The sequence below is a fragment of the Spirosoma utsteinense genome (genome assembly GCF_014282275.1).
In the GTDB taxonomy this organism is placed as follows: domain Bacteria; phylum Bacteroidota; class Bacteroidia; order Cytophagales; family Spirosomataceae; genus Spirosoma; species Spirosoma utsteinense.
On the sequence record NZ_VFIA01000012.1, the window covers coordinates 57672 to 115342 of the forward strand.

Genomic DNA, 57671 nt, shown 5'->3' on the forward strand with positions numbered 1-57671 from the left:
TCGATGCGATAGAGCCCGGCAGGTCGGGATGAGCATACGAGGCAAACCGCAGGCTGCCGGCCGCCGTTTGTCTGAGCGTCCTGAATCCCAGATCGTAGCTGAATCCGCTGGCGTATTCCTGGCGGTAGTCTACCCGAAATACATTATTATACGTCCAGCGATCATTCGAACCCCGCTTGATCGACAGCAGCACGTTGTCTTCCTGGATGAACTGAAGTTCCTGCCCCGGAATCCGCGTATCATACTGGTAGGAAACCCGCACGAAGTTATTGGGGAAGTCATAGATCGACCGGCCGTTGAGCGAGTACGTCAATGCGCCGAAGTATTTCCATTGCCGGTCCCGGAAGCCATAGGCCCCGTAGCCTTCGGCATACAGGTGGGGGTTGAGCCGTGCCATCGACCGGCCACCCGCCCGGAGCCGGAATCCTTCGACCGGGTTGAAACTGTAGAACGAGTTGACAGGGCCAATTTCAAACTTATTCATGTCGACATAACCAAATAAAAGGGCCGTAGCAATACGGGCGGCCCGCTTGAACAGCGGCACCTGCTGAATACTGTCGGTCATGGTATATACGCCACGTTCGCTTTTGCTCAGCACCGTATGACGGCGCTCCTGCCAAAACGAGTCATTGTGTAATGTAGCTTCGGGCAGGATAACCACCCGCTGGGCGGGCTTGAAGAGTTTATCATCGATCGGTTCATCGATCTGGTAGTTTCGGTAGGTAGCCGTACGGGTACCCAGTACGCCTATGCGATCTTCGTCCTTCACCAGGCTAAAGTTAATAGCCACCTCATCGCGGGTTAGCATCAGCCTGCTGTTGGCAACCTGGCTAAACTCCTGGTCGATCTGGACGGCTGTTACCAGGTTGAGGTTAATCCCTTTGGGTACACCCATGCTGACTTTACGAACCGCATAGCTGGAATCCAGCTCGATCCACATTGTCCCCTCAAACGCCATATCGGCACGGTTGCGGGGGGCAAAACCCAGCTTCACGCAGCGGACGCTATCGTAAACGACGGTGTCGCCCAGCACAAACCGGTAGAGGGTGGGTGCCAGGGGCGAAATGGGACTGGTAAACTGGTTGGCCAGCAGACTAATATTGTCGGCATAAATGTCGATCTCTTCGTACAGGCGGTTCAGGTATGCACCAATGCCGTTGGAATCGAAATAACGCTCCAGCCCTACCTTCTTCTCCGCTTTCAGATACTCTTTATAGGCCTTGGGCGTCTGCCGGAAATAAACATCCGATAAGCTTTCTTTCAGGTACAGCGGCAGCGAAACCATGCCCAGGACGTTAGACGAGTCGAGGTAATCGAAGATGAACTGGAAGTTCTTGAAGGCCCTCCCCTGCCGGAATTTCTCATTTACATTGCTGACATCGAGTCGAATTTTCTCATACTTTTCATACTGATAAGTCGATAAGCCCGAGCGTCGGTTTTTGTCTTTCTCATTGATAACCCGCCGAATCAGCGTGACAGCCGGGTTGTCTTTGTTGCGGTAGCGTTGGCGCTTGGCCCGCACGTACACTTCGTTGAGCCGTTTGGTATCCGGCACCAGCCGAAAAACCAGTTCTGGCTCACCGCGCCAGGGTTTGCTCAGGGTTTGATACCCCAGTTGTGACACCTGCAAACGCAGCGTGTCGATACCGGCGGGCAGTTCCAGGGTGAATGCTCCGCTGGCATCGGTGTTTGTCCCGATCTGGGTTCCAGGCACGATGACCGTTGCGAACGGCACGGGTTCACTGGATTTTGCATCGACGACGCGTCCACGGACAGGCTCCTGAGCCCAGGCCGTATTCAGTAGCGTCAGCCAGCCAACAAGTCCCCCAATAAGTAGTCGAGTAAGTAAATTAGTAGGCATTCGTTTAAGAAAACACATACCGCCGATTGATGGGGTACGATATAAAAATGTATACAAGCACACCAACGCCAACCCGGGATGGGCTGAACGGCAGTGCAGCGAAATCGGCCAGCTGCATGCCAGCCATATTGCCCGTCCCGCTCAGCAAACTAACGAAGCCATAACGCATCGCCTGCTGCTTCCGGGAGCGGCTCTGTCCTGGAAAAACCCAGTACCGACTTAGCATAAAACCCACCACCGCCCCTAGTGAGGCACCAAATCCCGTTGCCACTACGCCCGATACGCGGAACCAGTGATGCAGCCCAAATGATAAACTATAGTCAGTCCCCGTAGCCAGTAATGACCCGATCAACGCCCGAACAAAAACAGGTAATCCAGATAACATTATCAGCGTAAATTATGCCCTCGTAAAAAACCAAACCCCCTGAAGCACCACATTGGCCACGACGCCAGCGGCCACATCATCGAACATAACACCCCACCCACCCGGCAGCTGCTCGACCCGCCGAATGGGACCGGGTTTGCGGATGTCCAGAAACCGGAACAACACCAGCCCGGCCAGTAGCCAGACGGGTGTGTGCGGTACCCCCCAGATAGCGATGAGCATGCCAGCAACCTCGTCGATGACGACCCGGTTACTATCCTCGCCCCAGTCAGCTTCGACAACGGCCGCCGACCAGACGCCCCCAAACGTTAGTAGACTGATTATGAGCAACCAAAGACCAGTAGATGGAAGCTGACCCGGCGTGAGCATAACCGTCTCGCTCAGGTATACGGCCACAATTGTTACTACCGACGCTACGGTTCCGGCACCCACCGGAATGTAGCCCAGCCCCAATCCAGTGGCAAAAAATTTATGAATGTGTTTCACTTTCGACTTCTGCTGTTTCCTCCTCGTACTGATCCAGGCCGAAGGTTGTCATGCGTTCTTCACCCATTAAATACCGTAACATGTTCTCTAGCTTATTTAGTTGCTGGAATAAGTCATGAACTGGAGATGCCCCCGGTTCCGTTTGGGGCGACTTCCAGTAAAATCCCAGCCATTCTTGGATACCCGACATACCCGCGCGCTGCGCTAAATCGAGAAACAGGGCTAAATCAAGCACTACAGGGGCTGCCAGAATCGAATCCCGACACAAAAAATTAACTTTGATCTGCATTTTGTAGCCCAGCCACCCGAAAATATCGATGTTATCCCACCCTTCTTTGTTATCGCCGTGGGGCGGATAATATTCAATTCTTACTTTATGGTGAATATCACCCCACAGTTCGGGGCTCAACTCGCCATCCAGAATCCCCTCCAGCACCCGGCCTTTAGATACTTCTTTCGTTTGGAAATTCTCCGGCGCGTCCAGCACTAACCCATCACGATTACCCAGGATGTTGGTCGAGAACCACCCATTGACGCCCAACGCCCGCGCCCGAAGACCCGGTGCAATAATGGTTTTCATCAGCGTTTGCCCCGTCTTGAAATCTTTGCCGCCAATGGGGGTGTTGGTGAGCCGTGCCAGTTCTTCCAGCGCCGGAATGTCCACACATAAGTTAGGAGCGCCCATGGCGAAGGGAACCCGCATTTTCAGGGCCGCATAGGCGTAGAGCATGGAGGGTGCAATGGCCGGATCGTTTTCGTGCAGGCCCTTCTCAAATGCTGCCAGCGACATGTGTACCGGCCCCGGCTCGTGGTAGCGCTCGGTCGACGCGCACCAGACCATGACCAGGCGCTGGCAGTGATTGATCAGGCTGAACTGCTCGATGTCGGCCATAAGATCCTGCACCTGCTCCCACTTGTTGGTTGTCTCTTTGACCCACTCGCCAGACAGGTTACGAACGTAATGACGATCGAAAACAGCTTTCATGGGCCGTATAGCTGCCAACTCCTCCTGGAGCTGATCCAACAGAGGCCGCTCCAGCACATTGGCCTGACGAGCGGCTTCGTACAGGTTATCGGGATAGATGTCCCAACCGCCAAAAACCAGATCATCCAGCTTGGTCAGGGGCACAAAATCCCGAATCAGCGAAGAACGCTCCGTAGCGCCTTTACCCGTTTGTATATGAGCGGCCTGGGTGAGAGAACCCGCCGGATATGCGAGTCCCTTACGGGCGGCCAGCACACCGGCAACGAACGTAGTGGCTACAGCACCCAGGCCGGGCATTAATACGCCCAATCGGCCAGTAGCCGGCACGAGTGAAGAAGGTATATTCATTGGTTAAACAGATTAATAATTGTAGAAGCAAGCGTGTTTAAGGAGCCAGCGGTTAGTCGAACACCATCTCATCGATGAGGTAATTCGTCAGTTGCCCGACGGTTTTGAGTTTCCACCAGACATCGTCAGGAATACGAATGCTGAAGCTGTCCTCGACCTGAACGAGCAGGTCCGTTACATCAAGGGAGTCCAGACCCAGATCCCGGTTGAAATGAGCCTGCTCGGTAAGGGTGTTGAATTTGACGCCTATGTTGGAAAGGATCGCCTGAAGGCGGCTGTTTATTTGGTCCAGTGTCATGAATCAAAGAGGTTGCTTTATTGAGGTAGTCTGTCTACAAGGCATATATATTGTATACCCGTATGCCAGGAGTTCCAGTCAATCAGGTCGTCTGCGGTACTGGCTGGGATGTATTTGCCTTACGGAAGCGATTCCGGAACCACTCCTGGGCGCGGTCGACGAGGTAGTACATCATCGGAACGAGGTATATGGTCAGCACCATTGAACTGCTCAGGCCGCCAATGAGTACCCAGGCCAGCGAGTTTTTCCACTCGGCTCCCGCCCCGCTGGCAGTGGCAATAGGAATCATTCCGATCACCATGGCAATGGTCGTCATCAGGATGGGGCGTAATCGTTCCTCACCCGCGTGTAGTATGGCTGCTCGAAAATGTACACCGTCTGCTTTTTGCTGATTGGCAAAGTCAACGATCAGAATGGCGTTTTTCACCACCAGCCCAATGAGCATCAGCATGCCCAGCATCGCGAAAATACCGATGTTCGACGACGTCAGAGCCAACGTCAGCAGCGCACCAATAACAGCGACCGGCACCGAGAACAGTACCACAAATGGATACACGAAGCTATCGTAGAGCAAGACCATGATGAAATACACCAGCATCAGACCGGCCAGCATGGCAATACCCAGCGACCCGAAGCCTTCGCTCTGGTTTTTGGCGTCGCCACCCCAGCTTAGCGTCACCCCGGCTGGTAGCGGATGATTGACCAGGTCGGCCTGAATCACGCTGGTGAGCGTACCCGATCCGGTTCCAAGCGTATTGGCCGTTACCGTCACCGACGAGCGACGATTTTTTCGTTCCAGCAGCGACGGTCCATTGCTTAGCGAGACAGTAGAAAATTCGGCCAGCCGCACCGGGCGATTCGTAGCCGGGCTAAAGAAATTGATGTTCTTCACATCGTCGGGATTCTTCCGGTCGAAGGCATCGAGCATCACCCGGATGTCGTAATCTTCGCCCCCATCGCGGAACTTGGAGTCGTCGTTTCCGGCAAAGGCATTTTGCAGCGTACCCCCTACCGTAGCGATGTTAATGCCCAGTTTCGCCATTTTCTCGCGGTCGATATCGACCCGTACTTCCGGATTACCTGACTCTACCGATACGTTTACGTCGTTGGCACCGGGCGTTCTCCGGATTCGGTTGGCCAGTTCTTCAGCCGCGGCCAGATTCTGGGTTACGTTGTTACCACTCAGGAAAATCTCGATTGGTGCCGAGCCGGAATTGACCATACCGACAACCGAGGAGTTGAATTCGATGGCAGGAAACTGTTCTTCCAGCTCCTTCCGAACGTCGATCATGTACTGCTCGGTGAGTTTATTGCCGGGACGTTCGCTGGCATCGGCCAGCTGCACCGTTAGCTCCGTCCGGTTGGTTTCGCCCTGCCCGGTGCTGTTCATACCCGTGCTGGCACCACCCACGTTGGCGAAGATCGTTTCGACTTCCGATTTCTTGCGGAGGTAGTTTTCGATGTTTCGCGCCATCAGGTTATTTTGCTGAAGAGAAGCACTCTTGTCGAGTTTCATGGTTAGCAGGAACTTACCCTGATCGCCCTGCGCCACGAATTCCGAGCCAATAATACCCAGGCCCATGACCCAGCCGGTGAAGGCAAAAATTGTGATCAGAATCCCTGTAAAGGCCAGCTTATGCCCCAGTACCCAGCCCAGACTGCGGTGGTAACCGCTGGTAATCGCCGTCAGCCCTTTTTCAAACCAGAGCAGAAAGGCCTGGAATGGATTTTTCGGATTCAGCTGTTCCAGGCGGGCCATCTTCGACGTCAGCCAGGGCGTGAGCGTGAAACTGACCAGCAAACTGACCATCGTAGCAAAGGCCACCGTGAGCGAGAACTGCCGCAGCAAATCGGCAATGACCGAGTTTACGAACGTGATCGGCACGAACACGACAACAATCACGAGGGTAATGGCAACAGCCGCGAACCCAATTTCGCTCACGCCGTCGAGGGTAGCCCGCCAGCGATCTTTACCCATTTCGAGGTGTCGCTGGATATTTTCGAGTACCACAATGGAGTCATCGACCAGTATCCCGATCACCAGCGAGAGCGCCAGCAGGGTCATCAGATTGAGCGAATAACCCATCACATACATGAACAGGAAGGCCGAAATCAGCGAAGCCGGTACCGAGATCATGACAATGAACGCATTCCGAAAGCTGTGCAGAAACAACAGCATCACAATGGCGACTAATCCTACGGCCAGCAGTAGATCGTGGGTTACGGCTTCAACAGATGCCAGCGTGAATACACTGCTGTCGTAGGCAATGGCAAAATGAACCTTGTCTTTCGCGTTTTCTTTTTCTACTACCGCCAGTTTTTCCTGCACTAATCGGCTTATTTCCACCGCATTCGCATCGGATTGTTTTTTAATGAACAACCCGATACCGTCCTGTCCATTGAAGCGGCTGATACTGGTGGCTTCGGTCAGTCCATCGGTCACTTTCGCTACGTCACTTATGCGAATGGGGCTGCCATTGGTTGGTGATGCAATGACCAGTTTCCGGATGTCGTCCAGTGAACTGAATTTACCCGCCAGCCGGAGGGTCATGTTCTCGCTGGTGCTTTTCACTTTCCCGGTGGGGAAATCGAGGTTGGCCTGGTTGATAGCCTGCGATACCTGGAGCAGCGACAAGCCATAGTAGTTGAGCTTATCGTCGTCGACGTTGATACGGATTTCGCGTTTGTCGCCCCCCACCATCGAGATCTCGGCAACGCCTTTGATCTGTTGCAGAACCGGCAGGTACTTATCTTCTACCTCCTGATAAAACACTTCGTTGGGTAGTGTCGATGTTGCCAGTAACTGCATGATTGGCTGATCACTGGGTGATATTTTCGACAGCGACGGCTGTTCGGCATCGTCGGGCAGGTCGCTCACCATTTTATCGATTTCGCGCTGGGCGTCCTGCAAAGCGATATCGATATTCGTTCCGGCTTTGAACTGGACAACGAGTACGGATGCATTTTCGAACGAGTTGGACTTCACATCGTCCAGGTTGTCCAGTCCCGAAACGGCATCTTCGATCTTTTTACTGATCTCCGTTTCCACTTCCGACGGAGCCGCTCCCGGATAAATGGTGGTTATGGTGATAACGGGCGTAGAGAACTCCGGCAGCAACTCATAGCTCAGCGACCGGTAGGAAAACAGGCCCCCGATGGTCAATATCGCAAACAACACGATAATGAGTGAGGGGCGTTTTATGATGGTTTCGACAAATTTCATAGTTGAAGACGATTATTGGGCGATTACCGGTGTACCGTTCTGCAAGTTGATCTGGCCGCTGGTAACCACCTGATCACCAGCTTTCAGTCCGCGTGTTATCTCGTAATACTCGTTCGTGGTAGCACCAACCCCCACCGATTTAAGGACGGCTTTCCCCTGCTCGATCACGTACACCTGTGGCTGTTTCTCAGACCCGACAATGGCCTGCCGTGGCACAGACAGCGTTTGTGTTTTCAGGTTGTTTGTATTGGCGATGGAGCCGTACATACCCGCCCGGAGCCGGTTTTTACCTACGTTCTGAACCGTAATTTCGATGGGGTAATTGTGGGCAGCATCGCCCTGAGCGGCAATCATAGACACCCGTCCCATAAACCGGGCGTCGGGGTACACTTCGGTTACGATGGGCAACGACTGGCCTACCCGAAATTGATTGATGGCTTTTTCAGGCACCTGTACAACCAGCTTTAAGGTCGAAATATCGGTCACTTTAGCAATGGGCGCACCAACCGAAACAACAGAGCCTTTCTCAACCATTTTCTCGGTCACGATACCGGCAAAGGGCGTCGTAACGGTTGTGTTGGCCAGTTGTTTTTGCAGTTGTTTGATCTGCGCCCGGGTAGAGCGAATGCTCAGCTCTGTCCGTTCCAGATTAATGGCGGGGGTAGCATCGCCTTTTACCAGCGTTTCGTATCGTTTCAGATCGTTCTGATAACCTTCCAGCGTAACCATGAGTCCTTCGATCTGATAGCGTAGCTGTTCGTCGTCCAGTTTGGCAATCAGGCGACCTGCGCCCACCGTCTGCCCCTCCTCAATGGGCAATGAGACAATCTGCCCACCCGCCTGCGGCCGGATCTCAATTTCCCGATTGGGAGAAAACGAGCCCAGAAATTCATTCTCCTGCGTCAGTCTCCGCAGTGTAGCAACGGCCGTCCGGACGCCTACTTTCTGGTCGGGATTGGGCTTGTAAACTTTCGCTTCAACTTCTTTTTTGTTGTTGACCAGTGTCCAGGCCGTCAGACCCAGCGTAGCGACCAGCACAACGGCGGTGATAATACGTTTCATAGCGTTTGTAAAGAGATGGTTGGTTGTATAAAAAGAATGGTTGATCTAGCGGCTGATTAAAGTGCCAGTAGCTTTTTTCCAGTTCAGCTCGGCGGTGCGGAGGTTGACCAGTGTATTGAGGTAGTTGTTCTGTGCGTCGCGGAGGGAGTTTTCGGCCTGTACTACGTCGGTGATATCGACCGTGCCTTCCTTGAATTGAAGTTGCGTTTGGGTGTACACCTTTCCGGCAAGTTCCACCTGCCCCTGGTTGGTTGTGAGGTTCGTTTGCTCCACCAGAAACTTGTTGCGGGCATTGGCAATATCCAGCGAAATTGATTCACGGACCTGCCGGGTCTGCACATCCAGTTTCTGTTCATCGATGCGTTTCTGACCGAGTCTGGCTTTCCGGGCGAGGCCATCGAAGACGCTCCAGTTCAATTGAAGGCCAAGCCAGTAGCCCGGCACATTTTTGATATAGGCATTGTCGCCACCCGTGGCATACACGGTGCTGTTCGCTACACCATAAGCCGAAACAGTTGGGGTGAAGCCTGCTTTAATATTCCGTTGTTCCAGCCCGTTGAGGTTCTTTTGCTGATCGAGCAGTTGCAGGTCTGTTCGGTTGATGGTGTATTCATTGGCGGGGGTCACCGGTACCGACTCGTCAATGGCCGTCCTAACCCGCAGTGAATCCGTCTGGGTCATGCCGGTCAGGAATTTCAGCGTGTTCAGCAACTCATTATAGGTCGCCTGTAGGGATTCTATGTGGGTCTGCGAGGCTGTTTTGCTGAGTTGCAGCCGGTCAACATCTATCCCTTTTGCCAGCTTGTTCTGCCGAAGCAGATCCGTAATCTTAATGAGCCGGTCGGTGGCGGTCATGTTCGTTTGCAGAAATGAAATCTGCTGGGCAACTGCCTGAAGGTTGTAGTACGTTGCCGACACCGTGTAAGCAACATCCTCTTTTGTTTTCTGCGTTTGCAACTGCGACAGGTCCCGACTGACTTTGGCCGCTTTTGTGGCAATCAGCAGGGACTGGTTGAAGAGTGGTTGCGTTGCCTGAAGGGACGTTGACAGGTTATAGGGAAGTCCAAAAGCCAGTACCGAATAAGATCCTTCAGGACCGCCAAAGGCAGAGGCAGGTACTACCTGTCCAGGAATTTTCAGGTACCGGCGGTAATCGCCGGCCAGATTTACCTGCGGGCGGCCGCTGGCCTTTACTTCGGCTATTTGTGCCTCAGTCTTCAGTTCATCCAGACGAGCTGCCTGAACGCTGTAGTTACCAGATAAAGCCTTGGTAACCAACTGATCAAGTGTTGCATCCTGTGCGCTGGCAACCGAACCTGCCAGCAAAGGAATAGTTAAGAGATACCGTAAAAGCGTTTTCATACGAAGCAATGGAAGGTTTGTTTTAAACAATGCAAATAATAATTCGTTTTAAATATTTGTTTAAAATGTGGACAAAAAAAAGGTCAAGCCTTTTCAAATTCAAATAAGAACGACGTGATCATTTCAACAACCAGTTCCTGGTGTTTATCAACGAAGGCATCAAAATCGGCTTCGCTCATGTGCCACATCTTCATGTGCATGGCTTTACCGATGAACACGAACTGAACGTTAGCCACCATCATCGGCATAAGATGAATAGCACTGATCGGCCGAATATCACCCCGTTTCACAGCTTCCTGAATCTGCTGCTCAAACATGGAATGATGAATCTGCTTCATGCCACCCAGCACATTCACCATCCGATCCGGGTTCCGGTGAATTTCGGTCATAATGAATAGCGACAGAGAAGGATTCTCTTTCATTAACCGAAAATCATGGGCGATTATCTCCGCAATCTTTTCGCGCAGTGTGATCGACTTGTTCATGATATCGATCATACCCTTGAAAAACAATTCACACATCTCTTCGAAGATGTTGATGAACAGTTTCTCTTTACTACGGAAGTAGTAGTTGGTTAAGGCTATATTGATACCGGCTGCTTCGGCAATGTCTCTTGACGTAGCTCCATCGAACCCCTTCTCCAGGAATACCCGCTTAGCGGCTTCCCGGATGCGCTCTTCTGTAGACTTTGATGAGAAACATTCCATTTTTCTTTTCATTTACTGCTCAAAAGTAGGGTGTTAATAAATAACAAACAAAAGAATCAAATGTTTTTTTTAAACAAACGTTTAAAACATACAATAATGATACGTTTCATTGAAAAGATTTAAACAGGTCATGATTCCGAACAGATCGGTTTAGGTGCCTTCTGACAGAAGTGGTGAGAGGTACGTAGCGCCAAGCAGAAAGAGTTTAGTGAAGCCATATAGAACTGATAAGGCTGCAGATATTCTCCTTGTATGTCCTGCATAACGCGAAAAACCCTCCGCCTGGTAACTGTCACTAGTTAGGCGACATGTCACTAAAGCAGAAGGCTTATGGCCCCATCGAATCCGGGGACAAGTTATAATGCTGGCAATGTGTGTTTATTTTAATTGAAACACATATAACGAAGCGCGCTCATCGAGTTAGCCAACTGGCGGTAATTAGCCGATTTTACCACAAAGGCATTACTACCAAGGTCGTGGCACCGATTAACCTCACTATCGCTTTCAGATAAGGTTCGCACAACGACAGGAATGGACCACCAATCGCTATTTTTCTTCAGCAACTGCAACACCTCATACCCATTCAAGACGGGCATGTGAAGGTCGAGTAAGATCAGATCAGGAAGACGCCCATCCAGTTGATGCGTTAACTGAGTGAACAACTCAGCTCCATTATTGAAACATTTTAGCCTACAATCCTGGTGGTATCGGCTGAAAATTGTTTGTAGCAGGCAATGCTCGTCCTCGTCGTCATCAACTACGTAAATCAAGGATTCACTTGAATTGATCATAAACTGTGGTTTAGTTATGTTTGAGTGTTCGAAATTACAAAACTATAGGATATATATACTTAGTATTATAAATAGAATGACATTTAAACGTCATTAAATTCTACCACTGTTTAGACCCACCCGCCTAACTGCCTGATGATCTGGCATTTTTTACTCATCTCGCCTGTTTTCAAACGGTGATTATCTTTCACGTACCCCGTAACAGGAACAACGCTTTCTTTTATCGATACCGTTTGCGCTATTACTGTAGTTAAAGTAGTACATTGTTCATCCATTTGGGACGAGGTCACGGTTCAGAAATTATTATTCCCGGCTTATAATGTCGCTTTACATTACTTCTTTGAATTCAGGCAGCAACGGCAACTGCTACTATGTTGGCAATGAGCATGATGCTGTTCTAATTGACGCCGGCATATCCTGCCGCGAAACTGAAAAACGAATGCAGCGGCTGGCGCTAACGATGCAGAAGGTGCGGGCCATTTTTGTGTCTCATGAACATAGTGATCACATACGAGGCATTGCACAATTGGCAAAAAAATACCAATTACCCGTATTTGGAACCCCATCTACGCTGCAACAGGCCAGATTGTCACCCAACTTATTTCCTATCTATCCTTTACGGGCTTACGAACCTATCCAGATCGGCGAACTTTCGATCACTGCGTTTCCTAAGTTTCATGACGCCATTGACCCCCATAGCTTCATGATTACCTACCAGGACACAAATGTGGGCGTGTTCACCGATATTGGCGCGCCCTGCGAACACCTGATTCATCACTTCCGTCAGTGCCATGCGGTGTTTCTGGAGGCTAACTACGATGAACAGCTTCTGGAGCGAGGCTCCTACCCATCCTTTCTCAAGCACCGCATTCGGGGTGGAAAAGGCCATTTGTCGAACCAGCAGGCGCTGGATCTGTTTAAGGCACACAAACCTTCATATATGAGCCATTTGTTGCTCTCTCACCTGTCTAGAGATAATAACAGTCCCCAGCTGGCCATCGACCTGTTCATGCCTCATCGGGAAACAACCGAAATCATGGTTGCCTCCCGCTTTGAAGAAACACCGGTTTTCACCATCTGCGCCCCGTCAACAACGTACGCAACCGATGTGACTGACCTGGAAGCTTATTCGTTACCAGCGGCTTAGGAAGTTACTTTGAAGCAGGTTCAGTCTTCGGCCGCAGCGTACCCCTGGCTATTGGTTCCGGCTTCGACTTGGGGGTAATGAATCGTAACAGGGTAGCTGTCGGATAGGAAGCCTTGGGAGCCTGCGTAATCAGTAGCTGGTAAGACCGCGTTCCAATGATCAGGTTGTAATACGTAATGGCTGGACCTGACTCCAGGGGTAATCCCCAGTTGGCCACCGGCTCTTTGGTTAACAAGTCAATATCCTCGGTCGACAGGGCAGCATAGGCTGTGTCGGGCAAAAAGCGTTTGTCCGTTATACTTTCAACGGTTGTGACAATAGCCGATGAAGAGGTTGAGACCGGTTTCGTTTGAGCGGTAGCCGATACGCCCATCAGCCACAGCGCTATAAGCAGGATTGAATGTTTCATAGTATTGTATAAAATCGATTTTGGGAAAAGATGTTTTCACCCTGAAACCGGGTAGTGAGCAGCAGGCAACGCCCGTTTTCCCTGATTCACGTATAGTTCATAAACCAGACTGCCCGTGGTTTCGCCTTAGAAATAGAGCCACCGGGGATAAATCGACCACATAGCTACGATCCGGGCTATTTCGGATCGGCTTTCTTTTTACCCTCACCACACCAGTCCTCATTAAATAGGAAGATAGAGGCAAACAATACCAGGCTATTGAAAATGAATGGCTGGCAGAATAAAACAGCAGCCTCTGGATTTGTCGGCGCACTATATTTTTATACACAGAAGGCCCGCCAGTACTGGCGGGCCTTCTGTGTATAAAAATATAGTGCGGTTAAACCCTACCGGTTTTCGACCAGTCCTTTGAACTCATCAACCGTTACTTCCTGCGTTACGATGGTCAACTGTGTCTTCGCATATTCAGTTACTTTATCATCATAAACCCGGTTGAACGTACTGCTGTAGTTCTGACCGTTGTTTTTCTCATCCATCAGGTAGTTCCGGGCAATTCGGTCGATGGTTTGATTCATCTCCTCGTTCTCTCCGCCCATGAAGCCAAACTGCTCGCGAACCATATCGCGGGTAACAGCCAGCACTTCATCATACTCCACCTTGATGTCTGCCTGATCGGCAATTTTATTCTTAATAAGCTGAAGCTTCACCGATTTGGTAAAGTCGTCATACTGCTCTTCGATCTGCTCAGGGGTAAACTTACCTTCGTTCGTTTCGAGAAGCCAGTTTTTCAGAAACTCGTCGGGTAACAGGATCGGTGTGTTGTCGAGCAACGTTTTTTCGATGTCTAACCGCAGCAACTGATTCGCTTCACGCGTGTAGTTTGACCGAACGATCTCGGCCACTTTCGTGCGCAGTTGCTCTTCGTTTTCTACCGCGCCAGCGCCCAGCACCTTATCAAAGAACTCCTGATTCAGTTCGGCAGGCTCATTACGGGTAATGTCATCGACTTCGAACGTAAATTCACCTGTCAGGTCAGCAGCTTCTTCTTTCTTTACCCCCGTAGCCGTAGCGCGTGCTTTTTCATCGGGGAAAGCCTGCTCCAGTACAAACGTTACCACGTCTCCTTTCTTGGTCCCGACAAATTGCGCTTTAGCGTCGTCGGCCATCTGGTTCATTGGGAAGGCGGTCTTAGCCGTGAAGGCATCCGAACCTTCCGATGCGTTCACCTGCTTCAATTCGCCATAGATCGTATCGCCGTCGATCACGTCTTCACCATGACCATGGGTATGGAACCGCTGACGCAGGTCGGTGATCGTTGACTCTACCTCGGCATCGCCAGCCTGTATTTCGTATTGGGTAACGCTGGGCAGGTCAGCAAAATCAATCTCAAATTCCGACGCCAGACCCAGTGTATAGCTGAATGCGAAATCGGTTTGGCTATCCCAATCAATGGCTTCGGCCAGTTCACGGTCGGGAACAGGATCGCCAACAACCTGTAATTTATTCTCGCGGATATACTGACTTACCGTTTTGCTCAGCATCGCGTTGATCTCATCGACCATGATGCTCTTGCCGTACATTTTCTGAACGAGCGAAGCGGGTACGTGACCAGGCCGAAACCCTTTCAACTGTACCTTACGACCATAATCTTTGAGTTTCTTATCAACCTCAGGTTTGTAGTCGGCTGGCGTGAGTGTGATTTTCAGCGAGGCATTGGTGTCGCTGGCTTTTTCTAAGGTAATATCCACGTTTGTATCGGTTTAAAATGGTGAATGAGCGAATGAATGATTGAGCGAATGTTAGTCAGTACGACAAAATACAATTCACTCATTCACTCAATCACTCATTCAAAACTTTGTACGGGCGGAGGGACTCGAACCCCCATGCCTTGCGGCACCAGATCCTAAGTCTGGCACGTCTACCAATTTCGCCACGCCCGCATAGCCTGACCTCAAAAGCATTGGTTGCCGGATAAAATCGGCCAAAAACGACCAGCTATTTTATCCTTTTGAGGGTGCAAAAGTACGAAAAATTCTAAACTTCCCAAATCCAATGTCAATGATTTTATTTTTACCGGCTTCCCATTCAATTTTCCATTAATTAATTGTTACATTGGTAGTACGAGTACAACCAACCTAACAGGGCCACTAGCTGCCCAGACGCCAATCCTGATGAATGCCACCGAACCCCGGACGGTTGCCGAACCCGTCATTGACTTAGAACTAGAGCGCCAGGAAATCCTTAAACGCTACCGGCGCTTATTACGGGCCGCCAAACCGTTGCTGAAAGACAACGATGCCAAACTGATAAAAAAAGCTTTCAACACATCGGCCGAAGCGCACAAGGACATGCGTCGGCGGTCGGGCGAGCCTTATATCTATCACCCGATCGCCGTAGCACAAATTGCAGCGGAGGAAATCGGTCTGGGAACGACCAGCATTGTAGCCGCTCTGCTCCACGACGTTGTTGAGGATACAGACACAACAATTGCTGATATTGACCGGGCCTTTGGTCCTAAAGTGGCCAAGATCATTGATGGTCTAACCAAGATTTCGGGCATTTTCGAGTACGGAACCTCACAACAAGCCGAGAACTTCCGGAAGATGCTGTTGACGCTTTCGGACGATGTGCGGGTGATTCTGATCAAACTCGCCGACCGATTACATAACATGCGAACGCTGGATTCGATGCCCCGCGACAAGCAGTTAAAGATTGCGTCTGAAACGATCTATATCTATGCCCCCCTCGCCCACCGGTTAGGGTTGTATGCGATCAAATCGGAGCTTGAAGATCTTTACCTTAAACATGTTGAACCGGATGCATACCGGGACATTGCCAAGAAACTACGCGAAACCCGACTCTCCCGCGACCGGTTTATTGGCCGCTTCATCGAACCTATTGAGCAGGATCTGGCCGAAACGGGTATTCAGTATATCGTTAAAGGCCGACCAAAATCGATTTACTCGATCTGGACCAAACTTGATAAGTCGAAAAAGCCATTTGAAGAGATTTATGATCTCTTTGCCATACGTATAATCCTAAACGTACCCCTGGAAGAGGAGAAAGCCGCCTGCTGGCGGGCTTACTCGATCGTTACAGACCATTACAAGCCCAATCCCGACCGGCTTAAAGACTGGATCAGTAGCCCAAGAACGAACGGGTATGAATCGCTCCATACCACCGTCATGAGCAAGTCCGGCCAGTGGGTTGAAGTACAGATCCGGTCGGAACGAATGAACGAGATTGCAGAAAAAGGGTACGCAGCCCACTGGAAATACAAGGGGAATGACACCCAAACCGGGGCCGGCATAGAATCGTGGATCAGCCAGGTACGTGACATGATCGAATCGGCGGGTAAAGGAGATAAAAAAGCCGCCATTGAATTTGTCGATGACTTCCGCAGCAATCTATACAGCGAAGAGGTTTTTGTGTTTACCCCCAAAGGTGATCTAAAAGTCCTGCAACGCGGAGCCACAGCGCTCGATTTTGCCTTCGACATTCACACCCAGATTGGGGCGCGGTGTATGGCCGCGAAAGTGAACAACACCCTTGTGCCACTCAGCCATGTGCTGCAAAATGGCGATCAGGTTGAGGTTATCACCTCGAACCGCCAGAAGCCCAGCGAAGACTGGCTGCGATTCGTGGTAACGTCGAAGGCCAAAACCAAGATCAAAGACCTGATCAAAGAAGACAATAAACGGTTCGTGACCGATGGCCGGGAACTGGTCGCCAAGAAACTGCGGGTGCTGCGGATGGAGATGACGAACGAAGTCATTAACCAGCTACGGGCTTATTTTGGCTCCAAAACTACGGACGACTTTTTTTACCGGATTGGTAAAGGACATATCGATGTACAGGAGCTGAAAAAATTCAAATCCGACAAGGAAGCGAAAGAAAACCGGGCCAACAAGCTGAACACCGATACCATCCCCGATGGGAAAACGTTCGAGAAAGAGCTCAAAAAGATTCATGGCGAACGAGCCGATGCCGACATGTTGCTCATTGGTGAGGACATGGACAAGATCGACTATACACTTTCCAAATGTTGTAATCCAATTTCAGGCGACGATGTGTTTGGTTTCGTTACGATCAACGATGGAATCAAAATTCACCGGGTTACCTGTCCGAACGCGGTTGAACTGATGTCGAACCACGGCAACCGGATCATCAAAGCCAAGTGGACCTCCCAGAAGGAACTGGCTTTTCTGGCGGGCCTGCGTATTACCGGAACAGATCGTGTAGGCCTGGTAAACGATGTAACACGTGTTATCAGCAACGAACTGCACATAAACATGCGATCTGTTACGATCGACTCAACAGATGGGATTTTCGAAGGAAATATCCGGCTGTACGTTCATGACACAGGTCACCTCGAAACCCTCATGCATAAACTGGAACGGGTTCCGGGGGTGTTCGATGTAACCCGGTTCGACTCCTGATCGGGTGAAGGTTGGGCCTGAACAGTTCACAACCTGACCTTCATTCATTGTTTGTCATTCCTTTCTCTACCTTTGCACTTTCAAACCAACCGGAACAGATATGCCTGCGCCGACGCAATCGAATTTAGAAAACGCCCGGATGATTTTCACGGCTTACCTCGAACGGAAGGGGCTGCGGAAAACACCTGAGCGCTTTGCCATTTTGGAGGAGATTTACAATCGGCAAGACCACTTCGATGTGGATGAGTTGTTTATCTCGATGAAAAACAAAAAATACCGCGTTAGCCGCGCAACAGTTTATAACACGCTTGATGTGCTGGTGGATTGTGATTTAGTAACCAAACACCAGTTTGGCCGCAACCTGGCGCAATACGAAAAATCGTATGGCTACCGCCAGCACGACCACCTGATTTGTACGGACTGCCATAAGGTTATGGAGTTCTGTGACCCACGTGTACAGAATATTCAGAACATGGTGGGTGATATGCTCAAGTTCAACGTGATGCACCATTCGCTTATTTTTTACGGTTCCTGTGCCCGCGACCTTTGTGAAAACCGTCAGGTGACCGAGAAAGATCAGCAGGGAGTACAGGTTCCGGTAGAAGAGTAGTCAGTCTGCGACATTCACCCAGTACCAGGGTTAACATAAGCTTTTTAAGTTTAACGATGATGAGCGACCATATCAACGTGCTCTTTATCAATCGAATAAATAAATGGTAGATGTTTTATTAGGCCTCCAGTGGGGCGACGAAGGTAAAGGCAAGATTGTGGACGTACTTGCGCCACAATATCAGGTTGTAGCTCGGTTTCAGGGTGGACCTAATGCCGGGCATACGCTCGAATTTGACGGATTTAAGCACGTCCTGCATCAGATTCCTTCTGGTATCTTTCGCAGCGATATCCTTAACATTATCGGTAATGGGGTTGTACTTGACCCAATTGTGTTCAAAAAGGAAATTGACGGATTGGCTAAGTACAAACTCAGCCTGCATGAGAACCTGCTGATCTCGAAAAAAGCCTCGATTATCCTCCCTACACACCGTCTTTTGGACGCGGCCTACGAACAGGCAAAAGGAGAATCGAAGATTGGCTCGACCCTGCGTGGTATCGGCCCAACGTATCAGGACAAAGTAGCCCGCCAGGGTTTACGGGTTGGTGATATACTGTCCTCTAATTTCCGGGGGAAATATGGCAAGTTGGTAGAGGCTCATAAACTTATCCTCGACCAGAATAACTTCGACCATGCTTCAGTGCTACCACAGGCCGAGGAAGAATTCTTTGCTGCGGTTGAGTTCATGAAACAGTTTCAACTTACCGACAGTGAGTACGCCATTAATGACGCACTGACATCGGGCAAGAAAATTCTGGCAGAAGGGGCGCAAGGCTCATTGTTGGATATCGATTTTGGCTCTTACCCGTTTGTAACCTCATCGAGTACAATGGCGGCCGGTGCCTGCACAGGTTTGGGTATTGCTCCCAAGCAAATCGGCGAGGTGTACGGTATCTTCAAAGCCTATAGTACCCGCGTTGGCAGTGGCCCCTTTCCAACGGAGTTGCTGGATGAAACAGGTGAAAAAATGCGGCAGGAAGGCCGTGAGTTCGGATCCACTACGGGTCGGCCCCGCCGGTGCGGATGGATCGATTTACCGGCACTCAAGTATGCCATTATGATCAATGGCGTTACGCAGCTGGTCATGATGAAAGTCGACGTCCTGAATATATTCGACGAAATTGAGGTTTGTACGCATTATCAGTATCCAGACAGCAGCGATGGACCGGGTAGTACTACCGAGCACCTTCCTTATGACCAGACCGATACAGACTTAAAGCCTGTTTACAAAACCTTTAAGGGTTGGAAAACAGATCTGGCCGCTATTCGTCAATTCGACGATATGCCTGCTGAACTGGCTGAATACGTTTATTTTTTAGAAGAGTCGTTAGGCGTACCCATCAGCTTTATCTCAACCAGTCCTGATCGGGAAGCTATTATATACCGGCAATCGGTAGCCGCTTAACTTCAGAATTTATAGGTGAAAAAGCGACTGGATATAGTCGCTTTTTTTATTAAATAGTGCTTAAGTACTACTTAATTAATAAAGTATTTATACTTACCTTTACACAATAATTCGTATCTACCGTAACTAGCTTAGTTTAAACGTTAACTATAACACTCGAATCAGGAATCTGCTGGATTGATTTCCTCTACAAAAAACTGGTATTTCCACCCGCTTCACTTCGTTCAGCCAGCCCTGTTATAACTAGAACAGGGCTGGCTTTTTTTGCGTAAATTTGGACACTAAACCAGTAATTGTTACCCTTACCAGTACAGCCTTGCATAAACGAATCAGTACACTTTTCGACCGCCGGGGTTTCCTGAAAAAAAGTTCGCTGGCTACCCTGACCACGTTATTAGGGACCGAAATTGTCTTCGCTGACAAACTTCCTCCCTATTACCTTCCGTTGAGGGCCGAGATCGATCCAATGGCGACTAAGCATAAAGGGCTGGTTGTATTGAACGATAAGCCCTGGAATGTAGAAACGCCCGCGCATTTACTGGATGATGCTATTACACCCGCCGACAAGCTGTTCATCCGTAATAATGGTCTACTGCCCGAATCGATAACGGCTGACACCTGGACGTTGACAATCAATGGCGAGTCAGTCAAAAAAGCAAAAACATATACACTGGCAGAGCTTAAAAAGAAGTTCAAACCGTATACATATCAGTTAACACTCGAATGCGCTGGTAACGGTCGGGCTGGTTATTTCCCTAAAACATCAGGTAACCAGTGGACCGACGGGGGCGTTGGCTGTGCCGAGTGGACAGGTGTTCGGCTTAAAGATATTCTGGCCGATGTAGGCGTGACTAACGATGCCGTTTACATTGGTTACTATGGCAAAGATTTGCATGTTAGCCTGGACCCAACCAAGCCCGTTATCTCGCGGGGCGTACCAATGCGGAAAGCCCTCGAAGATGAGACCTTAATTGCCTGGGCAATGAATGGGAGCCCCATCCCCCTGGTTCATGGGGCTCCCCTCCGGCTGGTTATTGGCGGCTGGCCGGCATCGGTGTCGGGAAAATGGCTACACACGATCGCCGTGCGTAACAAAGTACACGATGGGGCCAAAATGACCGGCAAAAGCTATAAGTTGCCCATCAATCCGGTAGAACCGGGTCAGGACCCACCCGAAGATCAGTTTCGTATCATTGAATCCATGCCGGTGAAATCACTCATCACCTTTCCGCAGACAGGCGCGCTGCTCACAGGCGGGCAGCCTCTTGCATTACGTGGCCACGCCTGGGCAGGCGATCGGTCGGTACGTGATTTATCAATATCCATCGACTTCGGCTCGACCTGGCAGAAGGCGGATCTTAAAGCAGCAAAGAACCGGCTGGCATGGCAACATTGGTCAGCTACTGTAACTTTTCCCAAACCCGGCTATTATGAGGTCTGGGCGCGAGCTACCGACGACGCCGGTGTTTCGCAGCCGATGGTAATGCCACAGTGGAACCCGGAAGGGTATTGTAACAACGCCTGCCACCGGATTGCAGTAAAAATTGGTTGATTTTATCAAAACAGGATGATTCGAATTACACAAGCTGGAGTAGGCCTACTGGCGTTTGCGCTGTTCGTGTCGGCCATTGCTCCGTCGATTCAAATTGAAAAAGACAACTACGGCCACCAACCGAACAAGTTAGCTTCAAACGCCTATATCCAATCCGATTCGGCCGGGAAAGATCCTGAAACGGGCTTGGCGCTGGATGATCAGTTCATGCTCGTGAAGGGCCAGTGTACAGCCTGTCATAGCAGCAAGCTGATTTTGCAAAGCCATTTCTCGCGCGAGAAATGGGTAGAGCGCATCCGGTGGATGCAGCAAACTCAGAAACTGTGGGATCTGGGCGAATCAGAACCTGCTATCCTAACTTATCTTACCAAACATTATGGCCCGCTAGAACGCACGTTCGACGGTCGGCGTGAGCCATTAAAGGCGGTAAAGTGGTATAAATTAAGCAAATGAACCCGACTCAGAGAATGAACAACGTTTCATTCTCTGAGTCGCCCGCCTATGTCAGCAACTAATTTTTACCAGACCTTTTACCAGACAGAACAGCTTTTCAGGTTGGATAACGAACGCTGGGGCGCTACCGAGCCGATCACAGAGAAGCCATCCAGCGAATTAATAGTAGAACCTGTAAGTCAGATCGAGGATGATTTCCTGGTGGAGCTGGACCGGTTGGCAACTTCTCCAGAACCGATCCCACTAGTCGTTGAGCACCTCGCCCCCCCCCCCGTGGTTGCCGTTGCCAGCCAGCCCGAACCGGTTGTACTTATAACCACTCCCGAGCCATTACCCCAGCCCGCACCACGCCCTACAACGCCTTCGATTTTGCCTCCGATTCAGCAACAAGCCCGTTTACCACAGCTCAATCATAAAGTGCTTCTGTTAGCCGATGAAGAATTAGATCCCAGCAATCTGCTATTTCTGGAGAAGATCCTGAAAGCCGTAAATTTGAACGTCAACGGCGTAGACTTGCTGAACCTTCATGGCGTTCAAAATATAGACTTTGCGGAGTTGCTAAAGGGCAAATACATCAATCACTTCATCACCTTTGGCGTACCATTCGAGCGTATTAACCTCGACATTATGATGGACCGTTACGCGCCGGTTCGCTTTGAAGGAATTAACTTTCTGATGGCCGATTCACTACCGACAATTGAAGCCGATCAAAATTTAAAAAAACGGCTGTGGAGTGCGCTCCAGCGTGTATTTTTACAACGGTACGCGTAAACCGTCCAGTTCTTCGGCAACCTGATAGCGTACTCTTGCCCTTTCCTGTTCACTTACCACTTACGTTCATAATATCCCTTTTTATGGGCGAACCTCCCAACGGACCTTCACGGTCGATCCAGGCAGGAAATGCGAACGATCCGGTTCAGCCTGGTCTGCGAAAGGTAATCTCGACTACCCAACTCTGGGCCATCGCTGTTGGCATGGTTATTTCCGGGGAATATTTTGGCTGGAACTACGGCTGGGCTGTTGCGGGCACCATTGGCTTCCTGATTGCTACCCTGCTGGTCACGGTGCTTTATCTCACGTTCATTTTCAGCTATACGGAACTCACAACAGCCATCCCGGATGCAGGAGGACCGTTTGCCTATGCGTTTCGGGCGTTTGGGTCAACGGGTGGATTTCTGGCCGGGTTTGCCACACTGGTCGACTTTTTAATGGCTCCACCGGCTATAGCAGCCGCCCTGGGTGCCTATGCTCATTTTCTGAATCCGGCCTTACCGGTGCTGGGCGTAGCTATTGCTTCCTATGTTGTCTTCATTGGCATCAATCTACTTGGAGTAAAAGAATCGGCGAACTTCTCAGTCATTGTAACAGCACTCTCGGTAGTGGAGCTGGTCGTATTTATGGCGCTGGTGGCCCCAGCTTACAAGACAGAAAATGTACTGGCCCATAACGAGTCCTTCGGTATTGGTGGCATATTTGCCGCTCTCCCTTTCGCCATCTGGTTCTATTTAGCCATAGAAGGGGTAGCCATGGTAGCGGAGGAAGTAAAGGATCCACACAAAACCATTCCGCGCGGTTATTTGCTTAGCATCGGCACCCTGGTTGTGCTGGCTTTGGGAACAATGCTCCTCTGCGCGGGTGCAGGCGACTGGCGGCAGTTGAGCCAGCTCGATTACCCGTTGCCTGAAACATTGGTTATGGTATTTGGTCGTCAAAATTCCTGGGCCAAAGTGTTTGCCGGGTTGGGCCTGTTTGGACTCATCGCATCGTTTCATGCGAACACACTTGGGTACTCGCGGCAAATTTTTGCGTTGGCTCGGGCCGGTTATCTGCCGCATTTCCTGGCCACTGTGAACCGTCGTTTCCAGACTCCTCACTGGTCCCTGATCGTTGGTGGTCTGGTTGGTTTGGCTGCCTTGTTTTCAGGCACCACCGGCGAAATCATAACCCTATCGGTCATTGGTGCCCTGTGTATGTACATTATGAGCCTGTTGAGTTTATTTCGACTCCGGAAGACAGAACCAGCGATGATCCGTACCTACAGTACCCCATTTTACCCGGTCGTACCGTTGATTGCGCTCTCGTTATCCATCCTGTGTCTGCTGGCTATCATTTATTACAATCCCGTTCTTTCGCTCATTTTCAGTGGCCTGCTGCTGCTATCATGGGTGCTTTTCAAACGCTTTGCGCCCCATCTCAACCGCCGGTCTTCAGGCACGGTAGTCAACTAATCCCTACGGTCGTACACCTTCGCTTCTTCCCCTCCCCCACCGAGCTAATTTACCCGCCCGCCTTCGATGACTGCTTTCTCTCGCTTCTACTCCTTCTTTTCCCAAAACAGCGCCACGGTACCGCCTACAGCCCATCCAGTCACGCCCACACCTTTACCCATACGCTCAGTGGTTGTGCCGTTACCGGAGTCGGTCGGGCCAATAGACAGCCTGATTTCTCTCATTCCTGAAGTACGTCCACACTGGCTCTCCGATTCAGATTCGTTACGCGATGAAGGGGTCCTGTTCGGTTTATCGGATGCTCAACCGGACGAGAAAGTTGCCGAGATTACAGCCTATTTTCGCCAGCAGGTAGTGATGGGCGAGGTCCAGCGCGAACAACGTGCGGAAACCGTAACCGCACTGAATCGACTGATCAGGCAGCGTGAGGCTGAGATGAATGGGCTTCAGAAACGCATCGAAGATCTGACGAACAGCGATATCACTGGCGACGGCCTGATTCGCCATACGGTCCGTCTATTGGGAATGGCGGCCATAGTTGTTGGCACATTTATATTGATTGATGACGCCCTCTACCCTGTTTTTACTAGCCATTGGATAGCCATAGGTGTCTTTCTGGCCGGTATATTCAATTTGTCTGGCCGAACGTCGTTCTTTTATGAAGAAGGTTCAGCACTGACAGGACGCCAGGTAATAAAGGCGATTGGATTGCCTTTTGCTGCCTCGGTCTTTGTGCTGACACACGCCTTGTCAAACCAGTCTATTGCTCAGTCAACGGCCCTGTTCGTTTTTACCTTTTTTGTGTTTTTACTGGCCGGAAAGGTTTTGTCAGACACCGGAATCAGCCTTGAAAACGATCTGTCCCGTATCAGATCAGACAAGCAACAGGCAGCTGACCGGAAGCGGCATCTGCCCGACTGGGAACGACATGTTAGGCAACTGACCGGCGAAATAGATGACCTGCACAGGCAACTACGGGAAGCGATAATGGTAGGCGGTCAGGCCGAAGCGACAGTGGCTAGTCTGAACGCCCAACGCGACCAGCTTGTTAACCTTTTTCTGAGCGAGTTTGAACTGGCCCGGAGCCTCCGTTATCGGCTCAGTGAGCAACAACGGCAAGCAATAATACATCGGTAAACTGTTTGCCTCTGCGGTTATTAGTCTTCAACAGGTAGACACCACTAACTCGCAGCTGACAAACACAAACGGAACACTGTGGAACCAAACAATCACTCCGACTTTCAACATGGCTACAGCAGTGGCGTGGGGGGCGTCAACCGGGAGACATACGAAGGCTATTTATCGAGTCAGGTCAACAGAGACTGGCTTACTGAACGAATTCAGGAGAAGCGTGCCGAACTGGCGGCAACTGAACGGTACACGACCGAATCCAGAGAAGCCAACCGAGCGGCCTTTGCCGACCTACAAAACCATGCGCTTCAGGTAGAGCGGCTGGAAAAACAGGTCAGCCTGCGTGAATCCAGCCGCCTGGCCCTCGAATCAGATCTTGACGCGCTGCGTAAGCGCCGGTCCAAGGCATCGCCCGATTATTCGCTGTTGGCCGGTTTGTTATTTTTGTTTGCGGGGATATCGTTTCTAGCGGGAGACCTGATCATATCCCATGAAATCGTGGCTTATGCGTTGAACATCCGAAACACCAATGAAGCCTGGGCGTTTGCGGTTGGTTTGGCTATGGTATCGATTCTGTTGAAACCGGCATACGATCGGCTAATCGAAAAGCCATACCTCGAAAACCCTGAGCAAAATCGTACTAAATACGAGCGCTTTAAAATTGCGCTGGCTTTGTTTTCGGTGCTTACGTTGGCCGTGCTGGGCTGGTTCCGTTATGAAGCTTACCGCACCGATCAGCTAAAGGGAGCCATTAACAAATCGGTTCGTCAGTTACAACTCAATACTGACCCAACGGCAGCAACTCAATCGCTGGACGCGGCTACGCTCAACAAGATTGAGAAGCAACTCAGCGAGTCGAGTGAGTTAAATCTGGCACTGGTCAACAGCCCATGGGCGTTGCTATCGTTTGTGCTGAGCGGCATTCTTTTCGCCCTGGCAGGAGCCGTATGTCTGGGCATTTCCCTGCCAGTGCTATCGGCGTTCTGGTTTCGATGGTTACAGGCAGACCCTAAGATCTGGAAATTACGTCGCCGGATAAAGCGGCTGGACAAGGAGATCGCTCCGTTGGAAGCCCAATTGGCCGAACAGCGTACCCGCCAGAATATATTGCAGCACGACCTCGATCTTTTACCTGCTCTCGATGAATTGACTGAGCAACGCCGGGCCATACAAGCCGAACTGAACGACCTCCTTTCCGAATTGAAACTGGCTCAGACCGATAGCCGAATCAGCAACTTCAATGATGGATACGGGCAGGGAGAAGCGACCCGTACGGTATTGACCGACGACGAACAGCAGCAGTTACGCAGAGAAATGCTGGACCTTCAAACCAGCAGCCGCATCATGGGTAATCGTCCTACCGAACGGCCGACATCATCTGACAAGCCACAAAATGGCAAGGCACAGGAAACAAGACCCCATCAGATGATTCGGGATTTTCTGTCTGATGGACAGTAAACGCTGTTTCATGTAGCCTGGACGGCTACGTCCGGGTTGGAGTAAATGTTGTTTACTCCAACCCGGACGTAGCCGTCCAGGCTACATGAAACAGATGTACAATAGGGTATAGCTCCAAGCCTCACAAAATTATTGATTTATAGTATTCAGGCTCCTTCCCGACACTATGCTATAGGGTGTCGGGAAGGAGCCTGAATACGTATGAGGGAAGTATAACTCGCTGAGAAGCCCATATCATTCAGACTGGGCATAAAGCAGGAAACCGCTCCCAAGCGGGGGCGGCTCCATGAGTACAACAAAACCACAGTAAAGCTGTCAGACATTGGCCGGACAGGGTGCCTGTGGCTCTGTTGATGTATATGTGGTGAAGTACGGTAACCGACTTATGTCAGCTACCGTTCAACCAGGATACCGCTAGGCTTCGATCAGGAATTCGTCGTGCTGACTTACATCCAGACCCATTTTTTCGTCTTCTTCCGATACGCGCAGTGGCAGGATAAGGTCTGTCACTTTCAGCAGCAGTAACGACATACCAAATGCGAAGGCAGATACGGCTACTAAAGCAATCATATGCTCAATGAACAGACCCGTTTCGCCAAAAGCCAGCCCTTCGACCGCGACGGCTGAGTTAACGCCTTTACTGGCGAAAATACCCGTCATAATCATACCAACCATACCACCCACACCGTGGCAGGGGAATACGTCAAGGGTATCGTCAAGTGTGGATTTCGAACGCAGGTGAGCTACATAGTTAGAAACCATAGCGCCAACTGTACCAATGAAAATAGCCGTTGGAATTGTTACGAAACCGGCCGCCGGTGTGATAGCTACCAAACCAACGACAGCACCGATACAGAAACCAAGCGCCGACACTTTCTTTCCTTTAGCAGAATCGAACAGCACCCAGGCCAAACCAGCAGAGGCAGCAGCCGTGTTGGTCGTAGCGAAAGCTGAAGCGGCCAATGGCGAAGCCGATACAGCCGAGCCAGCGTTGAAACCAAACCAGCCAAACCACAGCAGACCCGTACCCAGCAGTACGAACGGAACGTTAGCCGGTGGGAAATAACTGGCTTCAAGGTGCGACTTCCGACGCTTCAGGTAGATAGCACCAGCCAGCGCAGCCCAACCAGCCGACATGTGAACAACGGTACCGCCCGCAAAATCAAGCACACCCCGTTTGAACAACCAGCCTTCAGGGTGCCAGGTCATGTGGGCCAGGGGTGCATACACCAATAGGCTGAACAGAATCATGAACAGGACGTACGACCGGAAGTTGATCCGTTCGGCCATCGAACCCGTTACCAGAGCAGGCGTAATGACGGCAAACTTCAACTGGAAGAACGCAAATACCACCAACGGAATCGTTGGGGCCAGCGACCAGGGCTTACCGTCAAGTACACCCTTGAACATAAAATGGTCCATTGGATTACCGATAAAGCCACCAATCGATGAGCCGAAGGCCAGGCTATAGCCAACAACCACCCACAAAATACTGATAACACCCATAGCGACAAAGCTTTGCAGCATGGTTGAGATCACGTTCTTGTTGTTTACCATTCCACCGTAGAAATACGCCAGACCCGGCGTCATCAACAGTACAAGGGCCGTAGCGACCAGCATCCAGGCAGTGTCGCCAGAATTGATACCTTCGGTCACGATTTGGGTCGGAACAGCCGGCATAAAGACAGCCACCAAGCTGATAATCAGCAGAATGGCGAGAGGAATGTAGTTTGGTTTTTGCATGGTATTCAAGGGGTTTTTGTTGTACTAAATAGGGTGTTTAGTTAAGTTGTAAATAAGAGAAAGGGGTTGTTGGCCAGGATCGGATTTCGGACAAAGCCAGTTGGAACCTTGCCTAGAATTTAAAAATAGCCGCCATACCAAGCGTAGCCTGCGATGGTGTCAGTGAACCGTTGTTCTTCTCAAACTTATCTGCCGAATAACTGTCAATACGCAGCTCAGGCTTGAACAGGAGGTGTCCGTCTGCGGCTGTGATATTCCCCGTTACGGTAATCGAGTTCACACTTGCCCCAACGCCAGCCGCATCCGTCAGCGCACGAGCCCCATTTTTATTGTCGAACGTTTCATAGCGGACGCCAAGCGCGAACTTGTCGGTGAAGGCATAGTTGGAATACACCGCTACACCGCCCCAGCTCCTGGAGGTGGCAGGCCCACTGAAGCCCTGATAATCGCCCTTCTGCGACCCAGAGGCTGCATTAAGGCCCAGGAAGAACTTAGAGGTAACCTGGTAGGTAGTTGTCAGGTCAAATAGGGCATAGGATGCATCATCAGCCGGTACGGCGTCTATTGACTCCGATGCTTCGTTCGATACAATTGCATTCAGGTAGACGTTCCAGCCTGATGCCGGAGAAATGAAGAGCTGACTGATGAGCCCTTTCTTCTTGTTGTTGTCGAACAAATTATCGACGTTATTGACCATGCCTACCATCAACGAAGCCCGATCGCTGAACGCATATTGTGCTTTCAGACCGATATGATAAAATGGACCGTTGTTGAAAAGATTCGAGAGTGAATAGTTGAAATTAACTGGTGCGTCAATCACTTCATAGCCAATGTGGGTACCAAACTGACCAGCCGTGAACGACAATTTACTACTTGCTTTGTAGGTGATATAAGCTTGCTTGATAGCGAGCGACGTAGAGCCGGGTCCCAGAAATCCTGCGTAGTTACCGTAGTTGCCCAGGTCTGCAAACGGGCCAAATGTCAGGTCCATTACGGCATCGACCTTATTAGCTGAGTAAACTGCTTTTGCCTGAACCAAACCAATACCGAACTGGCCAGCCTTTTGATCAAAAGCACGTGCGTTTCCTACTCCAGTTCCATTAAGCCCCAAATTAGACTGGCTTTTGGGGTTATTGAAGTTGCCGAAATAATACGTATCCATATAGCCCGAAAACGTGAATTTTCCAGGTGTTACGGCAGTGGAGTCTTGGGCCTGAGTGCTATACGAAGCAATCAAAGAGGAAATAAGTAAAAGTGTTTTTTTCATGCTATTAATTTGGTGGACGAATTAATACAGTTGTGGTTTGTTTGGGACAAATTTTATCAGATAAATGATATGTTACAAGCGACTAGCGTAAAAAATTGTACTCTTTTCCTAAATGTTCATAATAATGTTTTAAATGTTCTATATTTTAATAGCATAATACCGGAAATACGATATTTACACCTTTGTATAACTTATTTGGCAAGTGTTAATATAAACCAAATAATATTTGCCTACTATAAACTAGATTATGATTGCCAGATTCTCTTTAAAATGCAAAAAAGCCCGACTAGAGGCTAGTCGGGCTTTTTTAGTACAAAACTGAGTAGATTTATGCCTCTGCGTGGAGCCAGGCCTTCTTGGCAAGGAGCGTCTCTTCGTCTTCCACATGCTCAGGATCAGGTACGCAGCAATCTACCGGGCAAACCGCGGCACACTGGGGTTCTTCATGAAATCCCATGCATTCAGTACACTTATCACTTACAATGTAATAAAACTCGTTCGAAACCGGCGACTGAGGTGCTTTGCCACTTATTACAGTGCCATCACCAAAGTCAACGTCAGTTAGTTCGGTTCCCCCGCTCCAGGTCCATTCAACGCCACCTTCGTAGATAGCTGTGTTGGGGCATTCGGGTTCGCAGGCACCACAGTTGATGCACTCATCGGTAATCATGATTGCCATGAGTAGTACAAATTTATAGAGCGTAAATTCAGGTCTTTTCGAATTGGACAACAAATATAACTATTTAAAGGTTGGCGACAAACTAAAATTTAATTACAAAGGTTGATGGGGTATTCCATTTGTTTATCAACTACATGCTCCAATCTGAACGCCTGCAAACGTTCGTTGCCTTAGGCAACTTTCTGCGATCGACCGAGGCAAAACCTGAACTTGCCGAAGTAGTGCAACAAGCCAACTACCGTAATAACTGGTTTACGCCCGAAAATTCCCTGAATGCTTTACAGGCCATCGCTGATGAGTTTTTGACTGTCGACTCACTGACCAGCTGGCTTAGTCAATACACGATCAAATCCGATCATACACCCCGTAGCGTTGGTGTTGTCATGGCCGGAAATATTCCAGCCGTTGGATTTCATGACCTCTTGTGTGTGTTACTTAGTGGTCATCGGCTTTTGGCTAAGCTTAGCACACAGGATTTTGTACTAATTCATTATTTAATACAAAAATTAATAGAGATTAATCCAGCCATGAGCGCCTGGATTGAAGAAGCAGACAGGCTCAATTCGGCTGATGCATTTATTGCTACCGGCAGCAATAATACGGCTCGCTACTTTGAGTATTACTTTGGAAAGAAACCCCACCTCATCCGCAAAAATCGAACATCGGTGGGCCTGTTGATGGGCGAAGAGAGCGAAGAGGAATTTCTGAAACTTGGCCATGACATCTCGGACTACTACGGCCTTGGTTGCCGTAATGTATCCACCATTCTGGTTCCTGAGGAGTATGACTTCACACCCCTGCTGCGTACGTTGGAGCCTCAGGTATCGATCTACCTCAACAACCACAAGTACCAGAACAACTACGATTACAATAAGTCGATCTACCTCATCAATGCCGTTCCCCACCTCGACAACGGCTACCTGCTGGTTACGCAGAACGATGCGCTGGTTTCACCGATTTCGGTTCTTTATTTCCAGACTTATAGATTGCAGGAAGACGCTACCAACTGGCTAGAGACGCGCGCCGACAAAATTCAGGTCGTTGCCTCGGCTCAGGCCAATGCGGGTCACAAGGGTCAGGGCTGGTATCCCGGCAGCGTGGCCTTCGGCAACACCCAGCGCCCCGGCCTGACCGATTATGCGGACGGCGTCGATACCATGGCCTTTTTACAAGGATTATAAGGGAGGGAGGAAAGGGAGGAGGGGAGGAAAGGGAAGAGAGGGAAAAGGGATTGCTGACGCCAGCACTTCCCTCCTTCCTTCAGCGCTATCCCTTTCCTTTCCTTCCTCCCTTCCCCCTTTCCTCCCCTTCCTCCCTTCCCCCTTTCCTCCCTTCCTCCCCTTCCTCTTCAATACCTCCAGCTCTTCAAATCCGCCCCTTTGGGAGCTGAGACCTCGATACGCTTCATAATTTTGTCGATGTACATCGTATTGTATCGCAGGCGGCTGATATAATTAGGCTGGGTGGGGTCGCCGTTCCAGCAGTGTTCTGCCCGGTCGCCGTAGGCTACTTCGCTGTCGGCCGTGGGGTTCTTCACCCCTTTCAGGAAATCTTCCATCAAATACACCGCATTGTTGAGGTAGTAGTTATCCATGTCGCCACAGTAAAGGTGGATTTTGCCGGTTACTTTGGGGCCCAACGTTTTCCAGTCACGCTTGAGAATATGCAATAAGTCATAGTGATCGCGCCAGTATGTGGCCACCGCCGGGTCGATCTCGCCGGTCAATTTATCCCAGATTCGTTTTGGGTAACCATCCGGCCCGGCGGGTGAGTAAACAGCTTCCCAGATATCGAACTGTTCGCCGGAGCGCGTGTGGGTACCCAGTGCCAGTTCGCGATGATTGGTTTCTTCGATCGTCACTTTCACCTGGCCCAGGTAGTTGCGCTGACCCGGCCGGGGCGTCCGCCGGAAGGGGCCTTCGCTGTAATACGCGTTTTTGTCTTTGTAAAGGTTAAAAACGGTGTAGGCATCGAAGGCAATGGGGTCTGGACAGGCGGCAAAGCAGCCATTGAACTCGTCCGGGTAAAAGACCTGAGCAGCCAGTGCTTCCCAGCCTCCCGTAGACCCACCATACGTAAACCGGGCCCACCCCTGCCCGATTCCCCGAAACTGCCGCTCAATTTCGGGCAGTAGTTCATACATGATCGCATCGCCGTAGGGGCCAATGTTTTCTGAGTTCACAGCGTATGAGTCGTCGTAATAGGGATTGGCGTGCTGTATTTCCACGATCAGCATACGCGGAAAATCTTTACTCGTCCACTTCTTGTAGAAGTCATACGCTTCCTGGGCCACAATCTTCTTGTATCCATAGAGCTTGAACCGTTCAATGTAATCGGTCGTGTCCATATTAGCAGGCGGGGGCGTCTCACTAAAACCGTCGAAATCGGCGGGAAAATGACCGTGGTTGATACAGATCGGGTAACGCGCTTCCGGATGTTCAGCGAAGCCGTCGGGCAACAATACATGAGCACCCAGGTACATAGGCCGACCCCAGAATTCGGTCAGGCGTTTGCTCTGGATCTTGATGTGTTTGATGAACCGGGTGTCTTTCGGGACTGGCAAATCGGGATTGGCCTGATCCATGACAACAGCAACAGATTGTTTGCTGCCCGCTTTAATGGTTATTCTCTGTGGTTTACTGAACAGGTTGCCGGGCGCCGTACGCCAGTTCTGTCCTTCGCCCCTGTCCATTGGCAGCTTTACTGTGTTTCGACTTCCGTTCGGGCCGTTCTTGATCTGAAATGTCTCGTACCTGTGCAGGACAGCCTGCACGTAATAATCGCCGGGCGACAGGTCGCGCAGGCTCCGTTTGGGATAGCCGAAGGCACTGGCATCGACCAAGGCGGCCTGACCGGGCTTAAGTCCATTAACGTCCAGAGCAAATAGTTGAGCCGTTTCAATGGCGTCACTCACCTGCTCTCTTGGTTCGGGCTTGTTCGTTTTCGCCACGATGAGCAAAACGCGCCCATCAAGAGCCTCTTTACTCTGGGAGGCAGGAAACGAAACAGAGAACGTAGTAGCGCCGACCAACGGGCGGGAACGGGCTGGCTGGGCAACGGCACGGAGCGTTCCGGCCAGGGCAAACAAGAGTAGTAGTCGAGTCATGGTGAGTAGGCGTTTGTTCGAGTTGCAAGCTACTCGATTTGGCTAAATTGCCGCTTCCTACCAAACAAAAAGCCGCTGATCGGGTCGAACAGCGGCTTTACCAAGGTTTAACGGACGTTAGTCAGGAATATTGAATGCCTCTTTGACGGCGGCATAGTTCGTCAGATCGACACCGGCCAGCCGGCCGCTGGGCGTTCCACCGGGGATAATCACGTAGCGAAACTGTTGGGTAGACAGGGCGTAGGAGGCTCTAAAGTCAACGCGACCAACGTAGATACGCTGGTGAACCGTATAGGTTGTCGAACCAATGGATTCTGCATAAGGCAGGGTAAGGACTCGACCACTCTCACTCCAATAGACGCGAATGTCGGCTTTGTCTACTGCCTCTTGTGTGATTTTAGGAGCGGTTAGCGTTCCGTTATATAAGGTGCCGCTGCCGGAGAACGATACACTTGTCCAGGGGGAGTAAATGACATTGGCCGTACCAATATCCCCTTTTGGCCCCTGGGCACCCGTGTCCCCCTTTGGCCCCAGAGCACCTGCCTCACCTTGCGGGCCGGGATCACCTGCCTTGGGTTCACACCCGCTAACGAGTACACCTAACAAAACGAAGAGTGCCAGCGCACCCGAAATCATTACTTTTTTTCTTTGTGTGGACATGATACAAACGATTTAATTGATTGACCACTTTGTCGGGCAACCAATCTGGCGGGGCAACAAAAGATTATAGTATTACGTCTACCATTGATCGAACGGTCATATAGGCAGGATATAGCGACGTTTACATTTGTGGTAAAACCAACTTAATGCGTACTACCGGCCGCTCCCGCCCGGTTGCCGACAGCTGGTTCAACGGCATCCAGGGCGGCCATCCGGAACGAGCTGGTTTCGCTGGCCAGTTTATCACCATCTTCCCATATCCGGGCTTTACCTACTGGAATCAGCACTGAGTTGCTGGCGTCACCGGTTTTAGCGGTGAAGGTGAACGCATACTGAAAGTTAATAATACCATCATTGCTCAACTCGCCCGAGATGACCGAAAGCTGCGTGTTCTGGATGCCACTTTGAACACCTTTTGTTTCAGCGAAAATGGTGAATTTATTGCCGAACCCAGACACATAGGAACCAAGGCCCGTAGCGGTTTCGCTACTTTGCTTAACGTCAAGCTTCACCTCATCGCCAGACTGATCGTAGAATTTGAATTTGTAGTCACTGATTACCTTGCCTTTGGTCCAGCTATCTTCAGTTCCATACGGACTCAGCAGTGTGTAGGGGCTGGCAATAAAAATACCGGCAAGCTGGGGTGGCTGCGTCCCCTCGTTGATGACCAGCCCTTTGGCTTTCAGGTCGTCGAGGATTGCCCGCGGCACAATGCGCTGGATCTTGTCAGAAAGGCCCGTAGACGGATCGGGAGCCACCTCTTTTTCCTGACAGCCTATCAGGAAAAGGGTCAGAAAAAAACCAAAGCCCACCAACCGGGCTGACAGATAACTTGCCGGGTGCGGAGAAAAGGAGCGTGTCATAAATCAGAAAAAATTTGGTGTGGATAGATACTAGATTCACTCCTTAGTCGCACCTGGCTATCCGGATGGATACAGATAACTACCATTTTATCCGTTTTTTTAGCTACCCTTCTCTTCCAACGAGCAGGGGGGATGGCTAACCTTTTCGGCTTGCCATCCCCCCTCCTCCCTTTAGCTCTTATTGCCTGCTCCTTACTGATACACCCGCACGTAATCGACTTCCATGCGTTGCGGCCATATACGCTCATCCACGCCTTTCTGACCGCCCCAGTTACCGCCGACAGCCAGATTCAGAATCATAAAAAATGGCTGGGTAAACGGCCACTGTTGTTGCGTTCCACCCGTGGTCTGGGCGTTCATGCTGTAATATTTCTGGTCGTCTACATAGAAATCGATCTGGTTTCTGGTCCAGTCGATGGCATACACGTGAAAGGCAGACGTGGCCGTTGGTACGGTAGTTTTGCCCTCTTTTTGGGTGCCTTTTCCGTGGTTGTAGGCTTCGGTATGCAGCGTGCCATGCACCACGCCTTCTTCATAGCCGACATGCTCCATAATGTCTATCTCACCGCAAAGGGGCCATCCGGCGGTCGGGATATTCTCGCCCAGCATCCATATAGCCGGCCACGTACCCAGACCCGACGGAAGTTTCGCCCTTACTTCCATTCGCCCATAGCGCCAGGTGGCGGTTTTTTGGGTCAATAGCCGGGCCGAGGTGTAGTTGCGCCCTTGATACGATTCTTTGTGGGCCTCGATGATGAGGTTACCTTTCTCGATGCGGGCATTCTCTTTACGCTCTTTGGTGTAAAACTGCAACTCATTGTTCCCCCAGCCATTACCGCCCACATCATAACCCCACTTTGTCGAATCGGGCAGCCCGTTCTTATCGAACTCATCAGCCCAAACAAGCTTACGGGCAACGGGCGTCACCACACCGGGTACCGTGGTTGTACTAACGGGGGGAGCTACCACAACCGGCGGCTGAACGGTGGGCACGGTCGTTTCGGGGCCTTTGCAGGCAAGTAAGATCGCAAGTAAAACAGCATTCATCAGGGACAGGGATAGGGTTTTCATAAATAGCAGACAGAAAACAGATGTATAGCCAGGATAGTGGGTTTTAGCCGCGCCTTTCATTTTTCTGGAAATGCCCACGTCAGAAAATCAGGCATAACAGCACTCCAGGTCTCCTGGTTGTGGTGGCCACCGGGCACTTCTACATAACGAATATCGGACAGCTGGCCGCTGGCATCGTACTGGTATCCTTTTTTGACCAGTTCATCGATCAGATCGGTTGTGTCGTCGATGGCATCGATGATACCGTTGTTGTTCCGGTCGCTGGTTTCGTCGTCGGTGCCGACTTCCAGCCAGAACTTCAGATTATGCCGATACGACCCTTTACGAACCAGATCATGCATGATTCGATCGGTTTCGTCGCGGTACCCGGCTTCCGTGCTCTTACTGCGCCACCAGAACGAACCCGAGAAAACCCCCGCCCGAGAAAACCGGTCAGCATGATGAAAGACAATATCGAATGCCGACAAGCCGCCGAGCGAAAATCCCGCAAAAACAGTATCCTCCGGCTTCTGGCTGATACGATAGTTCTTTTGGATGTGAGGCATCAACTCCGTCAGCACAAAATCGGTGTAAAGACCTGCTTTGCTTCCCCGGCCCATATAGTCGGCTGTAGCGCTGATTCCATATTCCTGAATCCGGTCACCAGCGTGAATGGCCACCAGAATAAACGGCTGAACTGCCTGTTGTTTATAGAGCGAGTCGAGCACAGCCATCATCCGCAAACGGGGCAGATCCTGACCATCGTTCAAATAAAGCACCGGCCAGTCAACGCTACCCGACGTCTCATACAGGGGAGGCAGTACGACGTCCAGATGAACCGTTCGTTTCAAGGGAACGGAGTACAAAGAATCGTCACGCCGGACACTTGAGAATGATTGTTCGGGGCGAGTGGGGGCCGGTATAGATTCAGCCATAAGCACAAAAATGGTCAGGAAAAATAGTTTCACAGCCTCAAAAGTAGTCGTTTTTTTTGGCCCGTCTCGCTTCGATAGTTGTGGTTTCTACCGGTTTACGCTAATTTCGACGGAATTTTCACTGATTACACCTCAACTCAACACCGTGCAGGAAGACTACAGAACCTGGTATTCGCACCACCTTGGTCGTGACATCGAGATGTCGGTTTATGGCAATTGGGGGTACCCCGTTGTGCTGTTTCCCACCTCAATGGGCAATTACTACGAATACAGGAACTTCGGCTTCACCGAGACAGCGCGCTGGTTTGTTGAGTCTGGCAAAGTCAAACTGTATTGCATTGGCAGTATCGACAAAGACAGTTTATACGCCAAACACCTGCACCCCGGCACCCGCATCTGGAACCATGTTCTTTACGACAAGTTTTTGCATGAAGAACTTGTACCTGGTATTCAGCGGGAATGCAATGTCCAGAAAATAGGCGTTGGCGGTGCCTCTTTTGGCGGTTATCATGCGCTTAACTTCGCCTTCCGTCATCCCGAGCAGGTCGGCCACCTGTTTACCATGGGGGCCGCTTTCAACATCCGGTCTTTCCTAGGAGGTTACTACGACGACAACGTCTATTATAACAACCCGCCCGATTTTATGCCGGGAGCCCAAAACGACGAGTTTCACCGGATGAATATTGTCCTCGGCACGTCGGCATACGATTTCTGCAAGGGCAGTAATTACCAGATGTCAGATATCCTGAACCGGAAAGGCATTCGTCACCAACTTGATGTATCTCCCTGGGGTGACCATGACTGGCCCGTCTGGAAAGATCAGTTCCCTCGTTACCTGAGCATGATTTAAGTAAGGCAGACAAGCGATCTGACCTGTGAAAAAAAGCCAATAGCAACGTTACCCTTTCTACTCAAACACAACATCAACCCCGGTGGGCAGGCTGCTCGCATCTCCCTAAGTTATGAAGAAAATAGGCATACTTTTTGGCCAGGAAAATACATTCCCCCAAGCCTTCGTCGACCGCGTCAATGAAAAACAGAGCAAGTTCAAAGCTGAGTTTGTCCACATCGATCAGGTTGAACAGAGTGTTCCAACCGATTACGCTGTCATCATCGACCGCATCTCACAGGATGTACCCTTTTACAAAGCGTTCCTGAAGAATGCCGCCCTTACCGGTACGGCGGTTATCAATAACCCATTCTGGTGGAGCGCCGACGAGAAGTTTTTCAACAATGCTCTGGCCGTACAACTTGGGGTTCCGGTCCCCAAAACCATTCTGCTGCCGTCGAAAGAGCGCCCCGACGATACAACTCACAACTCGTTCCGTAACCTGGGCCACATGAACTGGGATGGCATTTTCAACCATATTGGCTTCCCGGCTTTTATGAAACCCCATGCCGGTGGTGGCTGGAAAAGCGTTTATAAAGTCGACAACCCAGAGCAGATGTTCAAGGCGTACGACGAAACGGGCCAGCTGGTCATGCTGTATCAGGAAGCTATCGACTTCACGGACTATGTACGTTGCTACTGCATCGGCGGCAAAGAGGTCCTGATTATGCCTTACGAGCCCCGCAATCCGCACCACCTCCGTTATGCGTCGGAGTTGACAGTGACCGGTGATGCAGGCAAAAAACTGCTGGCGACCATCAAAGACTACGTACTGAAGCTGAATCATGGTCTTGGCTACGATTTCAACACCGTTGAGTTCGCCGTTCGCGACGGTATCCCCATCGCCATCGATTTTTGCAACCCTGCCCCCGATGCCGATATCCATTCGGTCGGTCAGGCCAACTTTGACTGGGTCGTTGAAGCTGCGGCCAACATGGCTATCGAGCGGGCAGGCAAAGTACAGAAAGGAAAAGATAACCTGACCTGGGGCACGTTTGTGCGTAACTCAGTCCAGGCAGCCGGCGTAGTACCCGCTCCCGCCGAGGAAAAGCCGAAGTCGAAGAAAGAGCCAAAGGCCGAAGCCAACGAAGAGAAGCCTAAGAAAAGTAAGAAATAAGCGTAGCTGTAACCGCGCAAATGCCGTAACGGACCAAGCCGTTACGGCATAATCATTTTTTCTATATCAACCCTAATGCATTATCGTTTACCCGGTATACTGTTCGTTCTCATTACGCTATTTTGTTTTTCCTGTAGCCCAACCGACGTTCCGCCAGCCCCTATCCTACTAAGCAGCATCCAGCTTGCCCAATACGACAGCACCGCTTTAAACAGCATCAGTACCAGCAACGACTCCCTTGTTTATCAGGCAGCGGACTATACTGTTACAGTTACCCGGATTTCGTACCGGACCACGCTTAAAGATGGTACGCCCATTACGGCGTCGGGTGTCGTCTACGTGCCCAGGCAGACGACAGCTAATCACAAACGCTATCCGCTGCTGAGTTTCCAGCATCCAACCGCTTTTTCCAACACCGAAATACCGACGGGGTACAATTTCAGATCAGCCAGTTTTTCCTATCAGCTTTATTTTGCCACCCACGGCTACATCGTTTCCTGTCCCGATTATGTTGGCTACGGCGATGCCAGCTTAAGTCCGCACAACTACGAGCATCAGCAATCGCTGGCGCAGGCGACGGTAGATATGCTGCTGGCAACCAAAGCCTATCTGTCACAACAGCACATCGAGTGGAACGATCAGATTTTTCTGGCAGGTTACTCCGAAGGTGGTTATGCCACCCTGTCGGCCCAAAAGCTGATCGAAGCTAATTATGTGGGTACCCTGCGCCTGGCGGGTTCCAGTTGCGGGGCAGGCCCTTACGCCATGCCTGCTTTTTTCAATTATGTCACCCAAAATCCAACCGTTGGCGGAGTGGCTAATCAGATTTATGCCTGGCAAACGCTGAGCTACAATCGGGTCTATAACCTTGGTAAGCCGGTGAGTTACTTTTTCAAATCGCCCTATGCCGAACGAATCAGTACCTCACTAGACAGCGCCCGAACGATCGCATTAAGTTTCGACCAGATTTGTACCGATGAATTCTTAGCAGATGTACGAAACCCTGCCTCCCCATTTTCGCAGGCACTGGACGACAATGACCTGACCAACTGGTCGACCCAGACGCCAACCCGGCTTTTTCATAGCCAGGAAGATGAGATAGTTCCTTTTCTGACCTCGCAACAGACATATGCCTCCATGCGCCTGCGTGGATCGGCAAATTTAAATCTGGTGACGCTCAACACCGGCGGACACGTGCCAACCGAAGTAGTTTTCATGTTCCGAACCCTGGACTGGTTCGAACAGCTGCGGAAATAGCATTACAGGTTCCAACCGTTCGGCCACCCGATGAATCATACCGAAAAACAGAAACCATGCAACTAGTTTTACTTGTGTTCCTGCTGGGATTTATTGGGCTGTCCTGCCAAAAACCAGCAGCGGTTACGCCCGATTCACTAACCGGAGTCTGGGTCGAAAAATCGGGCAGACGGGACACCCTTATCTTCAACCCCAGTTTTCAGGGCAACACGTTGCCAAATACACTCACCGTAAACCGGGGTAAAGAGATCAATGCAGGTGGCTACGCCTTACCAAAAATCGGTAGTGGCATCTACCAGTATGAGCTGCGCGGCAAACGGATCTATGTGCAAAATGGACTCTCCAGTCGGTATCAGGGAGAGGAGTATGCCCTTGAACGAATTGGCGATGAACTGCGCGTTGAAAACTTCTTCGAACTGGGGTTCAACCAGCCCGCAACCGCCGTTCGAACGCTAATCCAGCTGCGGTAAACTTACCCTATTTATTAGACTGCCAACGGCGGTGCCTGTCATCTGTTTTGATGGGCACCGCCGTTGGCGTTAAACTAAAGTCAAACATATTATTAGCAGAATACTATTGGGCAGTATATCCTGTATGCGTATTCACCATTCGTCACAAAATTCAAATGACAATATAAATGCAATGGTCTTTTTTGACCATATTCGCACTTTATGCCCTTAAAATAAAAACTCACTCATCAACGCGTAGGGTAAATACGCTGACTAATCGTACATGAATAGACGAGATTTTATCCAGTTGTCTGGCTTGAGTGTAGGCGGGTTAATGACCGCTTCCATTCCGGTCCTTGGCAACATGGTTGCCCCTGAACTTTTACTGGAACCCGGCGTCGACACAGCCGTGAAAAAACGACTGGCCGACGTAGCGCTTAACGCAGCCAAAAGCCAGGGAGCCACTTATACCGACGTTCGTATCGGGCGGTATTTGCAGCAGTTCATGTTCACCCGTGAGCAGAAAGTCCAGAATATCGTCAACGCCGAGTCGTATGGGGTTGGCATTCGGGTTATCGTAGACGGAACCTGGGGATTTGCCGCCACGAGTGACGTAACGCCCGACGCCATCGCTAAATGTGCCCAAACAGCCGTTGCCATTGCCAAAGCCAATGCCAGGGTACAGACAGAACCCGTTGTGTTGGCCCCACAAAAAGGCGTTGGCGAGGTAAGCTGGAAAACGCCCATCCAGAAAAATGCGTTTGAGATTCCCGTTCAGCAGAAAGTCGATCTGTTGATGAAGGTCAATAGCGAGGCCATGAAGAACGGAGGGGCTTTTGTGACCTCGAACCTGTTTTTTGTGAACGAGCAGAAGTATTTTGCTTCGACCGATGGTTCGTACATAGACCAGGACATCCACCGCATCTGGCCCACTTTTACCGTATCAGCCGTCGATCGCGTAACGGGTAAGTTCAAAACCCGCGATGCCATTTCCTCCCCAATGGGTATGGGCTACGAATACCTGGACGGGCTGACTACCGAGAAAATCCCGGCTCCCAACGGATTAGTCGGCTACCGCAACTCCTACGATATGGTTGAGGACGCAACGCTGGCCGCTAAACAGGTAAAAGAAAAGCTGACCGCCAAAACCGTGCAGCCAGGCAAATATGATCTCGTATTAGACCCGAATCACCTCGGCCTGACCATCCACGAATCCGTTGGTCACCCTACCGAACTCGACCGCGTGCTGGGTTACGAAGCCAATTATGCCGGCACCAGTTTCGCCACCCTCGATAAGTGGAAAACCAAATCCTTCAAATACGGCAGTCCCCTGGTAAACATTGTGGCCGACAAAAAACAGCCACACACGCTCGGCGCTGTCGGTTACGATGATGAGGGCGTCCCCAGTAAAGAATGGAATCTGATTAAAGATGGTGTTCTGGTCAACTACCAGGCCATTCGCGATCAGGTTGCTATCATCGGTGAAAAAGAATCCCACGGCTGCTGCTACGCCGATAACTGGAACTCCGTACAGTTTCAGCGAATGCCGAACGTATCGCTCAAGGCAGGTTCGGAAAAACGCTCGGTGTTCGATATGATCAAGGGGGTTGAGAAGGGCATTTATATCATCGGCCGCGGGTCTTATTCCATTGATCAGCAACGCTACAACTTCCAGTTTGGCGGTCAGTTGTTCTATGAAATCAAGAACGGCGAAATCACGGGCATGCTCGACGATGTAGCTTACCAGTCAAACACGCAGGAATTCTGGAACTCCTGCGCCCAGCTTTGCGATAAAGACGACTACCGGATGTTCGGTTCGTTCTTCGATGGCAAAGGGCAACCCAGCCAGGTAAGCGCCGTTTCACACGGCAGCCCCACCACCCGCTTCAATGGCGTCAACGTGATCAATACCGGACGGAAAATCTAATCGCGAATCCTGCCAGTGCGGTCCGGCGTTCCGGTCGCAGCCCCTGGTGGGGTTAACTACCTTCTCCGACCACTACCAGGGTCCTTTGGGACCACTGGCAGGGTCAAAACCAACAAACTCTATTTTATGGCCATCCTAACAGAGCAGGAAGCAAAAAAAATCATCGACAAGGTTTTAGGCTACGCCAAATCTGACGAAACCTTCGTTAGTCTATCCGGCGATCGGACCGGCAATATTCGTTACGCCCGTAACTCAGTATCCACATCGGGCGAGACCAGCAACCTGTCCCTGGGCGTAACGGCGGTGTTCGGCAAAAAATCGGGGACGGCAACGATCAACGAGTTCGATGATGCATCGCTCGAAAAAACCGTTCGCCGGGCCGAAGAAATTGCCCGGCTGGCACCGGAAAACCCCGAATACGTTCCTATGCTTGGGCCACAGACCTATCTAAAAACGGGTACCTTTTCGGAAAGCACAGACAAGATCACGCCCGAATTCCGCGCGAAAGCCACGTTTGACAGCCTCGACCCCTGCCGCCAGAAAAACCTTACCGCAGCCGGCTACATGGAAGACACGACGGGGTTCTCGGCCATCGGCAACAGCAAGGGGTTATTCGGCTACAATCGCTCAACGGGTGTCGACTTCTCCATCACCGTCCGTACCGCCGACGGTACAGGCTCCGGCTATGCAGCCCGGGATGTGAACGATGTGAGTAAGCTAAGTACCAAAGCCGCTACAGAGGTGGCTATGCAGAAAGCGCTGGCTTCGTCGACCGCACGGGCGCTGGAACCTGGCAAGTACACCGTTATTCTGGAACCCACGGCATCAGTCGAGTTACTGCGTAACATGATGGGTAGCATGGATGCCCGCAACGCCGACGAAGGCCGGTCTTTTTTAAGTAAGAAAGGCGGTGGTACCCGGCTGGGCGAAAAACTGTTCGACGAGCGCGTCACCATTTATTCCGACCCAATGAACCCTGAGCTGCCACTCGATCCGTTTGGCGGTGGCGGTGGCCGTTTTGGTGGCGGTGGTGGCGATGGTCGGCCACAGGAGAAAGTCACCTGGATCGAAAAGGGCGTTGTCAAGAATATGTACTACTCGCGTTTCTGGGCGGAGAAGAAAGGGGTGAAAGGCGTTCCGCCACCGGGTGGTGTCATCATGGAAGGCGGTACCCAATCGCTGGCCGACCTGATCAAAAGCACGGACAAAGGTATTCTGGTGACACGCTTGTGGTACATCCGTGCCGTTGACCCGCAAACACTGCTTTATACCGGCCTTACCCGCGACGGGACGTTCTACATCGAGAACGGACAAATCAAGTTTCCGGTAAAGAATTTCCGTTTCAATGAAAGCCCGGTTATCATGCTCAACAATCTTGAAGCCCTGGGCAAACCCGTTCGGGCTGGTGGGCAGTTAATTCCACCGATGAAAATTCGGGACTTCACCTTTACGAGTTTATCTGACGCTGTATAAGACTAAGAGTTATTTCGCAGAGACACACAGAGACAAATGACCGGGTCGCCGGAGCGGATTCGCAGAGGGGCAATTAACATCAATTGTCATTGGGAAGGCTATCGAGGTACATAGAGCACTCGGACCAGGTTTACTAGAATCTGCTTATCAGGAGTGTCTTATGTACGAACTTAAGGAAGGGGGACTATTTGTAGAAAGAGAAAAGGCGCTACCAATCATATACAAAGAAGTTAGATTGGAACATGGCTACAGGCTTGATTTGCTCGTTGAGGGTGAACTGGTTCTTGAACTAAAAACAGTTGAACAATTGACTGATGTGCACACAGCCCAAATTTTGACCTACTTACGTCTCGGTAACTTTCCCGTTGGCTTACTCATTAACTTTCATGTCAAATTGCTTCGTGATGGCATTCGTCGTTATGCAAACTCATCTCTGTGAATCTCTTTTTTCTCAGCGCATCTCTGCGTAACAACCTATAATTATAACACTCCAACCATGAACCGCCGGGATTTTAACCAATTAATAGGCATGGGTGCTGCGGGCATTCTGCTTCCTTCGCTACCTGCTTTTTCGCGCAACGTTTCCCCCGAATCATTTCTTGAATCGGGTGTCGACGTAGCCACCAAGAAACGCCTGGCCGATGCTGCGCTCAACGCAGCTAAATCCAAAGGCGCTACCTACACAGACGTCCGTATTGGCCGCTACCTGAATCAGTTCGTGGTCACACGTGAGGACAAAGTGCAAAACATCGTCAACACCGAATCATACGGTGTGGGCGTCCGCGTCATCGCCGATGGATGCTGGGGTTTTGCCGCGGTGGTCGATGCCAAAAGCGAAGCTGATACCGCCAAAGCCGCCGAAAAGGCGGTGGCTATTGCCAAAGCCAACGCCCGGCTTATGAAAGAGCCGGTTCAGCTGGCTCCGCAGAAAGGGTATGGTGAGGTGAGCTGGAAAGCGCCCATCAAGAAAAACGCGTTTGAGGTACCGATCAAAGAAAAGGTTGATTTACTGATGGAGGTAAATGCATCGGCCCTGAAGAACGGAGCGAACTACGTCAATTCGGTGCTGTTCATGGTCAACGAGCAAAAGTACTTCGCGTCGACCGATGGCACCTACGCCGATCAGGATATTCACCGCATCTGGCCGACCTTCACCGTTACCGCCATTGACCCTAAAACCGGCAAGTTCGAGACGCGTAACACGTTAAGTTCGCCTATGGGAATGGGCTACGAGTACCTTCAGGTGAACCCCTCCGATAAAGTAACGGGCATTACGACCCGGTACAATATGGGATATGACATGCTCGAAGACGTAACGGCTGCGGCTAAGCAGGCGCGCGCCAAACACTCGGCCAAATCGGTTGAAGCGGGCAAATACGATCTGGTACTCGACCCGTCGCACCTGTGGCTGACCATTCACGAATCGGTTGGTCACCCGCTGGAGCTGGACCGTGTTTTGGGTTACGAAGCCAACTTTGCCGGTACATCGTTCGCCACACTCGATAAGTGGCAGTCCAAGAATTTCAATTATGGCAGCAAACAGGTCAATTTAATCGCCGATAAGACACAGGTTGGTTCACTCGGCGCGGTTGGCTGGGACGATGAGGGGGTAAAAACCAAGCAGTGGGATCTGGTTAAGGATGGTACGCTGGTCAACTACCAGGCCATTCGCGATCAGGTGCATATCATTGGCGAGAAAGAATCGCAGGGTTGCTGCTACGCCGACAACTGGGGTTCGGTGCAGTTTCAACGCATGGCCAATGTATCGCTGGCAGCGGGAAAAACGCCACTTTCAGTGCAGGAGATGATAAAAGACGTCAAAAAAGGCATTTATATCATCGGCGACGGTTCGTTCTCGATTGACCAGCAGCGGTACAACTTCCAGTTTGGCGGTCAATTGTTCTATGAAATCAAGAACGGCGAAATCGTTGGTATGCTCAAGGATGTGGCTTATCAATCGAACACCCAGGAATTCTGGAATTCCTGTGCTCAGGTCTGCGACGAAAAAGACTACCGGCTGGGGGGTTCGTTCTTCGATGGCAAAGGACAGCCCAGCCAGAGCAGCGCCGTGTCGCATGGTAGCAGCACTACCCGGTTTAACGGCGTCAACGTGATCAACACAGCCCGGAAAATCTAACCGGAAACCCCGCACCAAACGACATGGCTATCATACTCACCGAATCCGAAGCAAAGGCCTTACTACAGAAGGTGCTGAGCTACTCTAAAGCTGACGAGTGCGAAGTAAACCTCCTCGGCGAAGAGCGCGGGAACCTGCGCTATGCCCGCAATGAAGTATCGACCAGTGGGTCGCTCATTAACAAGAACCTGGTTGTCCAGTCGGCCTTCGGTAAGAAGGTCGGCGTGGCTACCATCGACGAGTTCGACGATGCTTCCCTCGAAAAAGTCGTGCGCCGGTCCGAAGAACTAGCGCAGCTGGCACCAGAGAACCCTGAATATGTTGGTGTTCTGGGGCCGCAGCAGTACATGAAGTCGAACGGCTTTTTCGATTCTACCGCAACCGTAACGCCCGACAAACGGGCCGAAGCGGTTGACAAGAGTCTGCAACTGTCGCGGGCGGCCAAGCTCACGGCGGCCGGTTTCCTCGAAGATCAGTATGGCTATAACGCCATGATGAATTCAAAGGGATTGTTTGCCTATTACCCCAGCACGAACGTCAACTTTACCTTAACCGTCCGAACGCCGGATAGCAAAGGATCGGGGTATGTAGCGCGGGGTTACAGCGATGTCAGCAAACTGGATACGGCAGCCGCCACACAGATTGCCATGCAGAAAGCGCAGGGATCGGCCGAAGCACGCGCCATCGAGCCGGGCAAATACACGGTCATTCTGGAACCGACAGCGGCCGTTGTGTTGCTCGAAAACATTTTTTACAACATGGACGCCCGCTCGGCCGATGAAGGCCGGTCGTACTTCAGCAAGTCGGGGGGTAAATCCCGGCTGGGCGACAAGATCGTCGATGAGCGCGTAACGATCTATTCCGACCCTGCCAACGCGGATTTACCCGCTTCGCCCTGGTCTGGTGACGGTCGGCCCCAGGAGAAGACCATGTGGATCGAAAAAGGCGTTGTCAAAAACCTGTCGTATTCGCGCTATTGGGCCCAAAAGCAAGGTAAGAAAGCGGTTCCCAACCCGAACAATATCATCATGACGGGCGGCACAGCATCGCTGGAAGACATGATCAAAAGCACCCAGCGAGGCATTCTGGTCACCAAACTATGGTACATCCGGGAAGTCGATCCGCAAACGATTCTGCTCACGGGACTTACCCGCGACGGAACGTTCTACATCGAGAACGGTAAAATCAAGTTTCCGGTAAAGAACTTCCGCTTCAACGAAAGCCCGGTTATCATGCTTAACAACCTGGAAACACTGGGCAAACCTGAGCGCGTGCTAAGTACCGAATCCAACCAGAGCTATTTGATTCCGCCGATGAAAATCCGGGAGTTTACGTTTACCAGTTTGTCAGACGCGGTGTAGGCTAGCGCGTAGTCGGCTCAGGACCGGGCCGGCTACGCGCTAGCTTTATTTGGTTATCTTTAAAGATAGTCCAGACCAACTGATTATGGTTTTAGCGGCATAGCCTATTCGTCTGGATAGCTTTACAATCCGGATACCTGATTTTACACTCATCAACTGTTTTGAAACCTTTCATCTTCACCCGAATTCAATATACCTCCGGCGACTGGGATACCGACCAGCGGATGCCGGTCAATATACTTCATTCGCTGGTGGAGTATACCACGATTCCGGTCGATCAGAAGGAGCGCGTGGTACAGCTAAGCAGCCCGGATCTGTTCAAAAGCCCATTTTGCTACCTCAGCGGACATAAGCTGGTGGAGTTTTCCCAGCAGGAACGGGACCAGTTCAAGCGGTATGTACAGAACGGCGGGTTCGTGTTTGTCGACGATTGCAATCATGATATCGACGGGCTGTTTGCGCGCTCGTTCGAACAGGAGATGGCCCGCACGTTTGGCCCTAAAGCGTTGCAGAAAATTCCGAATACCCACCCGATTTACACCTGCTTTTTCAAGTTTCCCGAAGGCCCGCCAACAACCTCATTCGAACTGAACGGCTGGGGCGATGACCTCGTACACGACTACCTGAAAGCCATTATGGTCAATGGTCGGATTGGCGTCCTCTATAGCAACAAAGATTACGGCTGCGAGTGGGATTACGACTTTCGTAACAAACGATTTTTGGCCGAAGACAACACCAAGTTCGGAATCAACATTGTCACCTACGCGCTCACCGCGTAAACAGTAGAAGACGTTGCATAACCGGCCCGGAGGGGTCAATATTACCCGTAGATACAACCTGCTATAAAATTTGGAGACTCAGAACTTAACGCACTATAAAACGCTGGTAGCCAAGCTACCGCAACTGAAACAGGAGATTGGCAAAGTCATTATCGGACAACAGGAGGCTATCGACGAAGTGTTGATCGCTTTGCTGGCAGGAGGTCACTGCCTGCTCGAAGGAGTGCCCGGGCTAGCCAAGACACTGATGGTTAGAACCATGGCCGACGCCCTGGCGATGCAGTTCAAGCGTATCCAGTTCACGCCCGACCTGATGCCCGGCGACATTGTAGGCACCGAAATTCTGGAAGAGGACCACGAAACGGGAAAGAAATTCTTTCAGTTTAACCGGGGACCTATTTTCGCGAACGTCGTGCTGGCCGATGAAATAAACCGCACACCGCCTAAAACGCAGGCGGCCATGCTGGAGGCCATGCAGGAATACCGGGTTACCTACGCCGGTACCGACTACGCGCTGCCCAAACCGTTCCTGATCATTGCGACCCAGAACCCCATCGAGCAGGCGGGAACCTATCCCCTACCCGAAGCCCAGCTGGACCGGTTTCTCCTGTACATTAAACTCAGCTACCCCTCGGAGCTGGAGGAACTGGAGGTGTTGCGCAGTACCACCGGTACAGCCCGGCCCGAGCTAAAAACCATCCTTACCGACAAGGAGATTCTTGACCTGCAGCAACTGACCCGGCAGGTACACATCAGCGATGAACTGATTTCATTCATAAACCGGCTTGTACGGGCATCGCGTCCCCAGGATAGCCCATCGGCTTTTGTCAAGCAATGGGGCGAATGGGGAGCCGGGCCCCGTGCCGGACAAGCGCTTGTGTTATGCGCCAAAGCGCGAGCGGTACTCAACGAACGCTACTCGGTCATTCCTGAGGATATCCAGACCCTGGCCTACCCGATCCTGCGCCATCGCATTGCGCTTAATTTTCGGGCAGAAGCAGAGGGCATCACCACTGATCGGGTGATCAAAGAATTACTGATATCTGTCAAGTAAACGGTATACCATGTTAGTACAGGGCTGTCCCTTGCTGCACCCTTACAGGTTTGCCGTGTTACGATCTAAAGTGTATGCTTACCACAGATCTCATCAAACTCAACAACCTACAGCTAGCCGGAAAACTGGTCAGTGACGAACTACTGCTGGGCGTTCAAACCAGTCGGCGGTCGGGCACTGGAACTGAGTTTGAACAGTTTCGGCATTATGTACCCGGCGACGACCCGAAACGGATCGACTGGAAACGATTTGCTCAAACCGATCAGTACCTCGTGCGCGAATCGGCAACGGAAAGTAACCAGCAGGTCCGGTTGCTGATCGATTTGTCGGGGTCGATGAATTATGCGGAGAACGGCATCAGCCGGCTGAACTATGCCAAGATCCTGCTGGCTTCGCTGGCCTACCTGAGCAACCGCCAGGCCGACCAGCTACGTTTATATGGATTGCATAACGGAACGCTGCAAACACTGGTGCCACCAGGCAAACAAGCGTTCCAGAAAATCGTATCCACCCTCAATGTAGCTGAAGCATCGGGGGCCTGGCAAAATAAACAGGCGTCCTTTCCGGAGTTCGGGCGTAAACAGGCTGAATTACTCATCATCGCGTCCGACTTTTTGCAGGTGGGTGACGAGTGGCTGAACCTGATCCAGCAGGTGGCTGGTCCCCGCCGGGAGATCGTCATTTTCCAGCTGCTGGGCGACCATGAACTGACATTTGATTTGAGCGGCTTCTATCGATTTCAGGATCTGGAGACAGGTCGCGAAGTCGAGTTACAGGCCGAAGCGATCCGCGATAGCGTTCGGGAGCGGGCAGCCGCTTATTTCAGCACCCTGGAGCAGGCCCTTCGAATTCCGCATGTGCGGCTGATTCGGACCCGGCTGAGCGAACCCATCGCGCAGGTGTTAACGAGTTATTTGACCGGAAGAAAGAGCTGATGACGTTCATAGAACCCTTTTTATTGTGGGGAGCCCTGGCGGTCGTGATTCCCATTGCTATCCATTTCTGGCATCAGAAACGGGGCCGGTTACTGCCGTGGGCAGCTACGCAGTGGCTTACCGAAAAAAACCAGCAGCAAAGCCGGGGACTACGTCTGGATAACATTTTACTCCTGGTGCTACGGTGTCTGCTGGTGCTGCTGCTGACTATATTGCTGGCCAGGCCCGTATTGAACCTGTTCAAAAAAGAAACGACCATTCAGCGGATTCATCTTGTCCAGCCAAATGCACTTGTAAGCGCCAATTTTCGGTTTGAGTTGGATGAAGCCCTCAGGAAAGGTGAGAAAGCATACTGGCTTAGGGAAACACCAGAACCGTTCGACACGCCCGCCGGAGCCTCACAATTGGGTGAGCAGGCTGCTGAGTTAAGTCCGTTAACCCTCCAAACTGCTATCGACAAATTACCTTCCGAAAACACGGAGCTTCACCTGTACCTCATCAATAGTCAGGCGCTGGGCGACGTACCGGCGATAACAGTACCGGCCCGGTTCCGGCTACATAGCCTGATCGATTCCGCTGGTAAACCCCGCCCCTTTCTGGCCTTAAGCAATGGTAACCGATTGTTTATCGACCAAACAGGTAAACTCACCAGTTCAGCAACGCCAGCCTCAGGCTCATTACTGCAAACGACTCCGGTCCATTCCGGACCTATTCGCGTCTTGCTGGCCTACCAGACTACAGCCGAACGTCAAACCGTCCGGGCTGCACTCAGTGCGCTGTCGCAGGTGTACGCTATGCCGTTGTCGATCGAAGAAAAGCAGCGCAACGACGTAACCTACGACTGGATACTAACCGATCAACTCCGGCCTGATTCGGAACTGGCCAGAAACCCGAAAACGTTATACACTATATCCGGGACCAGTGCTACATCCACGCGTGGCTACGTCGTTTTTTCAACCGATTTACTAAGTCCGCAAACCTCGGAACGGGTAGCGGGTGGGCAATTGCCGGAGTGGCTGGGGGAACAACTCATTCAGCATTATGGACTTGAGACCAATCAGGTACCGCTGAGCCACCAGGCTCTCGTTGCCCGGTTTGTACCCACCACAAGACACGCTCCATCGCAACAGGCAACCGTACAGAACCTGTTGCTTCTACTCCTGATCGGCATACTGATCGTTGAACGCTGGCTAGCCCTGACTAAAAACGCATGAACGAAATCAAGCAAACGCTCTCGTCGGTCACGTACCAACTGCGCGCCAACGCACTACTCCGAAGTGCGCTGATAGCGGCATCGGCTTACCTGTTCGTCGCCACCTTTAGTGTACCCTTACTCGTAGCGCTGGTTGCCGGACTGGCGGGTTTCGCCGTGGGGACCATTCTAACCAGGCCCTTTCAGGACAAAAAACCTGAAGCCATTCAACTTATTCACCAGTCGGTTGGCGATACAGAATATAGCCTGCCTCTGCTCGATAAACCACAGCTGAATATTGCCGAACAATTACAACTCGAACGGTTAGGTGAACGGGTACGGGATATACGCGTCCCGGGGGTGTTGTTAGCGCAGGTAGGGGCTTACGCGGCTACTTTGCTGGTGGCCGCAGTCATTTACGTCGGCTACCCGTTGTTACCGCATGCTGCCCCCCTGAACGCCCCGAAAGAATCAGGTAAGCAAATGGCTGCGGCACCTGCTGATAAGCCAGTTGTTCCGCCTTCTTTTCAATCGTCAACCGTACAGATCCAGCCACCCGCCTATACACGTCTGCCGGTCAGAAAAACAAACGACCTGAACATCGTTGCGCTGGTTGGCTCTCAACTAACCTGGTCCATTCGGTTCACCGACACCCGAAATCTGTCGGTGCGATTGGTCAACAGCCGATCCCGGGAGTTACCGTTCCGGCAGGCCAACGGTTTTTTCACACACCAGGACCGCCTGCTTACGTCTGGTTTATATGCCATCAAGGCCTATTGGCATACACCGGCCGGCCGCGATTCGGTGGTCTATCAATCCGATTTCTACCGGCTGGAAGCCACTCCGGATCTGGCCCCAAAAATAGAACCTGAGTCTAAAGAACTATACCGGTACCACTTCCTCAAAGACCCCAAAACAATGACAATCGCGGCTAAGATATCCGACGATTTTCGGGTCTCGAACGCGTTCATCGTAGCAACCGTAGCCCGGGGGTCGGGCGAGAACGTCAAATTCAGGGAGGTCAGGATGCCGCTGGGCCCAGCTAATTTTCAGGCGGCTAACGTAAAAAAAGTCCTGGACCTGAAAGCCTTGAATTTTGCGCCCGGCGACGAGTTATACTACTACTGGGCGGCTTTCGACAACCGCCAGCCGGAGCCCAATTTCACCAAGTCCGACACCTATTTCGTGGTCTACAAAGACACGACAAAAGTGGAAGATAGCGAACTGGCCACGATGGCGGTCAATATTATGCCGGAGTATTTCCGCAGCCAGCGGCAGATCATCATCGACACCGAGAAGCTGATTGCAACGCGCAAACGCATGGCCGATAAGGCAAATCCGACGCATACATTTAAAAGTGCATCGAACGAGATCGGGTTTGATCAAAAAGTATTACGGCTACGCTACGGACAGTTTCTGGGTGAAGAGTTTGAAACTTCTGCCGGCGGAGGTCACGTCGAGCCGACCGACGATAAAGGTGATCCTCTGGCCGGATTCGTACATGACCATGACAAAGGCGAAGGCGATGAACACGAGCCGGGTCACAAGGACGAAGATCACCATGAGCCCCAGCATGATCACGGCCACGAATCGGGTGGGAACGACAAGCAGGACCCGGTGGCCGCGCTGATGGAACAATATGTTCACGCGCACGACAACGCCGAAACGAATACCTTCCATGAACAGTCGACCCGGTCGCTGCTGAAAATGGCGCTTGAGCAGATGTGGCAGTCAGAATTGCACCTGCGGCTGTACGAACCCGAGAAAGCCCTGCCGTTTGAGCAGAAGGCACTTGAGTACCTGAAGCTCTCGCAGCAGAAGGCCCGTTCGTACGTCAAAAAAACAGGTTTCGACCCGCCCCCTATCAAAGAAAAGGAACTACGACTAACGGGTGAACTGAAAAATGTGACCCCTGCCTTCAACCAGGAACGCGTCAGCAATCAGGAGCGCATTGCTCCACTGGTGGCTGTCGTGCTAGGCTACGTCGATCTGCCAGCCCTGACCCAGCAGCAGCGCAGCATGGTGCAGCAACTGGGTAATGTGCTGGCCAATCGTGCGCTCAACAGCGGATTACAGAGCTGGTCGGTGCTGGCGAGTTTACAGAAGCTGGCCGGAGGGCGAATGTTGTCGGCACCCGAACGAACACAACTGAAAACAAAACTTTACAGCCTGGCAAGTCCCGATCCGGTATCCCGGTCGGAACGCACTGGCCGCTCGTATACCAGCGACCGAACGCTGGAACGGGCTTTCTGGCAACAGCTGAAATGACCTACACAACCCCCAACTGGGCCGACCCCATTACCTGGGCCATAGCGCTCGGTCTTCTGGCTTTATTTTGTATACAAAGTTGGCTTGTTCTGCGTAGCCAGACCCTGACGGCAGGACGTAAAACGGTGCGGGCTATACTTAATGGGCTGCTCTGGCTGGTTATAGTAGCTTTTGTGCTGCAAGTCAGCTGGCACGCCGATCGGCCGGCAACACATGCCATGCTCGTTGGTGACGAAGTTCCAACCGCCTACGCCCGAACGATTCAGGATAGCTTACACATTCGGGATCGGTTTATGGCCCGGACGCTCAACGCAGTTTATGACACGGTTACGCTTGTAGGTCAGGATTTTCCAACAGAAACGCTTACCAGACTCAGCCGTTCGGTTATTCGATGGGTACCTTATAGCCTACCAAATCAACTCCAGCAACTACAATGGAAAGGTGTTGTCCGGCAGGGTGAACTGCAACGGATAAGCGGGCAGGTTGACGCGCAGGCCGAACAACTTCTGCGGGTTCGGTATGGCAACCAAACGCTCGACAGCCTACTGGTAAAACCAGGCCTTACACCCTTCAACCTGCAATTTCCAGCGTTCGGACAAGGGCAGAATCAGGTTGAAATAGTGCTGGGTAAGCAGCCACTGGATACGGTACGTTTCTACAGCCGGCCTGTAGCTCCGCTCCGGATTCAGTTCCTGCTCGACAATCCTGACTTCGAGAGTAAAACATTGGCCGACTGGCTTGGCAAACAGGGGCATTCGGTGCGGGTATCGGCTACCCTCTCGAAGAATATACGCAGTCAGGTCGGAATAAATAACTCAGCTAAAGGAACCATCTGGAAACCGGATATCGTCGTTACAGACCCCGCTCAGGCGGCTAGCCCGGTTGTTCGAAACGCTATCGTCGACGGCAGAGCGGTTTTATTCATCAATCTGAGTAACCCATCGACCGATGTTTCGGTTGTTAACCGGGCGCTGAAAACACGCTGGCGTATCAGTCGGTCAAGTACGCAGGAAACGGTTCCGGCAGGCAAGAACCTTACCGCCCACCCCTACCGGTTTGCTGGTGCATCCAATCAATTTTCGGTTCCAGGCTACCCCATAGCCGTACAGCGAACGGCAGGCCGGGTGGGTATAAGTTTGCTCAACGAAACATTTCCACTCGCCCTGAGTGGCGACAGTTTAGCCTACGGCCGAATTTGGTATGCAGTGATGGCCAAACTACAACCTGCCGCAAAAAACAATGTGCTGGTGGACGCACCGGTTTTCAGCCATTTGCCCAGTCCCGTACACGTCAACAATGCGACTGAAAAGGCTTCCTTACTTCGCGTGGGGACAGATACGGTACGCCTGATCCAGTCGGCACTTAACCGGCAGTTGGCAACAGGCACACTGCTCCTCGATAAATATGGATGGCAATCGATTCAGGACTCGCTGTCTGTTTATGTCGAGCCAGCCATAGCCCGTACACCTGCCAGGTCCCGGCACGTAATCAACCGATTCATGAGGGCTCATGCAACCGATGCCGCTAGTAAGGCAACGGCCATTCGTCAAACCCGTACGTCGGCATCGGGCAGCGTTACTTCGAGCGAAACGCTGCCAGCCTGGGCCTGGCTCGCTCTTTTTCTGGTTTGCCTGACGGCTTTATGGGTAGAACCTAAGCTCGGCTAACAAACCTGAGGTCAAGGATTAGCCCGTTTGTCCAGCTCCTGTAAAACATCGGCCATGGTCCGAAACCGGTTCGCATCGCCAATAAAGCTCAGTCCCGACATAATAAGTGAAAATCCGCCCGTACTGACCCAGAACCACGGATCTTCGCCAACCTCTTTCATTTTTGAACCGTGTAAAAGGACAGCCAGACCACTGCCCAGCAGCATAGCGCCTGTTCCACCATACCACCAGTATTTCGTTATCAGCTTTTTTTCGCAGGGCGTTCTCATGGATTTTCGTGTGTTTACAGGATAGCCCCGCCAGCAGTTTCAAACTAGTGGCGGGGCTATCCTGTAAACACACGAAAATCGATTTTAGCTGAAATTTTTCCCGATTTTATTCCAGTCGAATGCATTCCAGGCCGCAGCCACATAATCAGGACGCTTGTTCTGGTATTTGAGGTAGTAGGCATGCTCCCACACGTCGAGTCCCATTATTGGCGTACCCTTTTTCTCGGCCAGCGCCATCAGTGGATTGTCCTGATTGGGTGTTGATGTGATCTCGATATCATTACCTGTCTTGATCAACCATACCCAGCCCGAACCGAAACGAGCTGTTGCGGCTTTGCCCCACTCGGTCTTGAAATTATCGAACGAACCAAACTTCTTGTTTATCGCGTCGGCGAGGGCTCCTTTAGGTGCGCCACCGGCACTTGGTCCCATTATATTCCAGAAGAACGTGTGGTTCCAGTGACCACCTGCATTATTACGAACGGCGGCCGGGGTACTGCTGCTCACGCTTTTCACCAGCGCATCGATATCCATCTGCGCCATCGGCGTACCGGCAACTGCTTTATTCAGGTTATCGACGTAGGCTTTGTGATGCCTGTCGTGGTGAATTTCCATCGTCATCTTATCGATGTGAGGTTCAAGGGCAGCGGCATCATACGGTAAGGGAGCCAGCTTGAAGGGCCCTTCGGCCTGAGCAGGCGAAAACCCAAATGAGCGGAAGGCAACAAGCCCGGCCGAAGCACCGAAAGCTAGTTTCAAAAACTCGGAGCGATTCATGCGAATGTTGGTTTTGGAAAACAAAAAGCGTTTACTGAACAACACCTACAAAGGACGGATGTTCAATAAACGCAAAGTAACGTAGTTTTCGCGGTTTCCGGCACCTAATCAATCATAGGCAATCCGGCTCAGAATACTCCGACCGAGCGTAACTTCGTCGGCATATTCAAGGTCGCCCCCAATGGGTACGCCCCGCGCAATGGTCGAGATCCTGAGGTTGAAGGCTTTCAGCTTCTTCTGAAGGTAGAAGGCGGTTGTGTCACCTTCCATGGTAGGGCTGATCGCCAGGATAATTTCCCGTACCTGTTCCCCTTCGGGACCACGCAGCCGGGCAATGAGTGAATCGATTTGCAGATCGCTCGGACCAATCCCTTCTACGGGCGAGATGATGCCTCCCAGCACGTGATACAACCCTTTAAACTGAGCGGTATTTTCGATAGCCAGCACATCGCGGGTGTCTTCGACAACGCAGATCAGCGATTGATCCCGCTTGTTGCTGGTGCAGATGCTGCACAGGTCGTGATCAGACAGGTTATGACACTTCAGACAGTACTTGACCCGGGTTCGCATGGCTGTCAGACTCTGGGCCAGTATTTCGGTTTGGTCTTCGTCGCGTTTAAGCAGGTGTAATACCAACCGAAGTGCCGTCTTCTTACCGATACCCGGAAGTTTGGACACCTCGTTCACTGCGTCTTCTATAAGTTTGGAGGGGTATTCCAAGTTGAGTGATGAGTTATGAGTGACAAGTGATGAGTAGCCGGCAATGAGCGACAACGCATCACTAATTCAACACTTCCGCCGAAATGCCGCGACGGCATATTTCGTTGCGCATGGGCACAAGCTCTTCCCACGATCCATTTTTGACGCTGCACTTGCCTTTATAATGAATCAACAGCGTACACTGCTCGGCCTGCTCAGGCGTATGTTCACATACGTCAATCAGGGTTTCGATGACATACTCGAACGTATTTACCTCATCGTTAAAGACCATGAGTGTGTGGACATGTGTGTCAACAACTTCGTCGAGTACATCAACCGAAGGGTCGGACCAGTCGGTTTCTTTAAAAGGTTGCATGAAAGATAAAATCGTGTTTACTTAGCAAATTTACGGCAAAATAGCCGCTTTTGAAAACGGTTGCCGCGCTATAAAATAACCTCATTTATCCCGTAAAAGTTGCCTGATCAGGGGCCTTCGTTTTAATAAGCTGCTCATCATCAACGTCCGTTCGCTTACACTCGCCTATGAATACCACCGTTGCCTTAGTGATTTTAGTGGTCTATTTCGCCATGCTGATCACCGTGTCGTTCTATACCGCCAGGGGAGCCGATACAACTACCTTTTTTACCGCCAACCGCCAGTCGCCCTGGTGGCTGGTAGCCTTTGGTATGATTGGTACGTCGCTGTCGGGGGTCACGTTTATTTCGGTGCCGGGTGCCGTGGGTAAAATCGGATTTTCCTACTTTCAGGTTGTGCTTG

51 protein-coding genes and 1 tRNA gene (2 of these 52 cut by a window edge) are annotated in these 57671 nt (G+C 51.2%); 27 read left to right on the plus strand and 25 right to left on the minus strand.

The genetic code is table 11. The features are described 5' to 3' along the window. The 10 genes from FH603_RS11485 to FH603_RS11530 form a co-directional block, all read right to left on the minus strand. Positions 1 to 1861, minus strand: partial view of a DUF5686 and carboxypeptidase-like regulatory domain-containing protein gene (locus FH603_RS11485; protein WP_186737642.1) — the 5' portion only. It extends 695 nt beyond the left edge of the window; the window shows 1861 of its 2556 coding nt (coding positions 1-1861); the start codon lies at positions 1859 to 1861; its stop codon lies off the left edge, out of view. Positions 1862 to 1865: 4 nt separating this feature from the next. Continuing rightward, positions 1866 to 2246, minus strand: a complete 381-nt coding sequence (locus tag FH603_RS11490) for a GtrA family protein (protein ID WP_186737643.1) — start codon at positions 2244 to 2246, stop codon at positions 1866 to 1868. A 12-nt stretch (positions 2247 to 2258) separates the two neighbouring features. Then, positions 2259 to 2732 (minus strand): phosphatidylglycerophosphatase A family protein, encoded by a 474-nt coding sequence (locus FH603_RS11495; RefSeq protein ID WP_186737644.1) that lies wholly within the window; start codon positions 2730 to 2732, stop codon positions 2259 to 2261. Beyond that, positions 2716 to 4065 carry an inositol-3-phosphate synthase gene (locus tag FH603_RS11500; protein WP_186737645.1) on the minus strand — a complete coding sequence of 450 codons (1350 nt, stop codon included), beginning with the start codon at positions 4063 to 4065 and terminating at the stop codon, positions 2716 to 2718. Before FH603_RS11500 ends, FH603_RS11495 begins: the two co-directional genes overlap by 17 nt. 52 nt (positions 4066 to 4117) lie before the next feature. Beyond that, positions 4118 to 4363, minus strand: a complete 246-nt coding sequence (locus tag FH603_RS11505) for an acyl carrier protein (protein WP_186737646.1) — start codon at positions 4361 to 4363, stop codon at positions 4118 to 4120. 82 nt (positions 4364 to 4445) lie between these two features. Further along, positions 4446 to 7586 carry an efflux RND transporter permease subunit gene (locus FH603_RS11510; protein WP_186737647.1) on the minus strand — a complete coding sequence of 1047 codons (3141 nt, stop codon included), beginning with the start codon at positions 7584 to 7586 and terminating at the stop codon, positions 4446 to 4448. A gap of 12 nt (positions 7587 to 7598) precedes the next feature. Continuing rightward, the gene (locus FH603_RS11515; RefSeq protein ID WP_186737648.1) at positions 7599 to 8648 is read right to left on the minus strand and encodes an efflux RND transporter periplasmic adaptor subunit; all 1050 of its coding nucleotides are present in this window, start codon (positions 8646 to 8648) and stop codon (positions 7599 to 7601) included. 45 nt (positions 8649 to 8693) lie between these two features. Further along, complete coding sequence (locus tag FH603_RS11520) at positions 8694 to 10010, minus strand: TolC family protein (protein WP_186737649.1); 1317 nt, start codon at positions 10008 to 10010, stop codon at positions 8694 to 8696. 83 nt (positions 10011 to 10093) lie between these two features. Beyond that, on the minus strand, positions 10094 to 10717 hold the full coding sequence (locus FH603_RS11525) for a TetR/AcrR family transcriptional regulator (RefSeq protein WP_235985405.1): 624 nt from the start codon (positions 10715 to 10717) through the stop codon (positions 10094 to 10096). 383 nt (positions 10718 to 11100) lie between these two features. Beyond that, positions 11101 to 11508: a response regulator gene (locus tag FH603_RS11530; RefSeq protein WP_186737651.1), complete on the minus strand. Its 408-nt coding sequence runs from the start codon at positions 11506 to 11508 to the stop codon at positions 11101 to 11103. A 319-nt stretch (positions 11509 to 11827) separates the two neighbouring features. Here FH603_RS11530 and FH603_RS11535 point away from each other — a divergent pair, with 319 nt between their 5' ends. Then, positions 11828 to 12655 carry an MBL fold metallo-hydrolase gene (locus FH603_RS11535; protein ID WP_186737652.1) on the plus strand — a complete coding sequence of 276 codons (828 nt, stop codon included), beginning with the start codon at positions 11828 to 11830 and terminating at the stop codon, positions 12653 to 12655. 4 nt (positions 12656 to 12659) lie between these two features. Here FH603_RS11535 and FH603_RS11540 read toward each other — a convergent pair whose 3' ends face one another. The 3 genes from FH603_RS11540 to FH603_RS11550 form a co-directional block, all read right to left on the minus strand. After that, positions 12660 to 13064 (minus strand): hypothetical protein, encoded by a 405-nt coding sequence (locus tag FH603_RS11540; RefSeq protein ID WP_186737653.1) that lies wholly within the window; start codon positions 13062 to 13064, stop codon positions 12660 to 12662. A gap of 386 nt (positions 13065 to 13450) precedes the next feature. Continuing rightward, positions 13451 to 14812 carry a trigger factor gene (gene tig / locus FH603_RS11545; protein WP_186737654.1) on the minus strand — a complete coding sequence of 454 codons (1362 nt, stop codon included), beginning with the start codon at positions 14810 to 14812 and terminating at the stop codon, positions 13451 to 13453. Positions 14813 to 14922: 110 nt separating this feature from the next. After that, positions 14923 to 15004: transfer RNA gene (locus tag FH603_RS11550), tRNA-Leu, on the minus strand. Between the two features lie 231 nt (positions 15005 to 15235). Between FH603_RS11550 and FH603_RS11555 the strand changes: the two genes are divergently transcribed. From FH603_RS11555 to FH603_RS11595, 9 genes are all read left to right on the plus strand, one after another. Further along, entirely contained in the window at positions 15236 to 17503 is a 2268-nt protein-coding gene (locus FH603_RS11555) for a RelA/SpoT family protein (protein WP_186737655.1), read from the plus strand. Between the two features lie 100 nt (positions 17504 to 17603). After that, positions 17604 to 18113 (plus strand): Fur family transcriptional regulator, encoded by a 510-nt coding sequence (locus FH603_RS11560; protein WP_186737656.1) that lies wholly within the window; start codon positions 17604 to 17606, stop codon positions 18111 to 18113. Positions 18114 to 18216: 103 nt separating this feature from the next. Continuing rightward, on the plus strand, positions 18217 to 19518 hold the full coding sequence (locus tag FH603_RS11565) for an adenylosuccinate synthase (RefSeq protein WP_186737657.1): 1302 nt from the start codon (positions 18217 to 18219) through the stop codon (positions 19516 to 19518). Between the two features lie 316 nt (positions 19519 to 19834). Continuing rightward, the gene (locus tag FH603_RS11570) at positions 19835 to 21070 is read left to right on the plus strand and encodes a sulfite oxidase (protein ID WP_208493084.1); all 1236 of its coding nucleotides are present in this window, start codon (positions 19835 to 19837) and stop codon (positions 21068 to 21070) included. Between the two features lie 15 nt (positions 21071 to 21085). Then, positions 21086 to 21523, plus strand: a complete 438-nt coding sequence (locus tag FH603_RS28560; protein WP_235985406.1) for a hypothetical protein — start codon at positions 21086 to 21088, stop codon at positions 21521 to 21523. Between the two features lie 48 nt (positions 21524 to 21571). Further along, positions 21572 to 22294 carry a hypothetical protein gene (locus FH603_RS11580; RefSeq protein ID WP_186737658.1) on the plus strand — a complete coding sequence of 241 codons (723 nt, stop codon included), beginning with the start codon at positions 21572 to 21574 and terminating at the stop codon, positions 22292 to 22294. Between the two features lie 83 nt (positions 22295 to 22377). Beyond that, on the plus strand, positions 22378 to 23751 hold the full coding sequence (gene eat / locus FH603_RS11585) for an ethanolamine permease (RefSeq protein ID WP_186737659.1): 1374 nt from the start codon (positions 22378 to 22380) through the stop codon (positions 23749 to 23751). Between the two features lie 66 nt (positions 23752 to 23817). Then, a complete protein-coding gene (locus FH603_RS11590) occupies positions 23818 to 24888 on the plus strand; it encodes a hypothetical protein (protein ID WP_186737660.1) in 1071 nt (356 codons plus the stop codon). A gap of 78 nt (positions 24889 to 24966) precedes the next feature. Next, positions 24967 to 26340: a LapA family protein gene (locus FH603_RS11595; protein ID WP_186737661.1), complete on the plus strand. Its 1374-nt coding sequence runs from the start codon at positions 24967 to 24969 to the stop codon at positions 26338 to 26340. Between the two features lie 414 nt (positions 26341 to 26754). Here FH603_RS11595 and FH603_RS11600 read toward each other — a convergent pair whose 3' ends face one another. From FH603_RS11600 to FH603_RS11610, 3 genes are all read right to left on the minus strand, one after another. Further along, positions 26755 to 28083, minus strand: a complete 1329-nt coding sequence (locus tag FH603_RS11600) for an ammonium transporter (RefSeq protein WP_186737662.1) — start codon at positions 28081 to 28083, stop codon at positions 26755 to 26757. Positions 28084 to 28195: 112 nt separating this feature from the next. Continuing rightward, complete coding sequence (locus tag FH603_RS11605) at positions 28196 to 29350, minus strand: porin (protein WP_186737663.1); 1155 nt, start codon at positions 29348 to 29350, stop codon at positions 28196 to 28198. A gap of 328 nt (positions 29351 to 29678) precedes the next feature. Next, a complete protein-coding gene (locus FH603_RS11610) occupies positions 29679 to 30029 on the minus strand; it encodes a 4Fe-4S dicluster domain-containing protein (protein ID WP_186737664.1) in 351 nt (116 codons plus the stop codon). Positions 30030 to 30163: 134 nt separating this feature from the next. Here FH603_RS11610 and FH603_RS11615 point away from each other — a divergent pair, with 134 nt between their 5' ends. Continuing rightward, the gene (locus tag FH603_RS11615; RefSeq protein ID WP_186737665.1) at positions 30164 to 31210 is read left to right on the plus strand and encodes an aldehyde dehydrogenase family protein; all 1047 of its coding nucleotides are present in this window, start codon (positions 30164 to 30166) and stop codon (positions 31208 to 31210) included. A gap of 167 nt (positions 31211 to 31377) precedes the next feature. On the opposite strand, the gene FH603_RS11620 is transcribed toward FH603_RS11615, so the two are convergent. The 5 genes from FH603_RS11620 to FH603_RS11640 all read right to left on the minus strand — a co-directional run bounded on the left by FH603_RS11620 (position 31378) and on the right by FH603_RS11640 (position 36643). Further along, complete coding sequence (locus tag FH603_RS11620; protein ID WP_186737666.1) at positions 31378 to 33135, minus strand: alpha/beta hydrolase; 1758 nt, start codon at positions 33133 to 33135, stop codon at positions 31378 to 31380. Between the two features lie 117 nt (positions 33136 to 33252). Beyond that, a complete protein-coding gene (locus FH603_RS11625) occupies positions 33253 to 33795 on the minus strand; it encodes a collagen-like triple helix repeat-containing protein (protein ID WP_235985407.1) in 543 nt (180 codons plus the stop codon). 143 nt (positions 33796 to 33938) lie between these two features. Beyond that, a complete protein-coding gene (locus FH603_RS11630) occupies positions 33939 to 34658 on the minus strand; it encodes a hypothetical protein (protein ID WP_186737667.1) in 720 nt (239 codons plus the stop codon). Positions 34659 to 34850: 192 nt separating this feature from the next. Next, positions 34851 to 35729: a glycoside hydrolase family 16 protein gene (locus FH603_RS11635; RefSeq protein ID WP_186737668.1), complete on the minus strand. Its 879-nt coding sequence runs from the start codon at positions 35727 to 35729 to the stop codon at positions 34851 to 34853. Positions 35730 to 35785: 56 nt separating this feature from the next. Continuing rightward, positions 35786 to 36643 (minus strand): alpha/beta hydrolase, encoded by an 858-nt coding sequence (locus FH603_RS11640; RefSeq protein WP_186737773.1) that lies wholly within the window; start codon positions 36641 to 36643, stop codon positions 35786 to 35788. Positions 36644 to 36788: 145 nt separating this feature from the next. Here FH603_RS11640 and FH603_RS11645 point away from each other — a divergent pair, with 145 nt between their 5' ends. The 15 genes from FH603_RS11645 to FH603_RS11715 all read left to right on the plus strand — a co-directional run bounded on the left by FH603_RS11645 (position 36789) and on the right by FH603_RS11715 (position 55148). Then, positions 36789 to 37493: an alpha/beta hydrolase-fold protein gene (locus FH603_RS11645; RefSeq protein ID WP_186737669.1), complete on the plus strand. Its 705-nt coding sequence runs from the start codon at positions 36789 to 36791 to the stop codon at positions 37491 to 37493. Positions 37494 to 37605: 112 nt separating this feature from the next. Next, positions 37606 to 38649, plus strand: a complete 1044-nt coding sequence (locus tag FH603_RS11650; protein ID WP_186737670.1) for an ATP-grasp domain-containing protein — start codon at positions 37606 to 37608, stop codon at positions 38647 to 38649. A gap of 75 nt (positions 38650 to 38724) precedes the next feature. Further along, complete coding sequence (locus tag FH603_RS11655; RefSeq protein WP_186737671.1) at positions 38725 to 39906, plus strand: lipase family protein; 1182 nt, start codon at positions 38725 to 38727, stop codon at positions 39904 to 39906. Between the two features lie 56 nt (positions 39907 to 39962). After that, positions 39963 to 40376 carry a hypothetical protein gene (locus FH603_RS11660; RefSeq protein ID WP_186737672.1) on the plus strand — a complete coding sequence of 138 codons (414 nt, stop codon included), beginning with the start codon at positions 39963 to 39965 and terminating at the stop codon, positions 40374 to 40376. Positions 40377 to 40638: 262 nt separating this feature from the next. Further along, positions 40639 to 42282 (plus strand): TldD/PmbA family protein, encoded by a 1644-nt coding sequence (locus tag FH603_RS11665; protein WP_186737673.1) that lies wholly within the window; start codon positions 40639 to 40641, stop codon positions 42280 to 42282. Between the two features lie 126 nt (positions 42283 to 42408). Further along, positions 42409 to 43755, plus strand: a complete 1347-nt coding sequence (locus FH603_RS11670) for a TldD/PmbA family protein (RefSeq protein ID WP_186737674.1) — start codon at positions 42409 to 42411, stop codon at positions 43753 to 43755. Between the two features lie 82 nt (positions 43756 to 43837). After that, a complete protein-coding gene (locus tag FH603_RS11675; RefSeq protein WP_186737774.1) occupies positions 43838 to 44194 on the plus strand; it encodes a GxxExxY protein in 357 nt (118 codons plus the stop codon). A 57-nt stretch (positions 44195 to 44251) separates the two neighbouring features. Then, on the plus strand, positions 44252 to 45892 hold the full coding sequence (locus FH603_RS11680; RefSeq protein ID WP_186737675.1) for a TldD/PmbA family protein: 1641 nt from the start codon (positions 44252 to 44254) through the stop codon (positions 45890 to 45892). A 23-nt stretch (positions 45893 to 45915) separates the two neighbouring features. Further along, entirely contained in the window at positions 45916 to 47253 is a 1338-nt protein-coding gene (locus tag FH603_RS11685) for a TldD/PmbA family protein (protein WP_186737676.1), read from the plus strand. Positions 47254 to 47414: 161 nt separating this feature from the next. Continuing rightward, entirely contained in the window at positions 47415 to 48032 is a 618-nt protein-coding gene (locus FH603_RS11690; protein WP_186737677.1) for a DUF4159 domain-containing protein, read from the plus strand. A 70-nt stretch (positions 48033 to 48102) separates the two neighbouring features. Next, positions 48103 to 49086: an AAA family ATPase gene (locus FH603_RS11695; protein ID WP_186737678.1), complete on the plus strand. Its 984-nt coding sequence runs from the start codon at positions 48103 to 48105 to the stop codon at positions 49084 to 49086. Positions 49087 to 49160: 74 nt separating this feature from the next. Further along, positions 49161 to 50021 carry a DUF58 domain-containing protein gene (locus FH603_RS11700; RefSeq protein ID WP_186737679.1) on the plus strand — a complete coding sequence of 287 codons (861 nt, stop codon included), beginning with the start codon at positions 49161 to 49163 and terminating at the stop codon, positions 50019 to 50021. After that, positions 50021 to 51235, plus strand: coding sequence for a BatA domain-containing protein (locus FH603_RS11705; RefSeq protein ID WP_186737680.1), 1215 nt, complete (start codon positions 50021 to 50023; stop codon positions 51233 to 51235). The genes FH603_RS11700 and FH603_RS11705 overlap by 1 nt, the downstream gene beginning before the upstream one ends. Next, positions 51232 to 53481, plus strand: a complete 2250-nt coding sequence (locus tag FH603_RS11710) for a hypothetical protein (RefSeq protein ID WP_186737681.1) — start codon at positions 51232 to 51234, stop codon at positions 53479 to 53481. The genes FH603_RS11705 and FH603_RS11710 overlap by 4 nt, the downstream gene beginning before the upstream one ends. Beyond that, entirely contained in the window at positions 53478 to 55148 is a 1671-nt protein-coding gene (locus FH603_RS11715; protein ID WP_186737682.1) for a hypothetical protein, read from the plus strand. The genes FH603_RS11710 and FH603_RS11715 overlap by 4 nt, the downstream gene beginning before the upstream one ends. A gap of 11 nt (positions 55149 to 55159) precedes the next feature. On the opposite strand, the gene FH603_RS11720 is transcribed toward FH603_RS11715, so the two are convergent. The 4 genes from FH603_RS11720 to FH603_RS11735 form a co-directional block, all read right to left on the minus strand. Next, complete coding sequence (locus FH603_RS11720; RefSeq protein ID WP_186737683.1) at positions 55160 to 55417, minus strand: hypothetical protein; 258 nt, start codon at positions 55415 to 55417, stop codon at positions 55160 to 55162. An 84-nt stretch (positions 55418 to 55501) separates the two neighbouring features. After that, positions 55502 to 56194, minus strand: a complete 693-nt coding sequence (locus FH603_RS11725) for a superoxide dismutase (RefSeq protein ID WP_186737684.1) — start codon at positions 56192 to 56194, stop codon at positions 55502 to 55504. A gap of 108 nt (positions 56195 to 56302) precedes the next feature. Beyond that, positions 56303 to 56914, minus strand: a complete 612-nt coding sequence (recR, locus tag FH603_RS11730) for a recombination mediator RecR (RefSeq protein WP_186737685.1) — start codon at positions 56912 to 56914, stop codon at positions 56303 to 56305. 61 nt (positions 56915 to 56975) lie between these two features. Next, positions 56976 to 57269, minus strand: a complete 294-nt coding sequence (locus tag FH603_RS11735) for an ATP-dependent Clp protease adaptor ClpS (protein ID WP_186737686.1) — start codon at positions 57267 to 57269, stop codon at positions 56976 to 56978. A gap of 167 nt (positions 57270 to 57436) precedes the next feature. On the opposite strand from FH603_RS11735, the gene FH603_RS11740 reads away from it, so the two are divergent. Continuing rightward, positions 57437 to 57671 carry the start of a sodium:solute symporter gene (locus FH603_RS11740; RefSeq protein WP_186737687.1) on the plus strand. It continues 1229 nt past the right edge of the window, so only the first 235 of its 1464 coding nucleotides appear in the window; it begins with the start codon at positions 57437 to 57439; its stop codon lies beyond the right edge, outside the window.

Coding starts and splice junctions, on each gene's coding strand:
- FH603_RS11515 (WP_186737648.1), bottom strand. CDS start 8,648: ATGAAACGTATTATCACCGCCGTTGTGCTGGTCGCTACGCTGGGTCTG.
- FH603_RS11665 (WP_186737673.1), top strand. CDS start 40,639: ATGAATAGACGAGATTTTATCCAGTTGTCTGGCTTGAGTGTAGGCGGG.
- FH603_RS11640 (WP_186737773.1), bottom strand. CDS start 36,643: ATGGCTGAATCTATACCGGCCCCCACTCGCCCCGAACAATCATTCTCA.
- FH603_RS11580 (WP_186737658.1), top strand. CDS start 21,572: ATGTCAGCAACTAATTTTTACCAGACCTTTTACCAGACAGAACAGCTT.
- FH603_RS11705 (WP_186737680.1), top strand. CDS start 50,021: ATGACGTTCATAGAACCCTTTTTATTGTGGGGAGCCCTGGCGGTCGTG.
- FH603_RS11565 (WP_186737657.1), top strand. CDS start 18,217: ATGGTAGATGTTTTATTAGGCCTCCAGTGGGGCGACGAAGGTAAAGGC.
- FH603_RS11680 (WP_186737675.1), top strand. CDS start 44,252: ATGAACCGCCGGGATTTTAACCAATTAATAGGCATGGGTGCTGCGGGC.
- FH603_RS11700 (WP_186737679.1), top strand. CDS start 49,161: ATGCTTACCACAGATCTCATCAAACTCAACAACCTACAGCTAGCCGGA.
- FH603_RS11655 (WP_186737671.1), top strand. CDS start 38,725: ATGCATTATCGTTTACCCGGTATACTGTTCGTTCTCATTACGCTATTT.
- FH603_RS11500 (WP_186737645.1), bottom strand. CDS start 4,065: ATGAATATACCTTCTTCACTCGTGCCGGCTACTGGCCGATTGGGCGTA.
- FH603_RS28560 (WP_235985406.1), top strand. CDS start 21,086: ATGATTCGAATTACACAAGCTGGAGTAGGCCTACTGGCGTTTGCGCTG.
- FH603_RS11725 (WP_186737684.1), bottom strand. CDS start 56,194: ATGAATCGCTCCGAGTTTTTGAAACTAGCTTTCGGTGCTTCGGCCGGG.
- FH603_RS11590 (WP_186737660.1), top strand. CDS start 23,818: ATGACTGCTTTCTCTCGCTTCTACTCCTTCTTTTCCCAAAACAGCGCC.
- FH603_RS11510 (WP_186737647.1), bottom strand. CDS start 7,586: ATGAAATTTGTCGAAACCATCATAAAACGCCCCTCACTCATTATCGTG.
- FH603_RS11540 (WP_186737653.1), bottom strand. CDS start 13,064: ATGAAACATTCAATCCTGCTTATAGCGCTGTGGCTGATGGGCGTATCG.
- FH603_RS11530 (WP_186737651.1), bottom strand. CDS start 11,508: ATGATCAATTCAAGTGAATCCTTGATTTACGTAGTTGATGACGACGAG.
- FH603_RS11620 (WP_186737666.1), bottom strand. CDS start 33,135: ATGACTCGACTACTACTCTTGTTTGCCCTGGCCGGAACGCTCCGTGCC.
- FH603_RS11505 (WP_186737646.1), bottom strand. CDS start 4,363: ATGACACTGGACCAAATAAACAGCCGCCTTCAGGCGATCCTTTCCAAC.
- FH603_RS11535 (WP_186737652.1), top strand. CDS start 11,828: ATGTCGCTTTACATTACTTCTTTGAATTCAGGCAGCAACGGCAACTGC.
- FH603_RS11490 (WP_186737643.1), bottom strand. CDS start 2,246: ATGTTATCTGGATTACCTGTTTTTGTTCGGGCGTTGATCGGGTCATTA.
- FH603_RS11520 (WP_186737649.1), bottom strand. CDS start 10,010: ATGAAAACGCTTTTACGGTATCTCTTAACTATTCCTTTGCTGGCAGGT.
- FH603_RS11660 (WP_186737672.1), top strand. CDS start 39,963: ATGCAACTAGTTTTACTTGTGTTCCTGCTGGGATTTATTGGGCTGTCC.
- FH603_RS11610 (WP_186737664.1), bottom strand. CDS start 30,029: ATGGCAATCATGATTACCGATGAGTGCATCAACTGTGGTGCCTGCGAA.
- FH603_RS11715 (WP_186737682.1), top strand. CDS start 53,478: ATGACCTACACAACCCCCAACTGGGCCGACCCCATTACCTGGGCCATA.
- FH603_RS11560 (WP_186737656.1), top strand. CDS start 17,604: ATGCCTGCGCCGACGCAATCGAATTTAGAAAACGCCCGGATGATTTTC.
- FH603_RS11685 (WP_186737676.1), top strand. CDS start 45,916: ATGGCTATCATACTCACCGAATCCGAAGCAAAGGCCTTACTACAGAAG.
- FH603_RS11525 (WP_235985405.1), bottom strand. CDS start 10,717: ATGGAATGTTTCTCATCAAAGTCTACAGAAGAGCGCATCCGGGAAGCC.
- FH603_RS11670 (WP_186737674.1), top strand. CDS start 42,409: ATGGCCATCCTAACAGAGCAGGAAGCAAAAAAAATCATCGACAAGGTT.
- FH603_RS11720 (WP_186737683.1), bottom strand. CDS start 55,417: ATGAGAACGCCCTGCGAAAAAAAGCTGATAACGAAATACTGGTGGTAT.
- FH603_RS11635 (WP_186737668.1), bottom strand. CDS start 35,729: ATGAAAACCCTATCCCTGTCCCTGATGAATGCTGTTTTACTTGCGATC.
- FH603_RS11605 (WP_186737663.1), bottom strand. CDS start 29,350: ATGAAAAAAACACTTTTACTTATTTCCTCTTTGATTGCTTCGTATAGC.
- FH603_RS11710 (WP_186737681.1), top strand. CDS start 51,232: ATGAACGAAATCAAGCAAACGCTCTCGTCGGTCACGTACCAACTGCGC.
- FH603_RS11735 (WP_186737686.1), bottom strand. CDS start 57,269: ATGCAACCTTTTAAAGAAACCGACTGGTCCGACCCTTCGGTTGATGTA.
- FH603_RS11555 (WP_186737655.1), top strand. CDS start 15,236: ATGAATGCCACCGAACCCCGGACGGTTGCCGAACCCGTCATTGACTTA.
- FH603_RS11600 (WP_186737662.1), bottom strand. CDS start 28,083: ATGCAAAAACCAAACTACATTCCTCTCGCCATTCTGCTGATTATCAGC.
- FH603_RS11650 (WP_186737670.1), top strand. CDS start 37,606: ATGAAGAAAATAGGCATACTTTTTGGCCAGGAAAATACATTCCCCCAA.
- FH603_RS11615 (WP_186737665.1), top strand. CDS start 30,164: ATGCTCCAATCTGAACGCCTGCAAACGTTCGTTGCCTTAGGCAACTTT.
- FH603_RS11630 (WP_186737667.1), bottom strand. CDS start 34,658: ATGACACGCTCCTTTTCTCCGCACCCGGCAAGTTATCTGTCAGCCCGG.
- FH603_RS11625 (WP_235985407.1), bottom strand. CDS start 33,795: ATGTCCACACAAAGAAAAAAAGTAATGATTTCGGGTGCGCTGGCACTC.
- eat (WP_186737659.1), top strand. CDS start 22,378: ATGGGCGAACCTCCCAACGGACCTTCACGGTCGATCCAGGCAGGAAAT.